General features: G+C 43.5%; 50 protein-coding genes and 1 pseudogene. 40 read left to right on the top strand and 11 right to left on the bottom strand.

Going from position 1 to position 57,625, the window contains the following annotated elements:
- The first annotated feature begins 96 nt into the window (after positions 1–96).
- The 17 genes from I6E24_RS01700 to I6E24_RS01620 all read left to right on the top strand — a co-directional run bounded on the left by I6E24_RS01700 (position 97) and on the right by I6E24_RS01620 (position 23,721).
- Positions 97–2,445, top strand: a complete 2,349-nt coding sequence (locus tag I6E24_RS01700) for a TonB-dependent receptor (RefSeq protein WP_235325740.1) — start codon at positions 97–99, stop codon at positions 2,443–2,445.
- 72 nt (positions 2,446–2,517) lie between these two features.
- Complete coding sequence (locus tag I6E24_RS01695; RefSeq protein ID WP_235325738.1) at positions 2,518–3,843, top strand: DUF4374 domain-containing protein; 1,326 nt, start codon at positions 2,518–2,520, stop codon at positions 3,841–3,843.
- Between the two features lie 21 nt (positions 3,844–3,864).
- Positions 3,865–4,983 carry a PepSY-associated TM helix domain-containing protein gene (locus tag I6E24_RS01690; RefSeq protein WP_235325736.1) on the top strand — a complete coding sequence of 373 codons (1,119 nt, stop codon included), beginning with the start codon at positions 3,865–3,867 and terminating at the stop codon, positions 4,981–4,983.
- A gap of 314 nt (positions 4,984–5,297) precedes the next feature.
- Positions 5,298–6,713: an AAA family ATPase gene (locus I6E24_RS01685; protein ID WP_235325734.1), complete on the top strand. Its 1,416-nt coding sequence runs from the start codon at positions 5,298–5,300 to the stop codon at positions 6,711–6,713.
- Between the two features lie 180 nt (positions 6,714–6,893).
- Positions 6,894–8,144 (top strand): efflux RND transporter periplasmic adaptor subunit, encoded by a 1,251-nt coding sequence (locus I6E24_RS01680; protein WP_235325732.1) that lies wholly within the window; start codon positions 6,894–6,896, stop codon positions 8,142–8,144.
- 14 nt (positions 8,145–8,158) lie between these two features.
- Entirely contained in the window at positions 8,159–9,463 is a 1,305-nt protein-coding gene (locus I6E24_RS01675) for an ABC transporter permease (RefSeq protein WP_235325730.1), read from the top strand.
- Positions 9,464–9,469: 6 nt separating this feature from the next.
- On the top strand, positions 9,470–10,780 hold the full coding sequence (locus I6E24_RS01670) for an ABC transporter permease (RefSeq protein WP_235325728.1): 1,311 nt from the start codon (positions 9,470–9,472) through the stop codon (positions 10,778–10,780).
- Positions 10,781–10,835: 55 nt separating this feature from the next.
- Positions 10,836–11,501, top strand: coding sequence for an ABC transporter ATP-binding protein (locus I6E24_RS01665; protein ID WP_204391425.1), 666 nt, complete (start codon positions 10,836–10,838; stop codon positions 11,499–11,501).
- A gap of 19 nt (positions 11,502–11,520) precedes the next feature.
- Positions 11,521–12,837: an ABC transporter permease gene (locus tag I6E24_RS01660; protein ID WP_204508834.1), complete on the top strand. Its 1,317-nt coding sequence runs from the start codon at positions 11,521–11,523 to the stop codon at positions 12,835–12,837.
- Positions 12,838–12,842: 5 nt separating this feature from the next.
- Complete coding sequence (locus tag I6E24_RS01655) at positions 12,843–14,141, top strand: ABC transporter permease (RefSeq protein ID WP_235325726.1); 1,299 nt, start codon at positions 12,843–12,845, stop codon at positions 14,139–14,141.
- 56 nt (positions 14,142–14,197) lie between these two features.
- Positions 14,198–15,517 carry an ABC transporter permease gene (locus tag I6E24_RS01650; RefSeq protein WP_235325724.1) on the top strand — a complete coding sequence of 440 codons (1,320 nt, stop codon included), beginning with the start codon at positions 14,198–14,200 and terminating at the stop codon, positions 15,515–15,517.
- Positions 15,518–15,521: 4 nt separating this feature from the next.
- Positions 15,522–16,823 carry an ABC transporter permease gene (locus I6E24_RS01645; protein WP_235325722.1) on the top strand — a complete coding sequence of 434 codons (1,302 nt, stop codon included), beginning with the start codon at positions 15,522–15,524 and terminating at the stop codon, positions 16,821–16,823.
- A 36-nt stretch (positions 16,824–16,859) separates the two neighbouring features.
- Positions 16,860–18,209: an ABC transporter permease gene (locus I6E24_RS01640; protein WP_235325720.1), complete on the top strand. Its 1,350-nt coding sequence runs from the start codon at positions 16,860–16,862 to the stop codon at positions 18,207–18,209.
- A 3-nt stretch (positions 18,210–18,212) separates the two neighbouring features.
- Complete coding sequence (locus tag I6E24_RS01635; RefSeq protein WP_235325718.1) at positions 18,213–19,466, top strand: ABC transporter permease; 1,254 nt, start codon at positions 18,213–18,215, stop codon at positions 19,464–19,466.
- A 76-nt stretch (positions 19,467–19,542) separates the two neighbouring features.
- Positions 19,543–20,991 (top strand): TolC family protein, encoded by a 1,449-nt coding sequence (locus tag I6E24_RS01630; protein ID WP_394800346.1) that lies wholly within the window; start codon positions 19,543–19,545, stop codon positions 20,989–20,991.
- 40 nt (positions 20,992–21,031) lie between these two features.
- A complete protein-coding gene (locus tag I6E24_RS01625; RefSeq protein WP_235325714.1) occupies positions 21,032–22,387 on the top strand; it encodes a sigma-54-dependent transcriptional regulator in 1,356 nt (451 codons plus the stop codon).
- 11 nt (positions 22,388–22,398) lie between these two features.
- Entirely contained in the window at positions 22,399–23,721 is a 1,323-nt protein-coding gene (locus tag I6E24_RS01620) for a sensor histidine kinase (RefSeq protein WP_235325713.1), read from the top strand.
- On the opposite strand, the pseudogene I6E24_RS01615 reads toward I6E24_RS01620, so the two are convergent.
- Positions 23,721–24,331, bottom strand: a pseudogene (locus tag I6E24_RS01615) (aldo/keto reductase); the annotation flags it as partial. The gene I6E24_RS01620 and the pseudogene I6E24_RS01615 overlap by 1 nt on opposite strands.
- Positions 24,332–24,879: 548 nt before the next feature.
- Between I6E24_RS01615 and I6E24_RS01610 the strand changes: the two are divergent.
- The 17 genes from I6E24_RS01610 (at position 24,880) to I6E24_RS01535 (ending at position 43,568) form a co-directional block, all read left to right on the top strand.
- Positions 24,880–25,278: a LytR/AlgR family response regulator transcription factor gene (locus I6E24_RS01610; RefSeq protein ID WP_204509008.1), complete on the top strand. Its 399-nt coding sequence runs from the start codon at positions 24,880–24,882 to the stop codon at positions 25,276–25,278.
- 15 nt (positions 25,279–25,293) lie between these two features.
- Positions 25,294–26,082 (top strand): FHA domain-containing protein, encoded by a 789-nt coding sequence (locus I6E24_RS01605; RefSeq protein WP_204509007.1) that lies wholly within the window; start codon positions 25,294–25,296, stop codon positions 26,080–26,082.
- A 4-nt stretch (positions 26,083–26,086) separates the two neighbouring features.
- Complete coding sequence (locus I6E24_RS01600; RefSeq protein ID WP_239469685.1) at positions 26,087–28,255, top strand: protein kinase domain-containing protein; 2,169 nt, start codon at positions 26,087–26,089, stop codon at positions 28,253–28,255.
- 251 nt (positions 28,256–28,506) lie between these two features.
- On the top strand, positions 28,507–28,992 hold the full coding sequence (locus I6E24_RS01595; RefSeq protein ID WP_204509005.1) for a hypothetical protein: 486 nt from the start codon (positions 28,507–28,509) through the stop codon (positions 28,990–28,992).
- Between the two features lie 42 nt (positions 28,993–29,034).
- Positions 29,035–30,333 carry a hypothetical protein gene (locus I6E24_RS01590; RefSeq protein ID WP_235325712.1) on the top strand — a complete coding sequence of 433 codons (1,299 nt, stop codon included), beginning with the start codon at positions 29,035–29,037 and terminating at the stop codon, positions 30,331–30,333.
- A gap of 20 nt (positions 30,334–30,353) precedes the next feature.
- Positions 30,354–31,418, top strand: a complete 1,065-nt coding sequence (locus I6E24_RS01585) for a leucine-rich repeat domain-containing protein (protein WP_204509002.1) — start codon at positions 30,354–30,356, stop codon at positions 31,416–31,418.
- Positions 31,411–31,797, top strand: coding sequence for a hypothetical protein (locus tag I6E24_RS01580; protein ID WP_204509001.1), 387 nt, complete (start codon positions 31,411–31,413; stop codon positions 31,795–31,797). Before I6E24_RS01585 ends, I6E24_RS01580 begins: the two co-directional genes overlap by 8 nt.
- Positions 31,798–31,937: 140 nt before the next feature.
- Complete coding sequence (locus I6E24_RS01575) at positions 31,938–32,867, top strand: hypothetical protein (protein WP_204509000.1); 930 nt, start codon at positions 31,938–31,940, stop codon at positions 32,865–32,867.
- The gene (locus I6E24_RS01570; protein ID WP_235325710.1) at positions 32,857–33,585 is read left to right on the top strand and encodes a caspase family protein; all 729 of its coding nucleotides are present in this window, start codon (positions 32,857–32,859) and stop codon (positions 33,583–33,585) included. Before I6E24_RS01575 ends, I6E24_RS01570 begins: the two co-directional genes overlap by 11 nt.
- A gap of 208 nt (positions 33,586–33,793) precedes the next feature.
- Positions 33,794–34,363, top strand: a complete 570-nt coding sequence (locus I6E24_RS01565) for an FHA domain-containing protein (protein WP_204508998.1) — start codon at positions 33,794–33,796, stop codon at positions 34,361–34,363.
- A gap of 81 nt (positions 34,364–34,444) precedes the next feature.
- Positions 34,445–35,773: a PP2C family protein-serine/threonine phosphatase gene (locus tag I6E24_RS01560; protein ID WP_204508997.1), complete on the top strand. Its 1,329-nt coding sequence runs from the start codon at positions 34,445–34,447 to the stop codon at positions 35,771–35,773.
- 9 nt (positions 35,774–35,782) lie between these two features.
- Positions 35,783–37,540 carry a WG repeat-containing protein gene (locus I6E24_RS01555; protein WP_235325708.1) on the top strand — a complete coding sequence of 586 codons (1,758 nt, stop codon included), beginning with the start codon at positions 35,783–35,785 and terminating at the stop codon, positions 37,538–37,540.
- 45 nt (positions 37,541–37,585) lie between these two features.
- Complete coding sequence (locus I6E24_RS01550) at positions 37,586–39,853, top strand: serine/threonine protein kinase (protein ID WP_235325706.1); 2,268 nt, start codon at positions 37,586–37,588, stop codon at positions 39,851–39,853.
- Positions 39,854–39,892: 39 nt separating this feature from the next.
- Positions 39,893–40,270 (top strand): hypothetical protein, encoded by a 378-nt coding sequence (locus I6E24_RS01545; protein ID WP_235325704.1) that lies wholly within the window; start codon positions 39,893–39,895, stop codon positions 40,268–40,270.
- Positions 40,271–40,306: 36 nt separating this feature from the next.
- Positions 40,307–40,432, top strand: coding sequence for a hypothetical protein (locus tag I6E24_RS17185; protein ID WP_262911870.1), 126 nt, complete (start codon positions 40,307–40,309; stop codon positions 40,430–40,432).
- 245 nt (positions 40,433–40,677) lie between these two features.
- A complete protein-coding gene (locus I6E24_RS01540) occupies positions 40,678–42,357 on the top strand; it encodes a serine/threonine protein kinase (RefSeq protein ID WP_235325702.1) in 1,680 nt (559 codons plus the stop codon).
- Between the two features lie 20 nt (positions 42,358–42,377).
- Entirely contained in the window at positions 42,378–43,568 is a 1,191-nt protein-coding gene (locus tag I6E24_RS01535; RefSeq protein ID WP_235325700.1) for a tetratricopeptide repeat protein, read from the top strand.
- A 299-nt stretch (positions 43,569–43,867) separates the two neighbouring features.
- Here the strand turns inward: I6E24_RS01535 and istB are convergent, their stop codons facing one another.
- Positions 43,868–44,641 (bottom strand): IS21-like element helper ATPase IstB, encoded by a 774-nt coding sequence (gene istB / locus I6E24_RS01530; RefSeq protein ID WP_204448074.1) that lies wholly within the window; start codon positions 44,639–44,641, stop codon positions 43,868–43,870.
- Positions 44,631–46,196, bottom strand: coding sequence for an IS21 family transposase (gene istA, locus I6E24_RS01525; RefSeq protein WP_204507799.1), 1,566 nt, complete (start codon positions 46,194–46,196; stop codon positions 44,631–44,633). The genes istB and istA overlap by 11 nt, the downstream gene beginning before the upstream one ends.
- A gap of 286 nt (positions 46,197–46,482) precedes the next feature.
- Between istA and I6E24_RS01520 the strand changes: the two genes are divergently transcribed.
- The 5 genes from I6E24_RS01520 (at position 46,483) to I6E24_RS01500 (ending at position 49,759) form a co-directional block, all read left to right on the top strand.
- Positions 46,483–47,712 carry a 3-phosphoshikimate 1-carboxyvinyltransferase gene (locus I6E24_RS01520; protein WP_235325698.1) on the top strand — a complete coding sequence of 410 codons (1,230 nt, stop codon included), beginning with the start codon at positions 46,483–46,485 and terminating at the stop codon, positions 47,710–47,712.
- A gap of 4 nt (positions 47,713–47,716) precedes the next feature.
- Positions 47,717–48,136 carry a phospholipase gene (locus tag I6E24_RS01515; protein WP_204401859.1) on the top strand — a complete coding sequence of 140 codons (420 nt, stop codon included), beginning with the start codon at positions 47,717–47,719 and terminating at the stop codon, positions 48,134–48,136.
- Positions 48,137–48,219: 83 nt separating this feature from the next.
- Complete coding sequence (locus tag I6E24_RS01510) at positions 48,220–49,029, top strand: metal ABC transporter permease (RefSeq protein WP_204507797.1); 810 nt, start codon at positions 48,220–48,222, stop codon at positions 49,027–49,029.
- A gap of 80 nt (positions 49,030–49,109) precedes the next feature.
- Positions 49,110–49,532, top strand: coding sequence for a tRNA (adenosine(37)-N6)-threonylcarbamoyltransferase complex ATPase subunit type 1 TsaE (gene tsaE, locus I6E24_RS01505; protein WP_235325696.1), 423 nt, complete (start codon positions 49,110–49,112; stop codon positions 49,530–49,532).
- A 2-nt stretch (positions 49,533–49,534) separates the two neighbouring features.
- Positions 49,535–49,759 carry an immunity 17 family protein gene (locus I6E24_RS01500; RefSeq protein WP_154044916.1) on the top strand — a complete coding sequence of 75 codons (225 nt, stop codon included), beginning with the start codon at positions 49,535–49,537 and terminating at the stop codon, positions 49,757–49,759.
- A 129-nt stretch (positions 49,760–49,888) separates the two neighbouring features.
- Here the strand turns inward: I6E24_RS01500 and I6E24_RS01495 are convergent, their stop codons facing one another.
- The 4 genes from I6E24_RS01495 to proB all read right to left on the bottom strand — a co-directional run bounded on the left by I6E24_RS01495 (position 49,889) and on the right by proB (position 54,183).
- Positions 49,889–50,431: a ferredoxin domain-containing protein gene (locus tag I6E24_RS01495; RefSeq protein ID WP_235325694.1), complete on the bottom strand. Its 543-nt coding sequence runs from the start codon at positions 50,429–50,431 to the stop codon at positions 49,889–49,891.
- Positions 50,432–50,820: 389 nt separating this feature from the next.
- Complete coding sequence (locus I6E24_RS01490; RefSeq protein WP_235325692.1) at positions 50,821–52,476, bottom strand: AMP-binding protein; 1,656 nt, start codon at positions 52,474–52,476, stop codon at positions 50,821–50,823.
- Positions 52,477–52,490: 14 nt separating this feature from the next.
- The gene (locus tag I6E24_RS01485; RefSeq protein ID WP_235325690.1) at positions 52,491–53,048 is read right to left on the bottom strand and encodes a helix-turn-helix domain-containing protein; all 558 of its coding nucleotides are present in this window, start codon (positions 53,046–53,048) and stop codon (positions 52,491–52,493) included.
- 52 nt (positions 53,049–53,100) lie between these two features.
- Positions 53,101–54,183 (bottom strand): glutamate 5-kinase, encoded by a 1,083-nt coding sequence (gene proB, locus I6E24_RS01480; RefSeq protein WP_235325688.1) that lies wholly within the window; start codon positions 54,181–54,183, stop codon positions 53,101–53,103.
- 166 nt (positions 54,184–54,349) lie between these two features.
- Here proB and I6E24_RS01475 point away from each other — a divergent pair, with 166 nt between their 5' ends.
- The gene (locus I6E24_RS01475) at positions 54,350–55,126 is read left to right on the top strand and encodes a Cof-type HAD-IIB family hydrolase (protein WP_235325686.1); all 777 of its coding nucleotides are present in this window, start codon (positions 54,350–54,352) and stop codon (positions 55,124–55,126) included.
- A 3-nt stretch (positions 55,127–55,129) separates the two neighbouring features.
- On the opposite strand, the gene I6E24_RS01470 is transcribed toward I6E24_RS01475, so the two are convergent.
- The 4 genes from I6E24_RS01470 to I6E24_RS01455 all read right to left on the bottom strand — a co-directional run bounded on the left by I6E24_RS01470 (position 55,130) and on the right by I6E24_RS01455 (position 57,474).
- A complete protein-coding gene (locus I6E24_RS01470) occupies positions 55,130–56,068 on the bottom strand; it encodes a HipA domain-containing protein (RefSeq protein WP_204401818.1) in 939 nt (312 codons plus the stop codon).
- Positions 56,065–56,403: a HipA N-terminal domain-containing protein gene (locus I6E24_RS01465; protein WP_235325684.1), complete on the bottom strand. Its 339-nt coding sequence runs from the start codon at positions 56,401–56,403 to the stop codon at positions 56,065–56,067. Before I6E24_RS01465 ends, I6E24_RS01470 begins: the two co-directional genes overlap by 4 nt.
- The gene (locus tag I6E24_RS01460; RefSeq protein ID WP_204401814.1) at positions 56,403–56,627 is read right to left on the bottom strand and encodes a helix-turn-helix transcriptional regulator; all 225 of its coding nucleotides are present in this window, start codon (positions 56,625–56,627) and stop codon (positions 56,403–56,405) included. Before I6E24_RS01460 ends, I6E24_RS01465 begins: the two co-directional genes overlap by 1 nt.
- 115 nt (positions 56,628–56,742) lie before the next feature.
- Complete coding sequence (locus tag I6E24_RS01455) at positions 56,743–57,474, bottom strand: class I SAM-dependent methyltransferase (RefSeq protein ID WP_204507788.1); 732 nt, start codon at positions 57,472–57,474, stop codon at positions 56,743–56,745.
- Positions 57,475–57,625: the final 151 nt, after the last annotated feature.

Genomic DNA, 57,625 nt, shown 5'->3' with positions numbered 1-57,625 from the left:
AATCAGAGTAGATTATTAACCTCAAATCCTCATAAAAATATAAAAATAAAGAAACAACCATTTCTCATTTTATTTATTACTTTTATCTTACTTTTATTGAGCGCAAACATTCAAGCTCAATCAAACAACATTATCAAAGGGAAAGTCATAGATTCTCATACACAAGCCGAATTAAGTTATGCTTCGGTTGAAGTACGCTCTTCTAAAAGAAATGTACTACTTGGAGGAGGAATTACAGATATCAACGGAGAGTTTGAAATCAAAATAAAACATCCGGAAGAGGAATACAATATTGTTGTAAACTTCGTAGGCTACAAAACAGAAAAAAGACACTTCAATCCAAAAGTTCAAAAACATTATTTAGAAATAAGTATGCAAGAAGATGCTATGACATTAAATGAAGTAGTAGTAAAAGGGCTCAGCCCAGCCGAAAAGGTACAACGACTAGCATACAACGTATCACTACTGGAAACATCAAAACTTAAAAATACTACATTTGACTTGGCCAATGCAATCGATAAAATCAGTGGAGTGAAAATCCGCCAAAATGGTGGTGTAGGTTCTGAAGCAAATGTTTCTTTAAATGGATTTTCCGGAAGACATGTAAAGATTTTCATTGATGGCGTCCCAATGGATGGAATGAGTTCTGCTTTCGGACTCAACAACATCCCTGCTGGACTTGCAAAGAGAATTGAAGTTTATAAAGGCGTAGTACCTATCGAGTTGGGAGGAGATGCCTTAGGTGGAGCCATTAACATTGTAACTGACGACACTCGCCGTACACGTGTCAATGCATCTTATTCTTTCGGATCTTTCAATACACACAAAACCAATGCATATGCAGAATGGACTTCTAAGAAAGGATTTTATATTTCATTAAATGCTTATCAAAACTATTCAGACAATGATTATAAGGTTAATATTGATCATTACACAAAATTTGGAGAAAAAGGAAATACAGTAGTATATGAAGATATTGAAGTAAGACGCTTTCATGCAAGATACCACAATGAGGCTGCTATTCTTAAAATAGGATTAGTAGACAAGCCATACGCAGATCGTCTCTTGTTTGGTTTTACAGGAGGATATGAATACAAACAGACACAAAATGCCTCAAACATGAACTGGGTATATGGCGCACGATACACCACAGCCAATACGTTAATGCCCCAGCTCACCTATGAAAAGAAATTTAAAGTACTTCAAGGACTACACATCGGATTGAATGGTAACTATAATTTCGGTAAATCCTATGCAGCTGATACGGCTAGTTGTAACTATAACTGGTTAGGTGAAAAAAGTAATCCTAAAAGTGCACCGGGTGAACTATCCTATACCAAGTACAGGTATCGTGACAATAATGGAGCAGCTAACTTCAGAATTGCATTATTCCCAAGTGAAGGACATTCTGTATCTCTTAGTTCCACTTTTACCTCATTTTCTCGATCGGGCAAAGATGAAACTCTAACAAAAGCGGAGTACGAGCACCCACAAACTAGTATGAAAGCAGTAACTGGATTGAGCTACAAATATGATCATAAAGGAATCTGGAATTCATCAGCATTTGTAAAGAACTATATAAATCATCTCGAAGCATATCTTGATCCAGAAGGTGGTAGTAATTACCAAGATTTCAGAAACACGAAAGCACACTGGGGAGGCGGATTAGCATCTACCTACTTTTGGGGACAACACACACAGCTTCGCCTTTCATACGAATATGCTCTTCGCCTGCCAACAAGCCGTGAATTGTTTGGAACAGGTGATGATATAGAACGTGGAAATTCCAGCCTTAAACCAGAGTCAAGCAACAATATCAATTTCAGTGTTACTGCTAGTCCTTTAGATATAGCACAACACAAATTAACAGTAGATGCAGCCTTCCAATATCGTGAAATAAAGGATTATATTCGACGTACCACCAATAGCGACAATGGAAGAGCTACTTCAAAAAACGATGGTGGAGTACGCAATCTAGGAGGAGATTTCGGAATACGTTATACCTTTAAGGATCTTTTCTTTATTGGAGGTAATTTCAGCTATATTGATATGCGCAGCATGACAAAATATGTAGCAGGTACTCAACGTATTAGCCGCAACTATAAAGAGCGTATTCCAGCAATACCTTATATGTATAGCAATGGTGAGGCAGGCTTTACTCTGCACAACCTTTTCATTAAGGGCAGTATACTCAATATACATTACATGATGAGTTACATTCATTCGTTCAGCTACGAATGGAATACTTATAACAATTCTGATTTGATAGTTCCTACCCAATTTTCACACGATATTTTTATCAACTATAACTTTGGTAAAAGACAGGAATTTACAGTTGCTGCAGAATGTACAAATTTGACAGATGCCCGTCTATATGATAATTTCAAGATGCAAAAACCAAGACGTGCTTTTGCAATCAAACTAGGATATAATTTCAGTAAATAATTTATAAATAAAAAAAGAAAAATGAGGAAAAATTATTTAAAAATCATGTGCTTATCTGTATTAACATGCTCTATGATTGCTTGTAGTGAAAACCTGCCAAATGACAACGGTGATAACGGTGAAGGAAGTACAGCAAAAGCACAATATGTTGTAATGAGTGGTTCAGGAGAGAGTAACGGTGCTTACCTGCAACTTACTCCGGATGCTAAAACCGGCATATTAGATCCTGCAAATCCAGAAGGACGCATTTTTTTTAGCGGAAACAATCCTGATTTTATAAATTACAATAATGAGATTCTGATAGGCATGAACTATCCTTCGCAAGGTGGATCTTCATCAGACTACATAACTATGGCATGGAAACTTCAGGATGGCAAATTAGTACAGCATGGCAACGGAGTTGCGCTTGATGGTGATGTGAAAGCGCGAGGTATATTCCAGAATTATCTCATAGGTATGTCCGACCAAACCGGTAACGGCCATTACGAGCGTGTTAAATATATTAATGTGGAAACATTTGATGCAGCAGCTGTCGATGGTATTATAGATTGCGATGACTTAAGCAAAGAACCTGCAAGTCTTATGGATGGAGAAACATGGGGAGTAGGAGACATAGCCGGATATGGTGACTATGTGTTACTATCATATGCAACTAAACATTTAGATCCTGATCCAACAAGTCGTGCCAAAGCAAGCTATAGTACAGACTTAGCTAATAACCTTTATATAGGTGTTTATAAATTTGACCCTAACGACAGCGAAAAAGAATATCTGAAATATCAGAATACAATCATACGTAAAAGTGAGGATTATCCAGGAAAAGAAGCCGGACAAATTAAAGGCAATCTTCGTTCACGTACAGAAACTGGTATTGAAGTCGTTGGTAATGAAATCTACCTTTTCTGTCAAAGTACAATAAAAAACTACGGAAAGTCAGAGCCAGAAGTTCCTTCAGCTGTACTACGTATTAGTGGTAATAACATACAAAACGGAAAGCCAATAAGTATTGATGATGATTATTACGTAAATCTGACGGAAACAACAGGACATTATATGTGGAAATGCTTTTACATTGGTGATAACAAATTCTGCCTTCAACTATATACAGAACCTGGAACAGCTGGTGTATCAGAAGGTTCGCACAAGAAGTTCGGCATATTCGATGTAAAGACCAAATCTTACACTGAAGTAACAGGTTTGCCAGAACCTACTCTAATCAACGATATTGCTCTTGCATATGCTGCTGATACAGATAATCACACTATCACTTTCGAAGTGGAAACGACAGATGGTTCTTTACCTGCTTTATACACTATTTCTACAGATGGAAAAGCTGTAAAAGGTACAGAAGTAAATGCAGAAAGTATCCAGGGAGTAAGTTTCTTGAAACAAAAATAAAAATCATTTGCAATAAACAAAATGAAGAAAACATTACACAAGATACATCTCTGGCTTTCTATCCCATTGGGGCTGATAATCACTGTGATATGTTTCACCGGTGCCACACTGGTATTCGAACAGGATATCACACGTGCCCTAAACAAGAATCTTTATCAGGTGGAAGTGCCTCAGGGAAAAGAAAGACTTGCTCCTTCCGAAGTCATAAATATCGTACAGGACAGACACGGCGAAATGAAGATTTCATCCGTAAGCATCCCTAAAGCTGCAGATGCTACATATCAGATAAGCTTCAGCAACGGAGGAAAGAAAGTCCTGTTCGTCAATCCTTACACAGGAGAAAGCATAGGATGGTCGAAATCATATCCTTTCTTTCAGACTATGAAGAAACTCCACAGATGGTTTCTTGATGTTCCTAAAAGTAAAGGCAGCATGTCAACCGGTAAGCTTATAGTAGGCGTATCTACAATAGCCATGACAATAATCCTCATAAGCGGGCTGGTGATATGGATTCCACGTACACGCAAGGCTCTGAAGAACAGGCTTACAGTGGCTTGCGGCAAAGGTACAAGGCGACTGATGTACGATTCGCACGTAGCACTAGGTTTCTATGCCACAATATTCCTACTGATTATGGCACTGACCGGACCTACATGGTCATTCGGATGGTATAGGGAAGCCGCATACTCACTCCTTGGAGCCGAGCCTCAACCACAGAATCAACAAGCCGGACACGCTCACGGACATGGAAATGATGAGAAAAAAGAGAACGGCAAGACAGAACGCCGACAGGAAACCTGCATAGCATACGATGTTGCCTTGAAGGAGATACAAAATCTCTATCCCGAATATAACTATATCAAGCTGAGCAAAAATGAAGCTACTGTATCACTGAATAAATACGGATACAGGAGTAAGTCGGACAATGTAAAGTTCAACCCAAAGACCGGCAAAATAACCGAAATCAGGAAATTCGAGGATAACAGTGTGAGACAGAACCTCAGAGGGTTGATATATTCGCTGCACGTTGGAACATGGGGCGGTCCTGTAACCAAAGTCCTTTACTTCCTGGCTGCACTGATAGGTGCCACTCTCCCACTGACCGGATACTATCTTTGGCTTAAAAAGAAGATGAGGTAACAAAACTCAAAACAACATATCTGAAAGTTCGTAACGAGCTTACATATTCTGTAAATATAACTTGTGTTTATATAAACGCAAGTTATATTTTTATATATACAAGTTATATTTATAAAAATCAAATCTATATTTATAGAAAATGAGCTGAAGAAAATACTTTTTCGACGGCACAAACCAAACATATTATAATAGTGGCAAAACAGTTTTTCGTTTCAAAAAACAGACTATAATTTGCCAAATCCTCAAAAACATACGAGATTTGGCAAATTATATTGATTTTTATGCTATATTTGTAAAAACAAAATTCAATTGTTATGATAATTGGACGAAAAGAAGAGCAAAAAACATTACTTTCGGCAACACAGTCGGAGTATTCGGAATTGATAGCAGTCTATGGTCGCAGACGCGTAGGCAAAACATATCTTATTCGTGAAACTTTTGGCTATAAGTTTACATTCCAGCATACAGGCTTGGCCAATGCCAAAACCAAAGACCAATTGTTCAGTTTTGCTATCTCACTTCGCGATGCAGGTTACGACGATTGTCCTACTCCGAAATCATGGCTGGAAGCATTCAGTCTGTTATCTCATTTTCTTAAGAACTCAACAGACGAGAAAAAGATAGTATTCCTTGATGAGCTTCCGTGGATGGACACCCCCCGTTCGAATTTCATTTCTGCTTTTGAACACTTCTGGAATGGATGGGCTTCAGCCCGCAAGGATATTGTTTTGATTATATGCGGGTCTGCCACATCTTGGATTATCAATAAGGTGATTAACGACCACGGAGGACTTCATAATCGTGTGACACAACGTATTGCCCTTCAACCATTTACTCTGAAAGAGTGCGAAATGTTCGTCCAAAACAAGGGAATTGAAATGAGCCGATACCAAATTGCCGAGTGCTATATGGTATTGGGAGGCATACCATTTTATTGGAACTTGCTTGAAAAAGGGCTTAGTCTTGCTCAAAACATCGATAAAATGTTCTTTGCCAGAAATGGGAAATTGACAAATGAGTTTAACCAGCTCTATGCTTCTCTGTTCAAGTCGCCTGAACAATACATAGATGTGGTAACAGCTCTCGGCAGAAAAAAGGCAGGTATGACTCGCGAAGAAATTATAACAGCAACAGACAAGCAAAGCAATGGTGCATTGAGCAAAGTGCTTGACGAGTTGGAGTACTGCGGCTTTATACGGAAATTCAATGGCTATGGCAAAAAGACAAAAGAAGCAATCTATCAATTGACAGACAACTATACGCTCTTTTATTTCAAATTTATCCGGCAAAACACAAACAATGACGAGCACTTCTGGTCGGTTTCCATTGATTCTGCAACGCATAGAGCATGGAGTGGTTTGGCTTTTGAACGCCTGTGTATGGCTCATACGCAGCAAATCAAGGCAGGATTAGGTATTTCCGGAGTATTAAGCAACATCTACTCATGGCGAAAGGAAGCAGATGAAAATGGCGAAGGAGCACAAATAGATTTGTTGATAGACCGCAATGACCAGATGGTAAATATATGCGAAATGAAATACTCCCTGTCAGAGTTTTCTATCGATGCTGAGTACGAACGTAACCTACGCAACAAAAAGAGCGCATTCATCGAGACCACAAATACGCGCAAGGCTGTACATATTACTATGGTAACGACATACGGAATCCGTAAGAACTCTCACTCCGGTATAGTGCAAAGCGAAATAACGTTGGAAGATTTGTTTGCATAGCGTTTAATCAGCGTTTAAACACCATTTAAACTGTATTTAAATACAAAACCGTACAAGGTGTCCGTTTTCGGACACCTTATTTTTTTGCCTTCCACTGATAATCAGCGTATTAATATTTTGGCACACATCTTGCATAATAAAAAGCGTCATAACGAACAATTTTATTCAAAACAGATTATTATGGATAGAGAAATACCAAAAGAAGTTCTGAAAAAAGAACGTAACAGACGAATATTAAAATATGGAGGTATAGGAGGTGGCTGCATAGCCCTCATCCTAATACTGTTTTCCCTGATGCGCAGCAGTGTGAAAGAAAAAGACCTGGTATTCTCGGAAGTGAGCAAAGGTACTATAGAAGTTAGTGTCAGCGCTTCAGGAAAGGTGGTCCCCGCATTCGAGGAAATTATCAACTCCCCTATCAACACACGTATATTGGAAGTATATAAAAAAGGTGGAGACAGCGTAAATATAGGTACACCAATTCTTAAACTGGATCTGCAGAGCGCCAAGACAGAATACAATAAGCTGCTGGATGAGGAACAGATGAAACGCTACCAACTGGAACAGCTGAAAGTGAACAACAGTACGTACCTGAGTGACCTCGAGATGAAAGTAAAGGTGGCTGAAATGAAACTGAACCGCATGAAGGTGGAACTAAGGAACGAACGTTACCTCGACAGTCTGGGTTCGGGTACTATGGACAGGGTTCATCAGGCAGAACTGAATTTCGAAACAGGAAAACTGGAACTGGAACAGCTGCACCAGCAACTCGCCAATGAACGAAAGGTCAAGGCCGCCGACTTAAAAGTGAAACAACTGGAATATGAGATTTTCCTTAAAGGACTTGCCGAGACAAAACGTACGCTTGACGAGGCACAGATACGCTCGCCACGCAAGGCTATTCTGACGTATATCAACAATCAGATTGGAGCTCAGGTAAACGAAGGTTCGCGTATAGCAGTGATTTCCGATTTGAGTCATTTCAAGGTTGAGGGTGAGATAGCCGACACATACGGCGACCGTGTTGCGGCCGGCGGAAAGGCCGTCGTAAAGATAGGCAGTGAGAAACTTGAGGGACAGGTGAGCAGTGTGACACCGCTTTCAAAGAACGGAGTCATTTCATTTACCGTTCAGCTGGAAGACGACAGTAACCGACGTCTCCGCTCAGGACTGAAAACAGATGTGTATGTGATGAATGCCGTAAAGGAAGATGTGTTGCGCATTGCCAATTCAAGCTATTACGTCGGACGCGGCGATTATCAGCTTTTTGTACTTGACGGTTCGGATGAGCTGGTAAAACGAAAGGTCCGTCTGGGAGATTCCAATTTCGAATATGTGGAAGTGGTATCAGGACTTCAGCCCGGTGACAGAGTTGTTATTAGCGACATGAGTCAGTATAAAAACAAGAACAAGTTGAAACTAAGAAAATAAATACAGCGATAAGTATGATAAGGAATTACTTCAGACAAGCATGGACACTTGTCGGACAACACAAACTTTTTACCGGTATATACGTGGTGGGTACAGGCCTGTCCATTGCGCTGGTGATGACTCTCTTCATTATCTTCTACGTAAAGTTCGGTCCTGTCTATCCTGAATACAACCGTAATAGGACACTCGTTGTCAAACCGATAAAACGCTACCCGAAGGGCAAGCCCGAAAACTGGACTATCAACGGTGGTATGGCTTATTATGTGATTGATGAAATGCTTGCAGACCTGCCCCATGTAGAATTTGTAGCCGGTAGTATGTTTGATTCTTGGGAAAATTATCAGGTGTCTGCTACGGGTGTAAAACCTTTCAAGGCAGTTCCACGTTTTGCCAACGAAGACTTTTGGAAACTCTTTTCTTTCCGTTTCATCGAAGGCCACCCTTTTACACAGGAAGATGTTGAAGCCAAGTCACCGGTAGCCGTCCTTAGCGAATCACTGGCCAGACGTCTGTTTGCTACGGTCGAGGGAGTAACGGGACGTCATTTCAGTTTCAATGGACGTGATTACCGTGTGTGTGGCGTGGTACAGGACGTATCCAATGCTACACCAGAAACGGTGGGCGATCTTTGGCTGCCATTGCTCAATGCACAATACATCCAAAAAGAGTTGGACCGTATGGGATTGCTGGGTAATGTGTACGCTTACCTGTTGGTTGACGATAAGGCGAATATTGAAAAGGTACGTAGTGAGGTACAGGATGTGTTCCGCCGGTATTCACAGCAGGACAAAGACTATGAATACGACCTTATGGGACAACCGGACATATATTGGCTCAGCACCTTCCGTCAGGATTTGGATAAGGTTCCGGACATGATGGATCTGGCTAAAGATTTTCTTTATATCCTGCTGGCTTTACTTTTCATTCCGGCATTGAACTTGAGTGGAATGATTTCTTCGCGGATGGATAGCCGTATTTCAGAATTGGGTCTCCGCAAGGCATACGGAGCTACCCGTCGATGTTTGTTGGAGCAGATGCTTTGCGAGAATCTCCTGTTGACATTATTGGGTGGACTGGTTGGACTGGTATTCTCATATTTGATTGTATTGACGGCCAGCGACTGGATTCTGACACTATTCGACAAGAACATTTACGATACCTCCCTTTCCACTTCGTTCACGGTAGAAATGTTGTTCAATCCTGCGGTATTCGGCATTGCCTTGGCCGTGTGCGTTGTGCTCAATGTGGTGTCGGCGCTTGTACCCGCTTTGTATGCGTTGCGACATACCATCACAGAATCGTTGAACTCGAAAAAATAAAATGTCATGATACGAACTATTTTACACCAACTATGGAACCAGCGCCGTCAGAACGGCTGGATATTCTTGGAATTGCTGGTTGTCAGTTTTTTCTTGTGGACAGTTATCGATCCAATCTATGTATTGACCGCCAACCGTGCTATCGACCGTGGCTATAATCCCGAAGGACTTTATGTGGTGAACATCGGCATGTACGACGCGACGAACGGGAACTTCAATCCCGATATGGCTTCCGACTCTATGAATCTGGTGGCTTACCATCGTATCGCCCGCATAGTGCGTGAGCAGCCTGAGGTAGAGTGCTGGTCCATTTCCGCTAACCAAAGTTTTCCTAACAGCAACTCGTGGAGCGGAACACAAGTTTTTGCCGATACCGCCTCTTTACACAAAAAAGAAGGCTACGTAAATGCCCAGTGGTACAATTTCATAACACTTGATGGCAGCAATATGCTCCGTACCTACGGCATGAAAGATGTCCGTACGGGCGATGATATCCGGTTACCCGAACAGACTCAAGGAAAAGTCTTCATATCTGAACTGTTAGCCCTACGTCTATTTGGTACGGCAGATGCAGTTGGGAAAAAAGTTTATGAGGACGATGAACCTTCGGAAGTGGCAGGTGTATTCCGTGACTTCAAGCACCGTGATTACGAACAGCCTTATCCGCTCATTGTCCACATGTATGATGATATGCACGGAAGTCCTTATATGGCGTGGATGTATCCTTTTGTCATCCGTCTGAAATCAGGTGTGGACGAATCAGCCTTCATACAGCGTTTCCAGCAGGAAGTGGGGTCTCAACTATCCATTGGCAATTTCTATTTTGAAAGTCTGAAAAAATTTTCAGACATGAGTGAGGCCTATGCGATGGCAAGCGGCGTAACCAACAAGCTCCGCCTGCAATATGCCTTGACTGGTTTCGCCCTGCTTTGCATCTTCTTGGGTATGGTGGGAACCTTCTGGATTCGTAGCAATGCCCGTCGGGAAGAGATAGGTGTGATGCGCAGCTTGGGAGCATCGCAAAGGTGTATTGTGCGACAATTCCTTATCGAGGCATGGTTATTATTGACAACAGCTTTCGTGCTGGTCATTCCTTTCTTGCTTTATAATGCGTATATCAGTGGTATGTATGCTGTAGAAATGAACCGTTATTTCGTACCGAATCCTGAATACTGGCAGAACCGCTTCGGCTTCCACTTTTCTATAGTTCTTATAATCAGTTATCTGATATTGCTGATAATAGCGATGATAGGGACATATATTCCGGTTGTACGGGCTGCACGCACTTTGCCGGCCGATGCTTTAAGAAACGAATAAAGATTTATAATAAAAAAACATATAACTAACAATTAAATAACAACAGACTATGAACATGATTGAACTGACAGGGATCAACAAGATTTACCGTACTAACGAAATAGAGACTCAGGCTTTGGAAAATGTAAACCTGAATGTGGAAAAAGGTGAGTTTCTCAGTATTATGGGACCTTCCGGTTGTGGAAAATCAACATTGCTGAACATTATGGGGCTGCTGGATGCTCCTACAAGCGGAACTATTAAAATAGCAGGAACAGTAGTAGAAGGGATGAAAGACAAGGAACTGGCTGCTTTCCGCAACAAGAACCTGGGATTTGTATTCCAGTCGTTTCATCTTATCAATTCATTGAATGTGATTGACAATGTGGAACTTCCGCTTCTGTACAGAAACGTATCGGCAAAAGAACGCAGACAACTGGCAGAAGAGGTTCTGAAGAAGGTAGGACTGAGCCATCGTATGCGACACATGCCTTCACAACTATCCGGCGGTCAGTGCCAGCGTGTTGCGATAGCACGCGCAATTATCGGAAATCCGGAAATCATACTTGCCGACGAACCGACCGGTAATCTGGATTCAAAAATGGGTGCTGAAGTTATGGAACTGCTGCATCAGCTCAATAAAGAAGACGGACGCACGATAGTGATGGTTACACACAACGAAGAACAGGCTAAGCAAACCTCAAGAACTATACGATTCTTCGACGGACGTCAGATAGGATAAAATACCAAGAAACTTCTATATGATAAAAACATACTTTAAACAAGCCATTGAATTGATGAGGCAGAACCGCCTATTCAGTACTCTTTACATAGTTGGTACGGGGCTGTCTATCGCCATGACGGTGATTGTAGCGGTTGTCTATTATGTAAAATTGGCACCTATATATCCGGAGGTTAACCGGAGAGATACGTATTACCTGTCGGGAACGTCTTTCGAGCGGAACAAGGACGGGCGTTTTCAGTCGTGGAGTTATTCTTACTCGTACAGGGCATTACAAGAGTGGTTTTATCCGTTGAAAAATGCCCGTGAGGTGAGTGCTTCAACTTTCGGAGCTGTGAAGTACATTCAGCCTTCCGACCGTAGCGGTGATTTCCCGGTGAACATTGTAGAAACCGATCCGGCTTATTTTCGGATTTATGCTTTCCACTTTTTCGATGGACAGCCTTTCGCTCAGTCTGATTTGGAAAGTGGCATTCGAAAAGCTGTTATTACCGACAAGTTGGCGCGTCGTCTGTTTGGAAAGGAGAACGGAGTTGTCGGATATCAGTTTCTGCTGAATTACGAGACCTATCAAGTATGCGGAGTGGTTCGTGGCGCCAGTCATCTGACAAACCGCTCGTATGCGGACCTGTATGTGCCTTATAGTACGATGGAAGGGTATCGTGATGCAGCTTATCCAGAAGTCCCTTATTGTGGTCCTTTTCAGGTGACGGTATTGGTGGAAGACGGAAAGCAAGGTAAGGCCCTGTGTGAAGAAGTTCACGAGATTGTGCGCAAGCAGAATCTGTTGCACGAGGCCGATGGTCTAAAAATGAACATAGATGAAGATCCGGTTTCCCATCTGCATGCGTCTTTGATGATGTCAGTCGGTGGAGAAGGCAACTGGTGGAGAGCAGTCCGCTATCTATTGTTCATCTTGTTAATTCTGTTGCTGGTGCCTGCATTGAACTTGAGTGGACTGATAGCCAGCCGCATGGAAAGCCGTTTGCCTGAAATGGGGATTCGCAAGGTGTTTGGAGGAAGAAGGAACGAACTGCTCTCACAAGTACTTTGGGAGAATTTCATGTTGACTTTGGCCGGTGGAGTACTGGGAATGGCGATAGCTTGGATTGCTTTGTATGGCTGTCGGGAATGGGTATTCCGTGTATTCGATCGTTATGCATCGCTGATACCTGAAGGAACAGATGTCTATGTATCAGGTGAAATGCTGTTTGCCCCTTCTGTCTTTCTTATAACCTTACTGTTCTGTTTGGTACTGAACATACTTTCAGCCCTCATTCCGGCATGGTTGTCTCTGCGTAATCCGATTATGAATTCACTTTATGAAAAAAGATAAAAGCTATGTTTAGACTTATTCTTAAGACATTATGGTTCCGTCGGCTCCGCTACGGTTGGTTAATGGCTGAATTGATTATTGTGTGTATTGTCTCATGGGTGATATTTGACCCTGTACTGGTTGTGACGCATGACCGTATGATTCCTTTGGGGTATGATGCCGATCGTCTCTGTTTGGTGTCGTTGAATGTATTCCGCCCCAATGCTCCCGGGTTCGACAGACAGGCCACAGATTCGGCTTCCCTGGCAAGGGCTTACGATAATCTGGTACAGAGAGTGCGTAACTATCCAGAGGTAAAACATGCAACTCCTATTTTAGGGTGGCTTTATCCTAACTCACAAGGACAAGGAATTACGACACGTATGCCTGTAGGAGATACCATTCCTTGTCGGATGCGTTACATAGAGTTTTTGCCTCATACACAGTTTTTCGAAACGTATGGCTTTCGTCCGGGCAAGGGAATGACATTGGAAGAACTTTCAGATTATCCATACAAGGAAGGTGACTTGGTACTTTCGGAAAATACGCTGGAAACATTCTTTCATACAGACAATCCTCAGGGATGCCGCTTTTGGCAAATTAGTAGTAAAGATACACTATATACGAATGTAGTAGGTACTACAGGTACTTTCCGTATGTATAGTGACTGGCAACCCATACCTGTGACTTTTGTTCCAATGAATTCCATTGACTTGAGTTATTTTCCTAATGATGTAAAAATATTGGTTCGACTGGAAGAAGGGGTTAGCATGGATCGGTTCTTGCACCGGTTTCATCCGTGGATGGTGCGTGAACTGCGTGCCGGTAATTTGTATGCACAGAAGGTAGAGTCTTATCAGCAATTGATAACCAAACGCGAGTATAATACGGGAACGATGACACTTTATCAGCGAAATGTGGCGATGGCGGTGTTCTTCCTTATCAATTTGTGTCTGGGTGTGTCTGGAACATTTTGGGTGCAGACTCGCAATCGTCGTGAAGAAGTTGGGGTTATGTTATCTTACGGTGCTACGCGGAGAGACATTGTTCGTTTCCTGTTGGGTGAAGGAATTATGCTTACTACAGCTTCTACCCTGATAGGATGTCTGTTTTATTTGCAATATGCTATCAGTGAAGGATTGGCTCAAGGACAGACAGGTATGGAAACGACTGATTCTTATTGGGTTCATAACTTCGGGCAACACTTCTTTATCGTTTCGTTCATCATTTACCTGATTCTATTAGTTGTAGTGTTGGTCGGCATTTATATTCCCGCCCGGAAGATAAGCGCCATTTCGCCTACGGAGGCTTTACGTGATGAATGAAACCGTACGTTTCTTTGACGGACGTCAGATAGGATAAAATATCAAGAAACTTCTATATGATAAAAACATACTTTAAACAAGCCATTGAATTGATGAGGCAGAACCGCCTATTCAGTACTCTTTACATTACAGGAACAGGCCTTGCAATTGCAATGACGGTTATCATGGCTGTGATTTACTATGTAAAGCTGGCACCGGTGTATCCAGAAGAAAACCGAAGCAACACTTTATATTTGACCAATGCCTTGTTTCATTCGGAAAAAGAGAAATCCAACTTGAATGCAGGCCTAAGTTATCGTGCATTACAGGAATGGATATATACTCTAAAAAACGTTGTAGCGGTTTCAGCCCATTTGGGAAGCGGAATGTCTGGAGCCGGATATATCCAGCCAGCCGACCGTAGCGGTGATTTTCGTCCGGCATTAAAGCTGGTGGACCCTGCTTTCTTCCGTATCTACCCATTGCGTTTTGTAGATGGCAACCCATTCACTGATTCTGATTTGGAAAGCGGCATACGTACAGCTGTCATATCGGATGATCTAGCCCGACGACTTTTCGGAAGCACAGATGAAGTAGTGGGACGTTCGTTCACACTTGACTATATTGACTATCGTGTGTGTGGAGTAGTCCGTGGAGCAAGCTACCTTACAAATGAATCGTACGCACAGGTATATCTTCCCTACTCGGTTATTCCGAATTATAAGAAGCCACTCACCGAAAGGTTTCCTTATTGCGGTCAATATAACATTACTTTCCTTGTTAAAGATGATGCTCAGGCTGATGCCCTACGTGCCGAAATAAAGGAACTGACAAGGCGTGTAAACCTGGAATACAAGGATTCCTGGAGTATAGAATTGTGGGAGCAACCAACTTCACACTTCGCAAGTGTTTTTCAGGAACGTCCATCAGATGTCAGCTTCAGTTTCTGGAAATCGGCAGGATATCTTATAGTCGTGGTATTAGTATTGCTATTGGTACCTGCCCTGAACCTGAGCGGACTCATTGCCAGCCGTATGGAAAGCCGTCTGCCGGAGATGGGTGTCCGCAAGTCATTCGGAGCCAACAAAGGCGCACTTCTGTCGCAGGTTATGTGGGAAAATCTTTTCCTTACCGTAGCAGGCGGCATTATAGGACTGATAGTGGCATGGACCACCGTCTATCTGGGACGTGAATGGATTTTCACCCTACTCAGCGACTGGCCTATGGCCACTCCTGAAGGTGCAAATCTATATGTGTCCGGCGAAATGCTTTTCGCACCTACAGTGTTTGGCATAGCCTTTCTGCTCTGCCTTTTGCTGAACCTTCTGTCAGCATTACTCCCGGCATGGATGTCGCTCCGTAAACCTATTGTATATTCTCTTTACGAAAAAAGGTAATATTATGCTAAAACTTATACTTAAGAACTTATGGTCCCGTCGCCGTAACAACGGTTGGCTTATGGCTGAACTGATATTGGTGGCTGTACTTTCGTGGATTATATTCGACCCAGTAATCGTTGTTACATACGACCGTCAACGTCCACTTGGTTATGACGCAGACCGGCTATGCATGGTATCAGTAGCCATGCTCCAGCCACAAGCCCCCGGCTATGATCCCCAAGGCGCGGATTCTGCTTCTCTGATGCAAGCATACATGAATATTGTTGAACGTACACGGCAGCATCCGGATGTAAAGAATGCCACTCCTATGGTTTCTTTCGCATATCCATGCTCAGCGGGCAGCAGCAGTTCCAGCCTGACAGCAGAAGGGGATTCTATAGATTTTACCGTTATGAACATTTCCTTCTGGCCACATACCAATTTCTTTGAAACATACGGTTTCAAGCATGGAGAAGGCAGCATGTCAGTAAACCAGCTTTCTGACTATACTTTTAGCGAATCCGATATAATACTGACAGAGGATGCTTTGGAAGGCATGTTTCATACCAAGACTTATAACAGACAGCGCTGTTGGGAGGCAGAGGGAAAAGATACCACCTATGTATCTGTTGTGGGTACTGTAAAACCTTTCAAATATGCCAATGACCTTCGTCCTTTGCCGACTGTATTCATTCCAGAAAGTCATCCCGACATTCTTGATAATCTGGAAGATATGCATATTGTGGTCCGTATAAAAGAAGGAGTCAGCATGGAACGCTTCCTTCATGATTTCAAGCCATGGATGCTTCGTGAGATGCGGGCGGGCAATCTTTATGCACGCGACCTTCAGTCGTATGACGACCTTATTGCGGACAGCGAGTTTTACAGCAGCACTTCACTATATCGTCGAAATCTGAGTGTAGCAATGTTCTTCCTTATAAATCTTTGCCTCGGTGTAATAGGTACTTTCTGGCTACAGACACGTACACGACGTGAAGAAATCGGGGTGATGCTGTCGTATGGAGCTACACCACACAACATCCGTCTGCTACTGCTTGGTGAAGGTACGGCACTGACAACCATAGCTACATTTATAGGATGCATAATATATATGCAATATGGTCTCAGTGAAGGGCTACATGAGGTAAGCAGCTATATCAATGCCATAACACAACCTTGTTGGATTGACAATTTCGGACAGCACTTCCTTATAGTGTCATTCATCATCTATCTCATCCTGCTTCTGGTAGTACTGACAGGTATCTATATTCCGGCACACCGGATAAGTAATATTGCCCCGACTGAAGCTTTGAGAGACGAATAAAACAGTTTTTTGTTTGATTCATAAACGATTTAAACTATGAAATATGCTTGGATACATAATTTACAGATACTTTTCAACCAACTGAATCAGCACCGTTTCTATACGGCGGTGTGTGTAGTAGGAACGGCGGTTACCATGGCCTTTGTGATGGTGGTGGTGATGGTTTATGATTTCCGTACGGCAGATATAGCACCGGAGACACGTCGCAGCAGGGTACTTTACAACTACGGCACACAATGTATGCGTCCCGACGGTACTAATATGTGGGGATACCGGGGATTGGGTCCGACTGCCTTCCATGCTTTTTTTGACAACCTGCCTGGAGTGGATGACCTGACATGGCACGGAGATTTACGAAAGGCAGTGTGTGCCTTGCCTGCCTCGTCCGACCGTCACTCTGTATTGCTACGTCCCGTAGCGGCCAATTGGTTTGAATTTTTCAGTTACGATTTCCTGGCGGGACGTCCGTTTACTCAGGCTGAGTATGATGCCGGGCGGGCTGCTTTAGAAACGGCGGATGACGAGTGGCGGAGCGTCCGCAATCGGGATGACGGTGTGGTACGTCGGTTTGTCGTCATCACTGAAAAACTGGCGGGGGAACTGTTCGGAGGAACCGTCGAGGCGGTAGGCAAGCAATTCCTACTGGATTTCCAGGAAGTCCGTGTCGTAGGTGTGGTACGTAATGTCAGCTCCATTTTCCAGACGGCATATGCCGATGTATGGGAACCGTTTACATTGACTTACGAAGAAAATGTGAATCCTTCTATCAGTACCGCCGGTCTGATAGGATTTCATTATACCATCCTCCACTTGTCGCCAGATACTTCAGCTGAGGAAGTACGCGCTGAAGTGAATCGCCGGATGGAACAGCTAAACAAGCAGGGACTGGAGTATATCCTTCAGGATCCGCGTCTATATACACATACGGAGTACACCTTTTTCCGTGATGGAAGTATCAATGCGGGACTGGTTTATGGATTGTTGCCGGTGATTCTGCTGGTAGTTCCCGCCGTAGGCATATCAGGACTGGTTCACGCCCAGATGCAGAGCCGGTTGAGCGAGATAGCCATTCGTAAGGCGTATGGGGCGTCCAATGCCGATATTATCGGACGGTTGTTTTTCGAGAGCTTGACTACCACTTTGATAGGAGGTGTGTTGGGTTACGGCCTATCGTGTGTACTGGTATCGGCGGGTGGCACGTGGTTATTCGGTACAGGCGGGGTAGAACTGGAAGGTATCGTGTTTGATAGCGACCTATTGTTACGTCCATCATTGTTTCTGATAATACTGGCAGCTTGTCTGGTATTTAATGCCTTGTCCGTACTGTTACCAGCCTGGATAGCCGTACACAAGAGTATTTCATATACATTAACGGGAGGAGAATAAACTATGTGGAAACAGATTTTCAATCAGATATGGAACCAGCGACGTGTCAACACCTGGCTTTGGGCTGAATTATGTATCGTAACCGTATTGTTGTGGTATGGAGTCGATGTAATATATAATTTCGAAGGGGCAGCCTGGAAGCCCAAAGGATATGATACCTCGTGTGTATTCGATCTGACGATGGGTACCAAACCATTGGAATTCATTAACGATACTGACAATCAACGAGCAGGAGAAGATTTCACTTATCTGTACAACCTGATAAAGTATTATCCCGGAGTGGAAGAGGTTTGTGCCTATTACGGAAGTGTCCCTTATACGAATGAGGTGATGTTCGAAGGCTATGCACCGCATACCGATTCTACGCATGTTGTAAATTGTTACATCAGATACGTGACATCTTCCTATTTCAAGGTGTTCCGCCTGAATCCATTGGCCGGGCAGTTGGACGAGGAGCATTGGTCGTCGGCCGAAAATCCCGTTCCCGTGCTGATGAGTGTGGACTTAGTAGATTCTATTTTCCGGTTGCCTCATGCTGCCGATGCGGTAGGAAGTACTTGTTTCAATCCCTATAGTACGAACACGAAGCGTCAAGTAACAAATTACCGTGTAGCCGCTGTTCTGCCTCGCCACAAGCTTGATGACTATGACCGATATGAGCCTTTCATTTACTTGCCTGCAGACAAAGCCTTGTTCTGGCAACATGTTGCGATACGGGTTTTACCAGACCAGGTTGCCGGTTTTGCCGAACGTTTCCGCCGTGATATGCAGCCGGTGTTCGACCGTGGAATCTTCTATTTGGATAATATCCGTTCGTACGATGATATGAAAGAGGCTTACGACATACAAAAGGGAACTGTAAACTACCTCAATACGGTTTATACCGTACTTGCCTTCTTCCTTTTCAATGTTTTCCTGTGTGTTTGCGCTACCTTCTGGTATCGTACCCGTAAGCGTCGGTGTGAGATTGCTCTCCGTATGGCATTAGGAAGTAGCCGAAAGATGATAATGCAGTATTTCCTGTTGGAAGGTTTTGTCCTCTTGTTAATGGCGGTGATACCGGCACTGGTGATAACCATCAATATCCAGTTGGCCGATCTGACGGTACATACGCTGACCGATGTTTCGGTAACACGTTTCGTAATATGCTTCGCCGGAGCGTTTCTGCTCATGTCTCTGATGATTGTTATGGGCATCTGGTACCCAGCACGCCGGGCCATGAAGATACAACCAGCAGAAGCATTGCACGATGAATAAACATTATTGAAAATTCAATTTTCCCGAATTTATGAAACGAACTGTTATACTTATTTGCTCTCTAATCTCTCTTAATATGGCGCTTGCAGCCGGAGGAACAGACTCTCCGGTGCATCGACGCGCCATCTCACTTGACGAGGCTATCACATTGGCACGTGTACAGAGTGTGGATGCTGCAGTGGCTTTGAACGAGCTGAAAACCGCCTATTGGGAATATCGTACGTTCCGTGCAGACCTTCTACCTGAAATAAACTTTTCTGCAAATCTGCCTTCATACAACAAAAACTACAACTCCTACCAGCAGGAAGACGGTTCATATACATTTGTCAGAAATAACTATATGCAGATGAACGGACAGCTTTCAATCGACCAGAACATCTGGTTTACGGGAGGTAAACTGTCATTGAACACCTCACTCGATTTTCTGCGTCAGATGGACGGAACAGTAGGAAACCGATTTATGTCGGTCCCTCTCGCACTTACTTTGAGCCAGCCTATTTTCGGAGTGAATAACATAAAGTGGAACCGCCGTATAGAGCCGGTACGCTATGCCGAAGCAAAAGCCGCTTTCCTAAGCGCAACCGAGGAAGTGACAATGACAACCATAAATCATTTCTTCAACCTGCTGCTGGCAAAGGAAAACGTAATGATAGCGCGTCAGAACCTTGCCAATGCCGAAAAGCTTCACGAAGTGGCAAAGGCAAAACGACGTATGGGACAGATTAGCGAGAATGACTTGCTGCAACTGGAACTGAATGTGCTCGATGCCCGTTCTACCCTGACTTCAAATGAAAGTTCGTTGAAGAGCTGTATGTTTACTCTACGTTCTTTCCTCGCCCTAAGTGAGGACGAAGAACTCGAACCTATAGTCCCGGATTCTGTACCGGACGTGCGGTTAGACTATGATGACGTACTACAGAAAGCTCTTGCCAATAACTCTTTCGCCCACAATATCCGCCGCAGACAACTGGAGGCCGATTATGAAGTGGCAAAGGCTAAAGGGAATATGCGCGAAATTACTCTCTTCGCTCAGGTAGGTTTCACCGGTACGGACAACCGTTTCGACAGCGCCTATCGTCGGTTGAAAGACAATCAGGTAGTGGAAGTAGGATTCAAGATTCCTATACTGGACTGGGGCAAGCGTCGCGGACAAGTAAAAGTGGCACAGAGTAACCGCGAAGTGACAGAAAGCAAACTGCGTCAGGAATCCATGAACTTCAACCAGAATATCTTTATACTGGTTGAGCAGTTCAACAACCAGCAGACACAGCTTCATCTGGCTGATGAGGCTGACCAGATAGCCAGAAAACGCTATCACACCAATGTAGAGACTTTCATGATAGGAAAGATTTCCACACTCGACCTGAACGACTCGCAAAGCCAGAAGGATGAGGCACGCCGTAAGCATATCAACGAACTGTTTTATTACTGGTATTATTATTATCAGTTGCGCAGTCTGACACTTTGGGATTTCGCGACGAACACCGGAATTGATGCCGACTTTGAAAAGATTGTCAGAAAATAAAACCACAGATTAAAGGAATTATATTTACTTTTGCAGAGTTATGATACTGATAATTGATGATGATAGTGCAATACGTTCCTCGCTCAGTTTCATGCTGAAGAGGGCAAAGTACGATGTTCTGGCTGTTTCCGGTCCTAAAGAGGCTATAGAAACAGTCCGTTCCGTTACACCACAACTTATTCTGATGGATATGAATTTCAGTCTTTCCACCAATGGCGAGGAAGGACTGATACTGCTCAGGCAGGTCAAGCTGTTCTGCCCTGATGTTCCTGTAATATTGATGACAGCGTGGGGAAGTATCCCGTTGGCAGTACAGGGTATGCAGGCAGGAGCTTTCGACTTCATCACAAAGCCATGGAATAACGCCGCCCTGATGCAACGCATAGAAACAGCTCTGGAACTGACATCAAAAGACAAGTCTGCCGATACGGTTTTAACTGACGATGACGGATTCGACCGCAGTCATATCATAGGCAAGAGCAAGGCATTGCTTGATGTTCTTACTACAGTAAAAAGAGTGGCTCGTACCGGAGCATCGGTACTGGTAACAGGCGAAAGCGGAACGGGCAAGGAACTTATTGCAGAGGCAGTACATATGAACAGTCCGCGCAGGAACAAGCCGTTTGTAAAAGTCAATCTTGGAGGTATCTCACAGACACTTTTCGAAAGTGAGATGTTCGGACATAAGAAAGGGGCGTTCACCGATGCCGTGACGGACCGTAAAGGACGTTTTGAACTGGCGGACAAGGGTACAATCTTCCTCGATGAAATAGGAGAGCTGGATCTGTCGTGTCAGGTCAAGTTGCTCCGTGTCCTGCAGGAGCAGACATTCGAACCTCTTGGCGAAAGCCGCCCGCGGAAGGTAGATGTGAGAGTGGTGTGCGCCACGAATGCCAACCTCGAACAGATGGTGCGTGAACACACATTCCGCGAAGATCTTTTCTATCGTATAAATCTGATAACGGTACATCTTCCGGCATTGCGCGAACGAAGGGAAGATATCCCATTGCTTGCACGTCATTTTGCCGACAGCCGCTGCAAAGCCGACGGACTTTCTCCTGTTGAATTGACTGACGATGCTCTGGATTATCTGAGCCGCCTGCCCTACCCCGGAAACATACGTGAGCTGAAAAATCTGGTAGAACGTACATTGCTGGTATGCGGCAAACAGCTGCTTACAGCCGATGACTTCAAGGCACAGTATCATCCGGCTTCTACTACATCGGTAACTGAAAACCTGCAAGGTCTGACCTTGGAGGAGCTGGAGAAACGTACCATCATGCAGGCACTTGAAGCACACGGCAATAATCTTTCGCAAGTTGCCCTCTCATTAGGTATCAGCCGCGCGGCCCTGTACCGCCGTCTGGAAAAATACGGCATTTCGTTCAACGACTAAACCCAATAAGGATGAAACTGAAAAACCTGTTCTTTCTGCTGGCTATATTACTGATGTTCGCATGGGGTATCCTGTTCTTCTTCACTTTAAAAGAGAAGGGAACACTCCAGTATGTAGGCGAGGCTGTTATAACTCTCAGCCTTATTGTCCTGGTTTATTTTTACCGCAAAGTGGTAAAACCTCTGGACAGTATAGCCAACGGAATGGATTTGCTTCGCGAACAGGATTTCAGCAGCCGTCTTGCTCCTGTAAGACAGGCTGAAGCAGACCGTATAGTAGATATGTTCAACAGAATGATGGACCAGTTGAAAAACGAACGGTTAAGACTCCGCGAACAGAACTACTTCCTTGATTTGCTCATCAATGTTTCCCCAATGGGAGTTATCATACTCGATTTCGACGGAAAGATTTCCATGCTTAATGCTGCCGCCCTACGCTTTCTGGGATACACATCGGCAAACGAACTGACAGGAAAAGAGTTCAAGAATCTGGAATGTCCGCTGGCTGAAGAGATAGACCGGTTGCCAAAAGATACAACCGACACTATCCGCCTGAGCGACTCGATGATTTACCGCTGCTCACGGCTTTCGTTTGTTGACAGAGGATTTGCACACCCCTTTGTTCTGATAGAAAGTCTGACTGCCGAAGTGGTTAAAGCCGAAAAGAAGGCATACGAGAAGGTTATCCGCATGATTGCCCACGAGGTAAACAATACCACGGCAGGTATTACTTCCACGCTGGAAACAGCAAGCGAGGCACTGAAAGAGATGGAAGATACGGAAGACATACAGGAAGTTATGAAGGTATGTGTGGAACGCTGTTATGGCATGAGCAGCTTCATAACCAATTTTGCAAATGTAGTAAAGATACCGGAGCCAAATCTTGAACAGGTAAGGCTGAACGACAGGGTTTCCGCCTGCCGCATGTTTATGGAGACTGTCTGCCGCGACCGTAAAATAACTCTCCACAACGAGCTTTGTCCGGAAAATCCTGTTGTAAAAATAGATACTGTACTGTTTGAACAGGTACTGGTCAATATAATAAAGAATGCCGCTGAAAGTATCGGCGAATGTGGCGACATATACATCCGTACTACGGATTCACCCGTAACGCTCGAAATAGCAGATACAGGTAAGGGTATCAGCCGGGAAGTGGAAGCCAAACTTTTCAGCCCTTTCTTCTCCACAAAACCGAACGGCCAGGGTATCGGTCTGATTTTCATCCGCGAGGTATTGACAAAACACGGATGCACCTTCTCCCTGCGAACCTATTCCGACGGACTGACACGTTTCCGCATCTCTTTTCCCAAGAATCCTCCTCTTGCTATTCTCTAATCATCAGGTATGCCATTGGGATACCTGTCTGTCAGCAAGCCCCGGGCAAGTGGTCTTCCTCGGGCTCACGGTTTATAATATTATATCTGCCCTGATACAACAGACACGGCACTTTTTCGGACTTCAGATATCCGTATGCTGACCCGGCCTTGTCGGCAGGATATTTCTATATTCCGACGTATAATGCCTTTCCCATTCTCACAATATCAACAAGCGCCTGCAATGTTTCCTCCAACGGAGTTTCAGGGTCATCCGTTTTCCTCGAGCCCCACTCTCCGTACGGTCCGGGCCACATATCATGTCCGGCTTTGGTAGAGATAAAGAGTTCGTCACGATACGGAGCGAATGAGGTCTTCATTATATGTCCGAAAGTCTCTTCCGCCGAACCGTACGAAGGTCTGTAGTTATTGGCCAAATCAATATGGGTTATACCATTATCGAAAGCATAATGCAACTTTTTCCTACTGTTTGACAATGTATCCACATCGCCGAAGTTATGCCACAATCCCAAAGAAATCTCAGGGAGAAGAATTCCGCTCTTGCCGCATCTGCGATACTTCATCTTCCCTTCATATCTGTCGGGAGCTGCAGAATATACCGGTTCTATCATAATTATACCAGATTTATGTATTTGAGTTAATATGTTACAAAGATAAGTGACAATATGAAGTGACCGAAAGCACATGCGGGATACCGGACTCCGACTTTGCAAATTAAAAAGCATACACTCTTTTGCATCAAATCATACGACCTTCTCAACCAAAACTAACTGTCTTTTGAGCCAAAACTAACTATCTTTTGAGAAGGGGCATGCAATGATTGGAGAAGGGTATTCAATGCGCTTGCGACTGACTGGAAAACCGTTCACAGGAAGAAGCTTTCAGGAAGAAAACGGAATGCGTCAATTTATCCAACAATCACAATTACTAAAAATCCACTTAGTACACGAATAGGAACAAATAGATACAATATAGGCATTTTAACCCAAAAACGACATTAAAAAATATGTGACGCAGCGAAAAACTGTAGTTCAAAAGGCATTTTTTTAGCCGCTATGAAGCGAAATTTCACAAAAATTTTCTTTATCTTTGCTTGGACGATTTCATTAAACGAATAATGAAGACGCCATACCTTTGTTTTACGAAATAATAAAATTGAATGAAAAAATACCTGTATCTCAATTCAAGGGATGAGTTTTACAAAGTAGACATTTCGAAAATAGTCTATTTTGAGGCAGACGGCAATTACACGAATTTCGTCCTTTGCAACAAGCTGAAAGGCGTTGTCTTAATGAACCTTTCACAGATGCGAACTATGCTGAGCGAAAGTCTGAAAGAAGAGGCGTCCATCTTCGCGCGCATCGGCAAACGGTTTATTATCAACCTCAACTACGTGTACCACATTGAAGTGCTGCGCCAAAAGTTGACGTTAAGTGACGGGGAAGTATTCGCCTACCAACTGCCTATTTCGAAAGAAGCCTTAAAGAAACTGAAGGACTTATATGTGACATCCATCACAGGAAAAAAATCCGCATCCCAAAAACATACCGAGAACTAATAAAAACTACACCATATGACAGACGCATTAAAAGGAAAGACCATCCTCATCGGGAAAGAACCGGGACAAGGCCGATTATTGATAGCCATAAAAGGAATGCCTAAAATCGCTACGTTAGGGCAAATAAGTTCAGTACCCAACAGCGTGAGCCGATGCAAGCCGGCAGAAGGTGTCGCGCATTGTCAAATTGAAGTGGACCAAGCTGGCAACATGACTCTGACCAATCTGAAAGCGCAGAATGTGACATTTGTGAATGGAACGGAGATTATGTCGAAACGCATTGATACGGCCAGTGCCATTACTTTGGGCAAGGACCGATTTGGCATTAATGTAACGGAAATAATAAACACTGCCCAGAAAATCCTAACCGTCGGCGGAGGTGGTGTTGGTGAAAACATTGGAACCGGAAGCGGACCATACTCCATTAAACATTTAAAGAATGTATGGGATGACTACAGCGGTAGCCTGAAACAGATAAAAATCCGCCAAAAAAACATCGGGCTTTTGGCAAGTATTCCCATCGCTTTTTCCATGTTGGGCGGTCTTATAGCAGGTGTAGCTCCCGAAATACGTTCTTTCGCACTGGTATTTACTGGAATAGCGCTCGTTGTGATGCTTATAGGCTTTTACAAACGCTTCACGGACAAATCCATTGAAGAGACGGAGCAACTGAACGAGAAGTTCCAGGACCGGTACGTATGCCCCAACCCGAAATGCCACCACTTCTTAGGCAACCAACCCTACAACATCTTAAGGCAAAACAAAAATTGTCCGTATTGCAAATGTCAATGGACGGAGGAATAGTTTTATGCATTTACCGAATGACACGCTCCTACAAGGAGGGAAATACAAAATCAAAAAGGTGCTTGGTCAAGGATCATTTGGCATTACCTATTTAGCCACTTCTAAATTTAAAAGCCAAGGTGCATTAGGCGAGATAGAAGTGGAAGCCCAAGTTGCCATCAAAGAATTTTTCATGGCCGACATCAACAACCGTAATGCCAATGGTAGTTCAGTAGACGGCACATCGGGCAGCATTTGCGCCAACTACAAGCGGAAATTCCGAAAGGAAGCCGAAAATCTGGCAAAACTTTCACATCCTAATATAGTGAAAGTATACGATGTATTTGATGAGAATCAAACCTCCTATTACGTGATGGAGTATGTAGAAGGCAACAATTTAGACAATTACATCGCACAGCATGGGAAAATATCCGAAGAAAAGGCCATCGGAATCACCCGTGAAATAGGCGAAGCACTTTCTTACATGCACGACCATAAAATGCTGCATCTGGATGTGAAGCCTAAAAATGTAATGTGCCGGGCGAACGGACACTATTGCTTAATAGATTTCGGGCTTTCCAAACAGTTTACCGACAACGGCGAACCGGAGTCAAGTACCACCATCGGTCTTGGCACTCCTGGCTATGCCCCTATAGAACAAGCACATTTCAAGAAATACGGCACATTCCCCGCCACACTTGACGTGTATGCATTGGGTGCCACACTGTTCAAAATGCTGACTGGCAAACGACCTCCGGAAGCAACCGCTATTCTCAACGAAGGATTCCCTGCCACAGCCTTGGAAAAGGAAAACGTACATGCGGCAAGCATCCATGCGATAGAAAGCGCAATGGCGCCTATCTGCAAACATCGCATACAGTCTGTTCGCCAATTTTTAGAAGAGCTTCATGCCAATACAGTACAGGATAACACCACGAATGACGAACAAACATCTTTCAACGATGTTGTTCCTGTTGATGTACAAAAGCCTAAGGAAGTGCAAAGTCTGAAAACATGCATAGCCTTACAGTTCACCAACCTTCTGAATTTTAAAGGAAACGCAACCCGTGCCGAATTTTGGACAGCCTTTTTCATATCCATCCCCATTTGGATAATCGGCTTTATATTAGATGTTCTTCTATTTGTCGGGATTTCTTCTACGAATTATAACAAAAGTGAGTTCCTATGCGTTTTCTTAGGTTGTATATGGGCTTTGTTACCAATTCTTGCTGTCGCTCTTCGCCGATTGAACGATATTGGACTAAGCAAAAATATATTATGGATAACCTGCTCACCTTTAATCTTTGCTTTATTATATACAATTACCAATAACTTAAACTACGATAGAGCAGCCAATGAGTTCTTTGGAAATTCTATCGTTTCAACAGTCCCTGCTTTATTCTCACTACTCGCCTACAGCCTGCCTTCAAATTTAAAAAGGACAAAACAGGAAAACTATACTGCAACATTGAATAAAATAGGGTTGATTAAGGACAACAAGAATAAATCCGTTGGTCTGACAATAAATTTATTGTTCATAGGCATTTCGCTTTTCTCTTTAGGAATCGCTTTTTCAGAAATTTCAAAATGGGGCATTTCAAGTTTAATAACTTCAGCATGTATGTTGCTAACGTTATTCTTCGCTGTGAGAATGATAATGGGTAAACCTGCCTATAAAATCTTACCAATCTTCCTTCTGCTTATTGTCGCTTTTATTCAGAATATCGTAGGTAATGGAAACGACTTCCAGACATACGTGTTTATTATACTCTATTATTGGCTCTTTATCCTGTGCTCCAATTTTAAAATTGGCACTGTGGTTTCCAAATCTTTCTTGCGACTTAGAGACTTGCACCCAATCGTACAATGTGCACTTATTCTATCTACGGTTATGTTGCTGATAGCCTTGCCCTGTGTTTTCAGCAATGTACACTTAGAGTATTATTGCCGTGGTTTCGGAGAACTGTTAGTCATAACATATAGCTTATATCTGATATGGAGAAACCGTAAAATGGGACTCATACTTCCAGCATTCGTACTCTTTGTCGGCTATTGGTTTGAAATATTCGAGAATAATGATAATATGTATAATTGGATTGTAGAGCAAAGTATCACTGCTGTATATTTGTCTCTATTATTGTTGTTTGTTTTTGTAAAGAGGAAAGGTAAATCCGCATGGGCGTACATGAAATAGAGATACGCCAATCTGCGGCAATGATACTATTAATACAATTTTATAGTTTAATCGTATTATATGAGCATTTCATGTACCAATCCCGCCATTACATACAGGATACCTGAAAAGATTTTGAGATAAGCGAGGAGAAAGTTACTTTTGCATCAGAATAACAAACTAAAAAACAATATATTATGGAAAAGAAAGAGCGTAAAATCAAGGAAAATGTAGCGACAGGAGCTAGCTCTGTCGCAGGCGCAGCCGTAGGTGTGGTAGGAGCTAATGTAATTGCACAAGAAGTTAATGCGGCAGAAGTGACGAACCAGGAAACCATCACAACGCCATCTGCAAATGATGAATTTGTGGCCGAACCCGTTCATCAGCAAGAAAACCAGCATGAACCGGCCCAGCCGGAACCTTCATCCACTCCGGAAGATACTCAAGTGGAAGTACTCAGTTACGAGACTGTCACCAACGAGGACGGCAGCCAGGCAAACTTGGCCGTAGTTGCAGTGGACGGGCAACCGGTTATTATCGGTGATTTGGATGGAGATAACGTGGCCGACGTAATGGCTTCCGACCTCAACCTGAACGGGGAGATTGAAGAGAATGAAATGATTGACGTATCGAACGAAAACATTGCAATGAGTCCTTTCCAACAAGAAGCGACAAGTATGGATAACGACATGTACCTGGCTTCGCACGACACTCCGGATTACGTCAATGACGCCAATGTAGACGCCTATATGGCCTGAAAGAATAACGAAAACATGTATTACCCTCAAAAATGAACAATCATGAAAACCGAAGATACCATTTACGACACTCATGAAGCAACAACGCTTGACGGAACACAGAACAACGGACAAGGAGTGAAAGCCGAGAACACAGCCAAGAGAAACGGGATTTGGAAAGAAGTAGCCATCGGAGCCGGAACTGGCATATTGTTCGGCTCGGCAGCCACCTTCTTCACCAGTGCGGCAGAGGGCAAGGACGAACCGCAACACCCGCAAGTGGACGAGCACATCCCCGTAGCTACTTGCGTAGATGACAACATGTCCTTCTCACAAGCCTTTGCCGCAGCACGCGCCGAAGTAGGACCGGGAGGCGCCTTCGAATGGCACGGCAATCTGTACAATACTTATACGGCTGAAGAGTGGAACCAACTCTCCGCCGAAGAACGGGCTGAATTCGATTCACACTTTGACTGGGCTGCTTCGACGAATTCCGATTCCGGTGATTCTATTCAGGCTGACGTGGACATGGCCAGCAAAGACATTGCGGTCGCAACCTGTGTGGACGATGACATGTCCTTCTCACAAGCGTTTGCAGCCGCACGCGCCGAAGTCGGTTCGGGAGGCGTATTCCAATGGCACGGAAACCTGTACAACACCTTTACGGCGGAAGAATGGAACCAGATGTCAGCCGGTGAACGTGCTAACTTCAGCTCCGAACTGGCATCCACCCCTATTCCATCCACTCCGTCCCATCATACGTCAAACAGCCATAACGCAGGCTACACCCCGCAACAACCGCAGGATGACTCAGAGCTGGAAGTAATCCATAGCGAGACCGTCACCTGTGAGGATGGAAGTTTGATGGACGTAGCCATCGTAAACGTGGATGGACAAGAAGCCATCTTAGTAGACTTCAACCGAGACGGCATCATTGACGCAATGGCCATGGATTTGAACGCAAACGGACATTTGGACGATGATGAAATAATTGATGTTTCTCAAGAAAATATAGCCATGGTGACACCCAACAATCCTCCTACAGATGATCCCCAGGCAACTGTTCTCTCTTACGAAACGGTAACTACCGCAGACGGCAGCCAAATGGACGTTGCAATAATGAATATAGAAGGACAAGACGCAATCTTAATAGACGCAGACATAGACGGAAGAGCTGACTACATCGCTATGGACATTAATGGAAACAACCAACTGGACGAAGGAGAGATTACCGACATTTCCCAAGAGAACATTGCCATGCAACCGTTCCAAGAAGCAGCCGACATGAACCAGAACAACTACTTAGCCATGGGAGACGAAGGTCCCGACTATCTGAACGGAGCAAATACAGGCGAGGCATGATTTAATTAAGCGAAACGATTATGAAAAAGATCAGACTATTAATAAGTATGGCGTGCATAGGGGTCAGTACCCTAATTGCAACAGCCCACGACTTCACGGCTACGATTGACGGCCAAAAGATATACTTCAACATCACCAGCAAAGCCCGTCAGACAGCCGAAGTGACTTACAAAGGAAGCATAGCCGACGTACGTATTCCTGAAACGGAAGGCATACTGGAAATACCGGCAAAGGTAAAACACGGGAAAGTGGTATATAGCGTTACCAAAATCGGACCGAAAGCGTTTAGCGGAGCGACGGAACTGACCGGCGTGATACTGCCTTCATCGGTCAAGGAAATCGGTGACTTCGCTTTCGAAGGATGTACCGCACTCAGCAAGGTGATATTCCCCAGTGGAGACGTGAAGATGGGACAAGGCACTTTCTTCAAATGTTCGGCCTTAAAAGACCTTTCGTTCGGAAGCGACTGGGAAACACTGAATCTGGCTCCCTACCGTTGGAGTGACTCTCTGCATATCGTCAACATCCCCGCTAAAGTAGAGAAAGTGATGAACCTCAAATCCATCGCAAGTCTTCGCGAAGTGAATGTGGATGCAAACAACGCCAAGTTTTCCGCTTACAAAGGAGCGCTCTACAATAAAGACTATACTATATTATATGGTGTACCCCGCTCCTACAAAGGAACGCTGAAGATAAAAGAAGGCACAACGGACATTACACAAGGGGCTTTGATAGACTGTCCGGACATAACACTCATAGACATACCGGCTTCCCTTCAGGTTCTATCTTTCAGAGAAACCTCCCGCATGTCTGATTTGGAAGAAATTGTATTCAGAGGAGAAACTCCCTTGACCACTGCCTACAACAACGGACAAGCCTGCTTCCTGCTGCAAGTGGCAAATCCTTCTGTCAAAATAAACGTGCCCAAAGACGCAAAGAAAGAATATGCCAAACAGTTGGTCGTCACTCCGGGTGAATATACCGAATCAGCGCAAACCGGCAGCATTCCTTACATGGTAGAAGCCGCCTCGCTGCCTCAAGCTAAAAACATTAAAGGACTCAAAAATTTCAACGATTATGATTAAGAGCAGCCTTATTACACTTTTGGTTATAGCTGCGGCAAGCTTTGTAATGCCCAGCACAACCTCTGCGCAAAACGTCTCCAAGGCGGACTCCACGTTGACAGCTCTTCGTCTCAACGAACTAAAGAACCGCCAAGCAGACATTCAGAGAAAGATTGAAATAGAGGATCGCAAAAGAAATCAGTCAATCGAAGGCGTATCCTTAGAGAGCATGGAAAAAATGAATTTGGTCCAAGACTCCATTTGTTTGGAACTGCGCTCCCAGTTGGTGGAAATTGAACTGGAAATAGCCGAACTGACTCCTAGCAAACTTCCCGCACAGTTCATCCAGCAATACAACCGCTTGCGCCAGTCGCAAGGCAACCGGCCGGAGAAGAAATAATATAAAAATATGTCAATGTGCTAATGGACCTATTTATCAATGTCCAGCTGCATGAATACATATTGGCGCTAACTCGACATTATCAGTACATTGGCCTATTGGCACATTAAATCATCATCTAACTCTTAATACTTAGCATTATGAATACCGAAGATACAGTTTACGACAGCAACGAAAAAACCCAGTTTGACGAAACGATGTCCTCCGACAAACAGAAAGAGACTCAGACAAAGGAGAAGGAGACACCCCAAACTAAGACCAAAGGAGGTATGTGGAAGAAGGTTGCGGTAAGCGGTGGTGTAGGCATCCTGTTCGGGGCTGCTTCCACACTCTTTACCGGCGCTGCAAATCCTGATGAAGCTGTCGCGCCACACACGACTCCACCCTCTCCTACTCCCGAACCGGAACCTACTCCCATCGTAGACGAAAACATCTCAATGGCTACCTGTGTAGATGATGACATGTCATTCTCACAAGCCTTTGCCGCCGCACGGGCGGAAGTAGGACCGGGTGGCGTATTCGAGTGGCACGGCAATCTGTACAACACCTACACGGCAGAAGAGTGGGACAACATGACCGCTGAAGAACAAGGGGATTACAATGAGCATTTCGCATGGACCGCCAATTCAGCATCCGCTGATGACTCTTCCGAAATAACGGGAACCGTAGAAACCGGGCAGGCACAGTACACAAGCCATACCCAACCGGAAGATGAAGTACAGGCTTATGCCACGGACGAGTCCATGGGGGGCGGACAGGACGACGAAGTGGAAGTACTGGGCGTGGTTCATGACGACGATTACGAAGCAAACATCGGTGTGGTATCGGTGGAAGGACAAGACGTTGTTCTCATTGACGTAGACGAAGACCAGGTTTTCGACTTCATGGCCACGGACACGAACTCTGACGGAGAAATCACCGACGATGAGATTATCGACATCACCGACCAGAACCTGACTGTCGACGACTTAGGCGGTTTCACCGGCCCCGACCCTAACGCCAACCTGTATGCCTCGACTGACGAACCCGATTACATAAACTATAACGACAACAATGTATATGAAGGCTAAAATCGTCTTTACGCTCACCCTGTTCCTACTGGGGCTTTGCTCCATGGCTTCGGCCAAGGTGTATCTGGTCTCGGTAGGCATATCAGACTATCCGGGAACCAAACAAGATTTGAAGTTGCCGGTCAATGATGCCAAGACCATATCCTGGCTATACAGCAAGAACAGCAATGCCATATACAAGCAACTGCTCAACCAACAGGCCACTGCCGCCAACATCCTGAAAGCGTTGCAAGAAACTTTCAAGAAAGCCGGCACCAACGACATTGTGGTATTTTTCTTCAGCGGACATGGCTACCCCGGAGGCTTTTCCGCCTACGACAAACTGTTGAGTTACGACAAGGTGCGTAAAGCCATGGCGAAAAGCAAATGCAAGAACAAGATGATATTTGCGGACGCCTGCTATGCCGGAAAAATCCGGACTCCTGGAAAAAATTCCGGCAATGCCATTGCGGCAGCCCAAAAAGCCAATGTCATGCTGTTCCTTTCATCCCGAAGCGACGAAGTATCCATTGAACGGCGCGACATGGAGAACGGTTTCTTTACTACCTACCTTCAGCGGGGACTGCGGGGAGGAGCAGACACCAACAGAGACCGCATCATAACGGCCAAAGAACTTTTTAATTATGTACATGCGGGCGTGGTGAAATTATCCGGAGACGAACAGCATCCGGTAATGTGGGGAAAGTTCTCCGACCACATGCCTGTAATGGTTTGGTAAATAATATATTATAATAAATGGGAATTTAACTGGCACACAGATGACACAGATTAAACAAGATGACCACAGATTTGGATTTAATAAAGAATTAATGTAATCAACTCCCCTCCTCCTGGAAGGAGGAGAATTGAATTACCATCAGTGTGCCATCCAAACAGCCCGATAAATTATCATTTAACGTTGTACACTCACTTAAAAACATAAACATATGAATGAGATTTTAAAAATAGGTTGTCCGGTTTGCGGAAGTGTCCTTTCAGTGAAGAACCAACCGGGAATCGAATCCAAGTCTGTGACTTGCCCCATCTGCAAAAACAAGTCGCCTTTTTCCGCTTTCAAGAGAATCGTAAACAAGGAGGAGAAAACCGAATACCCGGACAAAGAGAAAACTTCCTATTCGGAAGAAACTCAAGTCAATGGAGGACCAAACTATACGCTGGGTAAGTTGCTCGTCCCGTCCTTACATCTTTCTTTCCAACTGAAACCCGGAAAGAACATCATCGGACGCAAGGCGTCGGCTTCATCAGCCACTTGTCAAATACCTTGCGAGACGAAACGTATGAGCCGGGAACATCTGGTGATTGAAATCAAAAAAATTCCGGGGAAAGGCTTCGTACATTGCGCCTCTCTGTACAAAGAAAAAGTGAACGCCACTTTCATCGGACAGAACAAACTGGAGTTTGGTGATTGCATCGTCTTGAACCATCGTGACATCATCCGCCTGCCCGACGTAGAAGCACGTTTCGAAATTCCCGATGAAGAAGGGACGGATATATAAATAGGAATTTAGCAGCCCCTCCCCATCCCTCCCCCGAAGGGAGGGGGCTAAAATTATCATTCAACTTAAAACAGCATTATTATGAAATATAAACTGAAAGTATATACGATTTGGGAATACGGGCAACGGAAAGACGCCGAAGGTAATCCCCACCAGGAAGATTGTACATTCCCGCTTCCGAACAGTATCAAGGATACAGACCGCACGTTTATCCTTTGCGATGGAATGGGAGGTCACGATGCCGGCGAAGTGGCCAGTGCCACCGTATGCGAAGCCATGGGGCAGTCTATTCAGAACTCACAACTTAACGCGGAAGGAAATTTCACCGATGAAATGTTCCGAAAAGCCCTTACCGATGCTTTTGACGCCTTAGATGAAAAAGACACGGAAGCCGCCAAGAAGATGGGCACCACCATGACATTCTTAAAGCTCCACAAAAACGGATGCACCATTGCCCACATGGGCGATAGCCGTGTGTACCACATCCGCCCTGGAAAAACGGCAGCCGACACCCGCATCCTCTTCCAAACCAAAGACCACTCGCTGGTCAATGACCTGATAGCCATCGGTGAGCTGACCGAGGAAGAAGCCAAGCACTCGCGCCAGAAGAACGTCATCACCCGTGCCATGCAACCCCATATGGAACATCGTCCCAAAGCCGACATGTACCACAGTACGGACATCCGTCCGGGCGATTATTTCTACCTCTGTTCCGATGGCATGCTGGAGAACATGGAAAGCCCGCAAATCTGCTACAACTTTTCCGATGCCGCCGGCACAGATGAAGAAAAAGTGAAACGGCTGACTCAAGCCACCTCCGAGAACCGGGACAACCACACTGCCATCATCGTACACATTCTGGAAGTCACCGACCCTGTGGAGGAACGGAAACCAGCACCGGCTCAAGCTCCGTCAGCCCCTACCCCCATCATGGCTGAAGTGCACGATGAAACAGAAGAGGAAGAAGAGGGAGGGGGAAAAGACGGGAAACCGGTTCAAATTCCACAAACAACCAACCGGAAGGGCAGTCTATCCCGATACCTACTCATCGCACTGGTCACACTCATCGTAGCATTCGCCATCGCCCTCTATTTTCTAGTCTTCGCCAAAGGAGCGGATAAAGACAAGGCGGGGAAAAAAGAACCCGCACGGACGGAACAGAAGGTGGATGACAAGCAGGGAGAAAATGTACCTCCCGCCAATCCACAACCGCCTAAAAAACAACAAGTGGAACAAACCCCACCAGCCGAAACTTCTCTGAACCAGCAGACGGTTAATGCCAATGAAGCAGTAGTTCAAGAGGCAATAAATCATGCGGAACCATCCGACCCCGACAATGAAGAGGAAGAAATCGTAGAAAGTGATGAAGATAAGATAGAAAACATGACCGACAAAAAAGCCAACGAATAAAACAGAACCATGGAACTCACCTCCTTACAAAACGGACGATACAAGATAGAAAGCATCTTAGGCCAGGGCGGTTTCGGCATCACGTACCGGGCCGTCCAAACTTCCTTGGGGCGCACGGTCGCCATCAAGGAATTTTTCATGAAGGACTATTGCGAACGGGCGGAAGGCTCCACCCATGTCACCATGGGAACCCAAAGCAGCCGGGAAATGGTGCAACGCTACAGGGACAAGTTCGAGAAAGAAGCGCGCACCTTGGCCAGACTGAAACATCCCCATATCATCCCCGTCATTGACGTGTTTCAAGAGAACAACACCTCCTACTACGTCATGGAGTATGCCGAAGGAGCCTCGTTGAAGCAACAGGTAGATGAAAAAGGGCCTTTATCCGAAGCACGGGCGGTGAATTACATCCTTCAGGTAGCGGATGCCTTGCGCTATCTTCACGGGCAACACATCTGCCACCTGGACATCAAGCCGGCCAATATTCTGACCACAGCTCACGGAGAAGCCATCCTTGCCGACTTTGGCCTTGCCAAACAATACGACGAAGAAGGAGGCGAAACTTCCACTACCCCGATAGGTAGAAGCAAGGGATATGCTCCGCCCGAACAATATATGACAGAGGGTATAAAAGCCTTTTCCCCCGAAACGGATGTCTATGCCATAGGTGCTACCTTATACTTCTTGCTGACTGGGAACACACCTCCTGAGTCTATCGTCTTGGGCGAACAGAGTTTGAATGTGAGTCATCTCTCTCCACGTATGGGGAAGGCTGTGTTGGCAGCCATGCAGTCCAAGCGGACAGAACGAGTGACATTAGATAAGTTCGAAGCACTCTTGAATGAGAAGGAGGAGCAAGCGGATTCAAGTCATGACGAAGATGTAACCGTTATTGACGTAATGAATAGAGACCATTCTACTCAATATAAATACGAAAAAGAGATTCTTTCTAACAGCAAGTCTACGATTAGCTTTTTGGGAAAAAATAAGAGACTTATCGTTGGAATCAGTATATGTATACTGATTGTATGTATATTCATATCTATAAATTCAATTGACAAACCTTTACAAACGATAGACGAATTAACCGATACATCCGAATTGCTTTCCAGCTCAAATGTACAAACAGAGCAAATAGAGTACGAAAAAATTTACAAATTCTTTGAGGGTATGGCTGTTGTAAGACGGAATGGAAAATACGGATATATTAATGAGAAAAGAGAAGAAGTCATTCCTTGCCAATACGATGACTGCAGTTCCTTCAAATACGGAATAGGAGAAGTCAAGTTAGGTGAAAAACTAGGTTTTATAGACAAAACCGGAAAAGAAATTGTTCCATTGAAAACATACGATGAAACCTATCAATATGGAAATATAATCATAGTAGGTCTTAACTCGCACAAAGGGATGTATGACAATCATGGAAACTTAATTGTTCCAATTAAATATGAAGATATAGATTATTCATCGGAAGGATATTCCGAAGGGTTAATAGCCGTACAACAAAATGGGAAATGGGGGTTTGTTGACAAACAAGACAATGTGATTATTCCATTTAAATATGAATTAGCGATGAATTTTTCAGAAGGATTGGCTGGTGTACAATTTAACGGGAAAACAGGTTTCATAAATAAGAAAAATCAAATTGTTATTGATTTTATCTATGAATTGGTTCTACCTTTCAAAAATGGAGAAGCCCTTGTTCGCATAAAACCTGGAACCGCAGCCTATATAGACAAGGAAGGAAACATATTAAGATATGTCTAGCAAGACTTCGCATTTGACGGATAAACTATCAATCATTTTAATACAATGAACGAAAACACATTAACCATAGGCACTGTCCTGCGAGGCAAGTCCTACATCTACACCATTAAAAAGGTGCTGGGTCAGGGCACATTCGGCATCACATACCTCGCCACTACCCGTGTGAAGGTGGCCGGAGCACTGGGCGAGTTGGAAACCACCATGCAGGTAGCCATTAAGGAATTCTTCATGCGCGACATTAACGGGCGCGAGGAGAACACCGTAACTACTGGAAGCAAAGGTGGTCTCTATTCCAACTACCGTCAGAAGTTTGCTCGTGAAGCAGAGAACCTCAGCAAGTTGCATCACCCGAACATCGTTAAGGTGCTTGAGTATTTCGAAGCGAACAACACCGTATACTATGCCATGGAGTACGTAGAAGGAGGTAGCCTGGACAGCTACATTATAGAGAAAAAGGGCCTGTCGGAGGAAGAAAGTATCAAATACATCAGGCAGATAGGTGAAGCCCTAGCCTATATGCATGCCCATAAAATGCTCCACCTGGATTTAAAGCCGGGTAACGTGATGCTACGGCTGAATAAGGATGCTGTATTAATCGACTTCGGTTTGTCCAAGCAATACGATGAAAACGGGGAACCGGAGTCTAGCACCTCAGTAGGCAGCGGCACGCCCGGCTACGCACCTCTGGAGCAGGCCAACTACCACGAAGGCAAGGGATTCCCTGTTACGATGGACGTGTATGCGCTTGGTGCCACGCTCTTCAAAATGTTGACAGGAATGCGCCCACCGGAAGCTCCTGAAATATTAAACGAAGGTTTCCCTGCATACGAGTTACAAAAGCACGGGATAAGTAATGCTGTGATAGCCAGCATAGCTAAAGCTATGGCGGTACTTAAGAAAGAACGGTTACAGAATGTAGAAGCATTCCTTAAGTTGCTGAATAAGGATGAGGAAACAAAAAAAGATGAAGATACAATACTTGAAAACTCAATCATAAGGAAACGAATCCGTCTGTATGACTCCATCAACGATATTACCATATCGTATTGTGAAGCATCCTTCCCTGGATATCGCAGCTTCAAAGCCAAATTTACACGAAACTCTATTGAAGTGGATAGTTATATAGAAGGAGAATTTGTCAAAAAACAAGAATGTCATTATAGCATCACACAATTTGAGATACTTATTTCGAAAATCAATTCACTGATGCTCTATAAAGTATCACCAGCTGTTAAGAGCCAGGGATTTTGTGGTGGAGAAAACATCTACCTGGAAATAGAAAACAAATTGGATGTATATCATTATGGGACAAAATGGAATCATTTCGGTACACTCGATGGTGATGTCTATCCGCTGCTGGAAATGATACAGAAAGAGATTCCCGACTATGACGGTCTGTGGACTTCCGGCACTCCGCAAGAGGACGATATTTCCAATGTCCTGCAAAAATATAAGAAGCCGTTGCTGGGAGTACTTGCTGCATGCCTACTCATAGGATGGCTGATAACTTGCCTTAATGACAATGATAGGAAAACAGGCTCCTTTACACCTATAAGCAGGGATACGTATGCTTTGGATACAATAATGGTGGAAGATACATGTTTTACAGACTCAGCAATGGTGTATGCCATAGATTCACAGAAAACGGAAGCAGCCGAAGATGAGATTTTGCGACCGGGATATTACAAAGTAGATAACCATATAGCAGTGGACTTGGGATTATCGGTAGATTGGGCTACTTGCAACGTTGGTGCAGAAAACCCATGGGAGTCGGGTGACTACTTTGCATGGGGGGAAGTGGAACCCAAGAAGTCCTATTGGTCAAAGACATATAAATATTGTGCCGGCACCACAGAGAGTTGCTTCAAGATAGGCAAACTGGTGCCCCGTCCGTGGGACAAAGATCTTATGGTATACGACATCTCCGAATCTGAATATGACGCTGCTTATACTCAATGGGGAAAAGGCTGGCGTATGCCAGCTATCTGGGAAACTAGGGAATTGGAAATGAAATGTACGTGGGTGTGGACAGAAAATAATGGGATGAAAGGAGCCATGGTGACCGGTCCGAACGGAAATTCCATCTTCTTGCCGGCAGCTGGTGTGATGAAAGGAAGTAAGAAAGAGTTTTCCGAGGGAGCATCTTACATACAAGGGAGTTATTGGACATCCACATGCTTCCCTAACGAATACGGGTATGCAACATATTTAGGTGTATCATCCAGTAGTAGAGAATATGACACTCAGTTTTTTCAAAATTACAGATTCCATGGCTATATGATTCGCCCTGTAGTAATTTCTAGCAAAGAGTAATCATGAACAATTGTTTTCACTTGTAACATGAAATGCACAATGAATGATAAAGAGGAAAACATGATAATTACCATCACGGATTCGGATGGGAAGGAAACAGAAGCGACAGTCACTGCTATAGATGAGGAAGACAATGATACTGAAATAATGGAAGGAATATTATATGAAGATGATATACCGATGATGTTATCCGAGATGCAAGGAACAATAGATATTGAACGTGGTACACTTAGAATGTACATTGATATGAACGAATCTTCTTATGAAGAAGATAGTCAATCGACAGAATATGTTTTCGAAGATGATTCCCTGATGGTTGATATCCCTTCTTTGACTGCGTATTATTCGTCAGAGACAGATTATTTTGCAGATTTAAATTATTCATTAGATAACGAACCTTTACAAACAAACTCTTAAAGCTATGACTCAAGGAAGAAGTGTTAGAGGTACATAATGAGAAGCAGAGATGAACCTTCTTTTGACATCAATAACTATTATGCTCGTGTGCCCATCTATCGGGACCGCAGAAACATCAGCGACAAAGACGACCTGCAATGCGACATCTGTGGTTGCACCTAGATTGTCTGCCGTGTGGTCTGCAAGTCAATCTACCGGTATTGGGAATGCAGCAATACGTACTCTGGCTACAATCACATCTCTCATATAAGCTTCTGCTCCTCATGTGGAGCAAAGCCTGAGAATCTGGCCAATATTTATGATTTACAAAGACCATCAGGGTTGCCCATTCCCGACATAAAAGACTGTACCGATGAGCTCAATGAAAATTATCCGCCCCAAATACCAAAAATAAAATGAAAAGCAATATGAACGAAAATACATTAACCATAGGCACTGTCCTGCAAGGCAAATCCTACTCCTACACCATTAAAAAGGTGCTGGGGCAGGGCACATTCGGCATCACTTATCTGGCCACAACCCAAGTAAAAGTACACGGCGCGTTAGGTGAACTGGAAACCACCATGCAGGTAGCCGTCAAGGAATTCTTCATGCGCGACATCAACGGGCGCACGGAGAACACCGTGACTACAGGAAGCCAAGGAGGACTCTATGCCAATTATAAGAAGAAATTTGCTCGCGAAGCGGAGAATCTAAGCAAACTACATCACCCCAACATTGTAAAAGTATTGGAATTCTTCGAAGCCAACAAGACTGTCTACTATGCCATGGAATATGTAGATGGAGGAAGTCTGGACAAATATATCAAACCATATCAAGGTATACCCGAATCTGAAGCTCTTAAACAAGCCAAGCAGATAGGCGCAGCCCTCTCCTATATGCACACCCACAAGATGCTACACTTAGACTTAAAGCCGGGGAACATCATGCTCCGTAAGAATGGGGATATTGTACTCATTGACTTCGGCTTGTCTAAACAATACGACAAGAACGGAGAACCAGAATCAAGCACAAGTGTAGGAAACGGCACTCCCGGCTATGCCCCCATTGAACAAGCCAACTATCACGAAGGCAAGGATTTTCCTGTAACCATGGATGTATATGCCTTTGGAGCGACCTTGTTCAAGATGCTGACGGGTGTCCCTCCTCTCAAAGCCGATGAAATCTTGAATGAAGGTTTTCCAGCATACGAGTTGCAAAAGCATCAAGTCAGCAACTCATTGATAGCCTGCATAGCCAAAGCCATGTCACCCATGAAGAAAGACAGGCCGCAGAGCGTGGAAGCATTCTTACAAGAATTAACTGGCATGAAAAGTCAGAAAATTCCTCAAGAAGTTTCTCCGACAACCAAACCACAAATAGAAAGAAAAGAAAAGGAACCTTTACATCCTCATTCCACTCCTAATTTCTGGGGGAAATATAAGAAGCCTATTATAGGAGCAAGCACATGTGCGCTGATCATCTGCGTATTTCTGATTGTAAAATCAATCAACAAGCAGGATATCAAGCCAGATATAATGTTCCCTCAAGATTCGATTGCGGTTGCAGAAGTTATTGAAGAAACTCATGACTCGCCAGACTCTATAGCAACAACGGCACCAGAGACTGATACGGCTTCTTCGGATTCTATAGCCGTAGAAGTGGAAACGAAAGAAGAACGCTTTCAGAAAGCCATGAAACTTCAGGGGAAAAACAAAGAAAATGCTCTGCTCCAACTGGCAGATGAAGGCTATGCTTATGCTTATTTCCCTTTGGCGGAATATTATTTCTCAACCCAACAAAATAAGCAAGCGGATAAATGGCTGGCTAAGAGTCTGCTCACAGGGAAACGACATGAAGCAGAAAGACTCATAGAAAAAAAGATAAGTTCTGGAGATTTTGGCTTGGTAAATACAATGCGTATGATAGAAAATCAAGCAAACACCGGACATGAAGAATATTATTGCTTATTGGCTAAATGGTATTTAGGGCGAAACGAAGATACCCAAGCAGACAAATGGTTACGTAAGGCTATTGCAGCAGGTATAAACAAAAAGGAAACTCGTCAAATTGAGCAAACTTTACGGGAAAGAGGATTTTACGATTAATCAACCTATAAAATACGAATATGAAAAAGTTTTTATTTTTAGCACTGAGTTTATTGGTGTGGAGCAATGTCATGGCTCAAAGTGAATGGACACAACTGGAAATGGAGGTGAAAGCGGAAGCCGGAGATGTGGAAGCGCAAAGCAAATATGGTTTATGGTTTCTGCAACAAGGGAAAAGCGAAGAAGGAGTTTATTGGCTCAAAAAAGCGGCTGATAAAGGTGACTCAGAAGCGCAATATAATTTGGGCGTACATTACTATAACAATAAACTTTATAATCAAGCACTCCCTTGGTGGAGAAAAGCTGCCGCACAAAATAATACAGATGCTCAACGACAATTAGGCTTGCACTATTTGAATAATAATAATTATGAAGAAGCTTTTCCTTGGCTGGAAAAGGCGGCCAAAACTGGAGATGCTTCTGCCCAATGTGGATTGGGTAATTATTATTCTTTCTACAAAAAGGACAAAGAGCAAGCGGCATATTGGTATACTCAAAGTGCCGAGCAGAATAATGCGCAGGCTCAAAATTTTTTAGGCATTTTATGCATGGAATCCGGCAAGAATGAAGAAGGAGTAGAATGGTTCCAAAAAGCAGCCCAAGCGGGATATCCGAAAGCACAGTTCAACTTAGGTCTCCATTATGAAAAGAATAATAATTGGGAACAAGCTGTATTATGGTATAAAAAAGCAGCCGAAAAAGGAGATGCCAAAGCGCAATGTTCCTTAGGTACCTATTATTTAAACCACAAAAATTTTGAACTTGCCCTATTCTGGTCAGAGAAAGCTGCAGAACAAGGAAACGCAATTGCACAACGGAATTTAGGCATTTATTATGATTCCACAAGGAAAGATCTCGCCCAAGCAGAGTCTTGGTTTAAAAAAGCCGCAGAACAAGGAGACGCAGTTGCCCAAAACTTACTAGGCATTGTCTACATGAAAAAGCATCAAAATGAAGAAGGTGTCTATTGGTTTAAGAAATCGGCGGAACAAGGCTATGTGCATGGCGAGTTTAATTTAGGCCTCCACTATTACAACAACAAAAACTATACGGAAGCTGTCCCTTGGTTCAAAAAAGCCGCCGAACAAGGTAATGTCAGTGCCATGGAAAAGCTTTCTGCCTGCTATCGCTATGGCCGAGGAGTAGAAAAGGATATTAAGCAAGCGGAAGTTTGGGCAGATAAAGCCAAACAGACTTCCAACAATCCTTAAATTCTAACCGAACCAATCACGTTACGCAAGAGCATGCTAAAACATAGTATGCTCTCGCGCAGCATATTAAATGAACTAGATAAGAAAGTGAAATATTACAACCCGGAATCAATGGCATCAGGCATGACAGATGGTGATGGAGACTACTAAAAGGTATTTTCGTTGTCTATTGGAAAATATAAAGTCACTTGATCCACTATTATACTTTTAATTGACCCATCAAAAAAATATTAGAATTAAGTAGAGAAAAATGCATTTTAACCCGGGTCAGTTTCAATTATAATTTTTTATAGCAGATACTACTTCTTTTTAGCATTAATCTTTCTTACAGAATCACCCGTTAGCTCAATTTTGTGTGCAGTATGTACGATTCTGTCCAGGATTGCATCAGCTACCGTAGGATCTCCAATTGCATCATACCAGCTTTCGACTGGAAGTTGTGACGTTATTATGATTGATTTTAGTCCGTGTCTGTCTTCTATTATTTCCATAAGTATTGACCTTTCTCTGGCATCCAGTCCTATAAGAAACAGATCGTCAAGAATAAGCAGTGAACACTTTTCAATTTTTTTCATCTCAGATTCTATAGTTCCCTTGTTTTTGGCCATTTTAAGCTGTCCCATAAGCTTTGACGCATTGGAGTATAAAGTTCTGACTCCATTTTTGCATGCTTCATATCCTATTGCTGAAGCTATATAGCTTTTACCTGTTCCGGAGCTTCCTGTGATAAAAATATTCTGTCCGTCTCTTATAAAATCAAGAGAAGCAAGTCTCTCGAGCTGGTTCCGGTCAAGGTTCCGTTTTATTGTATAGTCTATTTTTTCCATATATGCCTTATATCTGAAGTTTGCAGATCTTATCAGTCGTTCAATGCTTACATTGCGTCTGTAATCATACTCGCTTTCAAGAAGCCATTTCAGGAACTCATCGTTTGTCATACCATCAGAGGATGTTGTCCTGCAGTCATTTCTGTATGTTTCAAGCATACCGTAAAAACGTAATTTGGAGAGTAACTCCATTATTCTGTCCATATTTTTTCCGACAGTTCTGTTTGTTTTATTATTACTTGTCATTTTTATCTATGTTTTTAGAGTTAAAATAATCCTTACCTCTGAGATTTCTGTGTTTAGGGGTAAGTTCAGGAGCAAGCCCTTCCATTTGTATATGATACTTTTCATCTTCCCTGTTTACCAGAAGGCTTTCAAGTTCGTTGAACCCGAACATGCAGGATTCCATTGCTATCTGGCATGCAAGAACCACTCTGTCGTGTCCGAAACGTTCCACAAGACATAATATACCATCAGCTGAACGTATAGCCTGAACAGGATATTTTTTGGCAACAGCCACCAACTTTATATACTCTTCCACTACCGTGTCTATTTCACGTGCCTTGCGGTATATATCATCCATTCTGATTCTGTATTCATGTAGTACTCCGGGAAGTTTATGGGAAGGTTTTTCTGAATAAGTGAAAGGTGTATCATCCCTGCGATGTGTCGTTATGTGTCTGAATTTATAATATATCTCCACTGTGTCCCCATCATACAGTAATTCTACAGCATCGCCTATATACTCTTTAGGAACACTGTAATAGTGATTGTTAAGCGATACATAACTGTTTTTCATGACAGTTGCCGTTTTCCGGTTTTTTGATATAAATCTTGTTGCCGGCAATATATGTAGCCTGTCTTTCTCGACCTCGAGGAAACGCTCCCTACGGCTGTAGCTGCGGTTGTACATCTTTCGGCTGTTCAATGCGTCAGTATGTTTCATTATTTCTATGTTCAAGGCTTCAATATCATTGAATTTCAATCCTGTCATCTTTGAATAGACCTCCCTGTAAAGCAGTCTTACAGCATTTTCAACCAAAGCCTTGTCTTTGGGTTTGCGCACTCTTGCCGGAAAGACAACACAGCCGTAATGGTCTGCAAATGCTGCAAAGTCATCATTTATTACAGGCTCTATTCCACCGGGCTTTGTTACGGCAGATTTGAGGTTGTCGGGAACTATGGCATTGGGTACACCTCCAAAATAATGGAAAGCATTTTCACATGCCTGGATAAGATATTCTTTCTTTTGCGATGGTACAGCCTCGTAATAAGTAATCTGACTGCATGGAAGTATCGCTGCAAAGACTTCTACGGGAACCTTATCACCCGTATTCCTGTCTGAAATATAAAGTTTGTCACCGGCAAAATCCACATACATCTGATCACCAGCTATATGATCTATGCGTCCAACCGGTATTTTTACCTCCCTTTCACGTCTGAGATACAGGCAGAATGAACAATAACTGTAACCTTGGGGACGGTTTCTCAGATACTCCTCATACAAGGACCTTCTTGTTGTTCCACGGGATTTAAGTCGTTTAATGTACTCAGGTATATGTTCTTGAAGATACTTATACTCTGCAGATCCTGTTGATTCGTTGTCAGTCTCCGTACCGAAAAGTTCATGCAGATGATGCTCGTCCATTTTCAACAGGCGTTCCAGCTCTATACCCATATCCTCGTATATTCGGATATACCGTTTTACTGTATTACGTGAAATCAGAAGAGAAGAACTGATACTACGGATACTCATTCCTGACTGGTAGCACCGCAGTATGTGCTTGATTCTTATTTTCATTCTTTAAAATTTTTATTCGGTTAATAATACCGGGTTAAAATGCTTTTTAAAGTACAAAAACAAGACTGAAATGTGGTAATTCTATAGGGTCAATTTTTATTATAATCTAAGTGGGTCAGTTTCGGTTATAAAGGTGGGTCAGGTGATTTTTATAATAGTGGGTCAAGTGACTTTATATTTTCCATCCTGTTACAAAGATAAAAATATTATATGAAACTGCTTTCCATCAAAAAAACAAATAAATACATTATCTTTGCAATCTAAACGAACACTGAAAGATTGCAATATGGGTAGAATAAAAGTTTCAGCACCTGAAAATATAAATACAAACATACTTTTACCGTCGTCAAAGAGTATATGCAACAGGGCCCTTATTATAAAAGCACTGTCAAAACATGACGGGAAAATAGAGAACTTGTCCGAATGTGACGACACTTTCGTGATGGTGCGCGCACTTAGTGAAATGACCGACACTATAGACATCATGGCGGCAGGTACAGCCATGAGATTTCTAACCGCATATCTTTCGGTTACGGAAGGCGAACATATCATTACGGGAACTGAAAGGATGAGACAACGCCCTATAAAAATTCTGGTGGATGCCTTACGAAGCTTGGGAGCAGACATTAAATATACCGAAAAAGAGGGTTTCCCTCCACTGAAAATCAGAGGAAAAGAACTTAATGGGAATTCTATCTCACTGCCGGGAGACATCAGTTCGCAGTACATATCCGCTCTTATGATGATAGGTCCTACTCTTAAAAACGGACTTACTCTCAACCTGACCGGCAACATCGTTTCAAAGCCATATATCAATCTTACAATCCAGATAATGAAAGAGTTCGGAGCTGATGCCGTATGGGCAGACGAACACACTATATGCATCAGCAACGACTCTTACAAGCCTACCCCATACTATGTGGAAAGTGACTGGAGCGCTGCTTCTTACTGGTATGAGATGACAGCCCTGTCGGACAACGCCCGCGTGGAACTTCCGGGACTTTTCGAAAAGAGTTTCCAGGGAGACTCCAAAGTGGCAGAACTGTTTGAGCAATTGGGTGTGACAACCGAATATGGAGACAAGAATGTAGTTCTGACCAAAAGCGGAAAGGTTACCGACAGAATGGAATACGATTTCGTAAACCAGCCGGACTTGGCGCAGACATTTGTAGTGACCTGTTGCATGATGGGAATACCGTTCCGCTTCAGTGGTCTGCAAAGTCTCAAGATAAAAGAGACAGACCGAATGGCTGCACTTATAAACGAGATGAAGAAACTGGGATACGTAATATCTGAAAGCGACGGTTCGGTACTGTCATGGGATGGAGAAAGATGCGAAGCTGACATAAACCAAGCCATAGACACATACGAAGACCACAGAATGGCAATGGCATTCGCCCCAGCTGCACTGAAGCTGAAGAACATCAAAATAAACAATCCGCAGGTGGTATCAAAATCTTATCCCGGATACTGGAAAGATTTGACCAAGGCAGGTTTCAACATAATGGAGGAATAAAGACATGTGGATACTCGTTTTAGCACTCATCGGTGTTGCACTGTTCGGACTTATAGCCGGATACTTCTATAACCGCAACATCCAGAAGAAAATTGAAAAAGGAGAAATAACCGAAGAGCCGCAAGTGGTTGAAGTGGACAGCGAATGCTGCGGTCAGCATGAGACATGCGAGAAAGACAGTCTTCTGGCTGCCGTGAGCAAGAAAATAGAATACTACGACGACGAGGAGCTGGACCGTTTCAAAGGACGCACTTCGGACAGCTACACCGAGGAAGAGATAGAAGAATTCAGAGACATACTTTACTCAACCCAGGAAGTGGAGGTGGCAGGATGGTGCCGAAGCCTGCAACTGCGAGGCATTGAACTGCCAAACGAGCTAAAGGACGAGCTGTTCCTGATTGTGGGAGAAAGAAGAATACATTGATTGTTAGTTTGTCAGTTTATTAGTTTGTTTATGCAATCTAATAAGCCCAAAAACTCAAGAACTTAAAAACTTAAAAACTCAAAATGACCGATTTCATAGAACTGTTCCAATATACATTTTTCCAGAATGCACTGCTGGGAAGCCTTTTTGCAAGTATTGCCTGTGGAATAATAGGCACATACATCGTGACAAGACGCTTAGTTTTCATCAGCGGAGGTATAACCCATGCTTCATTCGGAGGAATAGGAATAGGGCTATATACAGGTATTTCGCCGCTGCTTACAGCTGCCATATTCTCTGTGTTGTCGGCATTCGGAGTGGAATGGCTAAGCAAGAGAAGCGACATGCGGGAAGACTCCGCCATTGCCGTATTCTGGACATTCGGCATGGCGGTGGGAATTATCTTCAGTTTTCTCGCTCCGGGATTTACGCCTGAACTTTCTTCATTCCTGTTCGGAAATATCCTGACCATTACCACCGGCGATATAATACTGCTTGGCATAATAAGTCTCGCACTGGCTGTATTCTTTGCCATATTCCTGAAACCTATAGTATCAATAGCATTCGACAGGGAATTTGCACGCTCGCAACGTCTGCCGGTGACACTGTTCGAATACACGCTGATGATGTTCATAGCACTGACCATAGTGGCCTGCCTGAGAATGATAGGTATAGTTCTTGTCATCTCATTGCTTACACTGCCACAGATGACGGCAAACCTTTTCACATATAACTTCAAGAAAATAATATGGCTGTCGATAATAATCGGCTACATTAGCTGTTTAGGCGGACTGATACTGTCATATCAGCTTCAGGTTCCTTCAGGAGCATCAATCATATTTACTTCTATAGTGATTTATGCGGTGGCGAAGATGATTAGAAGGAGAAGTTAATGGAGTTAAGAAGTTAATGGAGTTAAGAAGTTAATGGAGTTATGGAATAAGTATTAAAGAATTCAATAAACTAATATAATATGGAAATAAAGATTAATTCACTGGAACAGATCCATGAAGCAGCGAAACAATTCATCGCTGAAATGGGAGACAATACAGTCTTTGCTTTCTACGGCAAGATGGGTGCTGGTAAGACTACATTCATCAAGGCTGTGTGTGAAGAACTTGGAGTGACAGATGTTATAAACTCACCTACTTTTGCTATCGTAAACGAATACCGTTCTGAAACTGCAGGCGAACTGATTTATCACTTCGACTTCTACAGAATAAAGAAACTTGAAGAAGTTTACGACATGGGATATGAGGATTATTTCTATAGTGGCGCACTCTGCTTCATAGAATGGCCTGAACTGATAGAGGACGTGCTTCCGGGTAACACCGTAAACGTATATATAGAAGAGACAGAGGACGGAACACGTACCGTACGTTTTGAAGCTGAATAACGATGATTGCACACTACATAATACAATCGGTTTTTGTACTGGTAGGGATTTTGTCTCTCATGGCATCAGTCTTTAACTGGGAATGGTTCTTCACTGCACAGAATTCCCAATTCATAGTGAGAACCCTCGGGAGAAACAAATCCAGAATATTCTATGCAATACTTGGCCTGGCTATGATTGCGGCAGGAATATATTTCTTTCTATCCGTACGCGAAGCCTACAAATAGACTATCATTCTTTTACATAATCAAAAACAGCCGGTCCGGAATTTTCCATAACCGGCTGTTTTAGTTTTAGTTCTTTCTTGGTACACCATAAACAGTATATCCTGATTGGATGTACATGTTTTTATACTGTTATTTTATTGTCTGTACAGGCGACTTGCGGTCGAAGAAAGGATTCTTAGAAGAAGCACTTACGGGTATGGCATATACGCTTTTACATCCTTCCAGGTAATTCAGGCGCTGGGCAGCCAGTCCGGCAGAAAACATTACGCGAGTATCTACACGCATATCTGCCGCCGTAGCACAAGCTGAGCCGATGGCTATTCCTACATCTACTGAATTGATGGCACAAGGTACTCCTTCAGTTCTGGAATCGCAGGTAGAGAACCCGCAGTGACCGCAGTTCAGCCCTTGTGCATGTTCGTGAGTTCCGATAATGACCACACTTTCAGCCTGTAGAATGTTGTTTGCATCCCGTATGAAAAACTTCATACCGGTTTCTTCGGCTAATTGCAGCATTGTTTCTGAAAGTTGTTGTAACTCTTCGCCTGTTACCAGCGCTACTTCTATGACATCTACTCCTTTTCCCTTAGGGGCGGTACGTGCCGCAGTCATCATTTGTCTGGCTATGTTGATGACATGTTCATGGCGGCAGTCTCGTTCGTTTTCTATCATGACTGTTATATATTTTAAGGAATTACATTCGTTTACCGGCTTTCTGCAAGCAGGGAAAATCTCCGGCTGTCTGCATGATACAAATGTAGCTATTATAATTGACTTATCGTTGTATTTATGAAACAAACCAGCTATTATCAATAGTTTATTTTTCACCTTACGAGAAGGTGCTGATACATTTTAAAAAAACATGGCCGTGTTTAATCTTAAATACGGCGGCGTTTGAAATCAAACACGGCCGTGTTTTTTCAAGACCTTTTTGACTGGCATCAGAAGCAGCCGGATTGTCACTATTCCTTTATCACAAATTAAAAAATGATTATTACAATAACAGCCGGTCAGGATCTCTCCGAACCGGCTGTTCTGTTATCATAATGATTTCATATCTATTACTGATTATCTTTCTGACGGATTTCCACACGACGTATCTTGCCGCTGATAGTCTTTGGAAGTTCATCCACAAACTCTATAACACGCGGATATTTGTATGGAGCAGTAACACGCTTCACGTGGTCCTGAAGCTCCTTAATCAACGCATCACCCGCCTTATCCTTATAATCCTTGGCAAGGATAATTGTAGCCTTGACCACCTGTCCGCGGATTTCGTCAGGTACACCTGTTATGGCACATTCAACTACGGCAGGGTGTGTCATCAACGCACTTTCCACTTCGAACGGGCCTATACGGTAGCCGGAACTCTTGATTACATCGTCCGCACGGCCAACAAACCAGTAATATCCGTCTTCATCACGCCATGCCACGTCGCCAGTGTAATAAACACCGTCGTGCCAAGCCTCGTGTGTAAGTTCAGGAGCACGATAATATTCCTTGAACAATCCCAGTGGCTTGCCATGGTTTGTACGTACCACAATCTGTCCCTGCTCGCCATCTTCGGCACTGCGTCCGTCAGGCTTGATAAGGTCTATCTCATACTGAGGATTAGGCACACCCATACTTCCCGGTTTTGGTTCCATCCATGGGAATGTAGCAAGTGTAAGTGTTGTTTCTGTCTGTCCGAAACCTTCCATCAGACGTATTCCTGTTATCTTGAGGAATGTTTCATATACAGAGTAGTTCAAAGCCTCACCGGCTGTAGTACAGTATTCCAATGATGAAAAATCGTACTTGGACAGGTCTTCACGGATGAGGAAACGGTATATTGTAGGAGGCGCACAAAGTGATGTGATATGATAGTCGTGTATCTTCTGAAGGATATCAGCAGGAGTAAACTTCTCATGGTCGTATACGAAGACTGTTGCACCGGCTATCATCTGTCCGTACAGTTTTCCCCAAACAGCCTTGCCCCATCCTGTGTCGGCAATAGTGAGATGGAGACTGTCCTTATGAAGATTATGCCAGAAACTTCCTGTCACGATGTGTCCCAACGGATAAGTGAAGTCGTGTGCCACCATCTTCGGTTCGCCGGTAGTACCGGATGTGAAATACATCAATGATATATCGTCGTTTGTGTTCGGATGTTCAGGACGTACAAAAGGAACAGCACTATCTATTCCCTTATGGAAATCTAGGAATCCTTCCGGCATGTCAGGACCTATGCTTACGAGTTTCTCTACCGTCGGTGAATCAGGCATGGCGTCTATCACGTGTTTTGTTATCACTTCTTCGCCAGCCACGACAATCATCTTGATAGATGCGGCATTACAGCGGTAAACAATATCTTTCTTTGTAAGAAGATGTGTTGCAGGAATTACAACAGCACCAAGTTTGTGAAGAGCGATAATGGAATACCAGAACTCATAACGGCGTTTCAGGATAAGCATAACCTTGTCGCCATGACCGATACCGAGGCTCTGAAAGTAAGATGCTGTCTGGTCTGTATATTTCTTGAGGTCGGCATACGAAAAATGAATGCACTCGCCTTTATCGTTTGTCCATAAGATTGCTTCTCTGTCCGGTTCTTCGGTAGCCCAGGCGTCAACCACATCGTAGCCGAAGTTGAAGTTTTCAGGAACTTCTATCCTGAAATTCTTTATAAAATCCTCCTGTGAGGTAAATTGTGTCTGTTTTACAAATCTCTCTAACATATTGTTGTATCTGATTATTGCATTACTATAGCTAAGAATCTAACATTGTTTCCGTCGAGCGCCTTCATTCCGTGAGGAAGAGAGGAGTCGAAATACAGGCTGTCGCCAGGGTTAAGGATAAGCTCCTTACCATTAATATTCAACAACAGACGACCTTCAATCACCATATTGAATTCCTGTCCTGAATGGGTGTTATAATATATAGGTGTTGTTTCAGGTTTAGGCTCTACCGTTACGATAAACGGATCGGCAATTCTGTTCTTGAAACCCGAGGCCAATGACTCATACTTGTAAGCCTTTGTTCTTTCCACTGAAATACCTGTTCCACGGCGTGTAAGGAAATATGAGCGCATGTGAGGTTCTTCGCCGAACATAAGTTCATCAAGAGATACGCCGAACTCTGTTGAAATCTTCTGAAGTGTACTTACCGAAAGGTCTGTATCGCCACTTTCCATAGCGGCATACTGTTCAGGAGTTACTCCAATCTTTTCCGCTACCTGCTCCACTGTCAGGTCAAGAGCATCACGCAATCCATGTAAGCGCATTGCTATTTGTTTTATCTGTTCATCCATAGTCTTTAAGTTATTTTCCACAAAAATAATAAAAAGTATGTCATTATGAAAGTTATTCTAAATATAAATAGTCATAATGTACGAGATAAGGTTTACCATGAATACCCATAACGGCTTTTGCGTCTGCCGATGACATACTTACACGGCCAACACCTATCTTCTCGTCATCAGGATTTACGATAGTTACAATATCATCCTTTTCAAAATCGCCAACTATATCTGTCACTCCTACAGGAAGAAGGCTTACCGCCTTGTCACCACGCAACTTATCAGCAGCCTTATTATTGACTATAATCTTACCTTTTGAGAATCCATCGCTGTGGGCTATCCATTTCTTGATACTTGACACACCGTTCTCCGAAGGAACAAACTTCGTGCATACGGTTTCTTCAGGATTGGAAATCAGATCAACGAGTATATTGTCTTTCTTTCCATTGGCTATGAATACTGTAATCCCCTCGTCTGCCACCTTGCGGGCTATACTGCTTTTAGTCAGCATACCCCCCCTGCCGAATCCTGATTTCTCGGTACTGATATAGTCCGACAGGTCCTTGCCCTGTTCCACTTCTCTGATAACAGTCACTCCCGGTTGGGAAGGAGCACCATTATATATACCGTCGATATTGCTCAGAATAACCAATGCCTGAACATCCATCATAGCCGCAATCAGCCCTGAAAGTTCGTCATTGTCGGTAAACATAAGTTCCGTAACAGAGATTGTGTCATTCTCATTCACAATGGGAATAACATCATTGTCCAGCATCACCTGCATACAGTTGCGCTGATTGAGATAATGTCGTCGTGTTGAGAAACTTTCCTTGGTTGTAAGCACTTGACCTACAGTAATTCCATGTTCACGAAACAGTTCGTAATATCTGTTTATCAGCTTGGCCTGCCCTACAGCCGAAAACAACTGACGGCTGTCAACACTGTCAAGCTTGCGCAAAGGTTTCACCTCACTGCGTCCGGAAGCCACCGCTCCCGATGATACAAGCACTATTTCAACTCCTGCCCTGTGAAGTTCTGCCACCTGGTCAACCAGCGCAGACATTCGCGTAACATCGAGCGTACCATCCTTACGCGTAAGCACGTTACTGCCAATCTTTACCGCTATTCTTTTATATTTACATTCCATAAAATACCATGTTTCATTTCAATTAATTACGCAAATATAGGATTTTACTAATTTCTTATTACAAAAACATGTAGATATTTTATTTCACATTACTTATTGATACAAATCAAACGGCTGTAACAATATTTTTCGTACTTTTGCATGACATTATAACATTCGTATTTTTATGATTAAAGCTATATTTTTCGACATCGACGGAACATTGGTTTCGTTCAACACACACAGAGTACCGGAATCTACCAAACAGGCACTTAAAGAGTTAAGAGAAAAAGGTATAAAGGTATTTATCGCCACGGGACGCCCTAAATTGCTTATAAACAATCTTGAGGATCTTGAATTCGACGGATATATAACCCTAAACGGTGCTCACTGCTTTACAGCCGACCACAAGGATATTTACAAAGGACTGATACCTGCCGAAGATATAGAAAGAGTTGTGGAATACACTAAAAAACACGATTATCCGTTCGTCTTTGTGCATGACAACCAGTGGTTTATCACAAAAGTGGATAAAGCAGTGGAAGACATAGCCAAACTTATAAAGATTTCCATACCTCCAGTAAAACCGGGAGAAGAAGCTTTAGGAAAAGATATTCTCCAGATTATGGGGTACTTCCCCACCGAAGCTGATGAAGAGATTTTCGGAAAGATACTTACTCACTGCGAAACGATGAGATGGCACCCGCTATTTGCCGACATAATTAACAGAGGAACAAGCAAGAGCCGCGGTATAGACGAAGTGATAAAACATTACGGAATAAAGCTTGAAGAGACAATGGCTTTCGGCGACGGTGGGAACGACATTAACATGCTTGAACATGCCGGAATAGGCGTCGCAATGGGTAATGCATCGGACAAAGTAAAGGCGGCCGCAGACTATATCACGTCATCGGTAGATGAAGATGGTATAATAAATGCTTTGAGACATTTCAACATTTTATAGTTCTCAACGCAGCATTACCACACGACGCAAGATAAGCTGTTTATACTGCTTTTTCATATCATCAGGTAAAAAGGAATTGTCTATCAGCTCGAACCATTTAGGCAATGCACGGCTGAAACGACGGGAAAGATTCTCGATAACTTTCTCGTCAACTCCAGATGCTGTTATTGCCTTGTAAAAGTCAGCCTTACGTAAACGGCTCTTCTTCCCGTTGAGTGTAAGAGCAAGTTCTTCGGTATCTTCAGGCATAACAAGACTCGTAGAAAGCATATCGTAGGCAGGTGTAAGCGTATATCCGCCAATCTGGTTATAGAGGGAAAAGTTCTTAAGATGCATATCGGCATTACCTGTTATCCAACAGAACACAACTACCTCCCAGAAATTTATCACATCAAGTTGCGGAGCGGATGAATATCGCCTTACCAATTTGGCGATTTGCTCGTATGAGCCTTTGTATTTATATTCCGTGAGCCGTTCGGATAACTGACACATATCCTCCATTGCGACCTTACGTCCGTCTGGCAGGCGGTCTATACGACGGGTTATATAACATAGTTCTCCATCACTGAACCGTATCAGACTATGTGGAACCACATTTATCTTCACGGCCTCGGCAAGGTGCATGGTAACATCCTCCAGTTCCGGCAAAGCACGGTATGAATGAGTCTGTGGTTTCAGGATGAAACGTCCCCACAGGCCAACTATAGTGAAACGGTCCGGTTCGTTACGGCCCCCACGGTTAATGTCAAGCGAAAGTTTGGCCTGCACACCTGTCAGTGTAGTCTGACTACGCACCACCTGACGTGCCAAATCACCTAACTGGGCACGTACGTATGGCAGTTCAGGAGCTGTACGCGTTCCGAAAAACTTTTTGGCACATGCGGGATGGAAATCTTTCATTCCTTCACCCAATTCCTTATAACAATATAAACATCGGCTCATAATTTATCCTCCTCAGTTTCGTCGTCCGGTATTACACTGACTGCCCCAATACAGTCCTTACAGCAAGCCAAAAGTAGAGACATACGGTCCCTCTGATTAATTTTCCAGCTACGCTCCGCTATATCGAGCAACCATCCCTCAGGTATTAGTCCGTCAAAAAAAGGAAACAATACCATGTCATGATATGGTTTCTCTCCAATAGGAAGTGTCAGACTGACCGCAGTAGCATCCGGCAGCTTCAGATAATCAGCGTCGTATGTAAAGGTGAATCCGTTTTCGTCTTCCACCAGTATGCCTGCCAAGCGGTCATGCAGAAACACTTTTGCACGTTTCATTACTTATCCTCCTTTGACTTTACATTCAATTCAACCGGTCCAACCTGACGACCAAAAAGACTAAGGACCTGATTAACCTTATCCATACGCAGAGTCTGCTTGCCCTGCTCCAAATCGCGGACAAAGCGTAATCCAACACCAGACTTGTCTGCCAGGTCCACCTGTGTCAATCCGAACTGGCGACGCATCTCCTTTACGAAATCAGCTATTACCGTGTATTCCATATTTATACCCTTTCGGGTACAAATATAACAAAGCTTCCGATATATTATACCTTTTAGGGTATAATTATTATTACAATAATATTTTTTATACCCAAACGGGTATAGAAAAGAAATATTACACTATCATTGTAAGCTTTGCCAGATATTCATAATGCTCGCCATTATATACAAGTTCAGCCTTGAAGCCGAATTGAGATGCATAAAAATTCAATGTTTCATAATCAATGTACAACCACTTGAAAGGTTCACCCTTTATCTGTTTGTACTGCATACTGAATTCTATCTCTCCATAATAATCTGCCGCAATATCAATCAGCATACTGCCATCCTCATCTTCGAACAGATATTTCAAATCACTTGAATCCATCAGAATGCTTCCACCAGGGTTGAGCAGTTCTTTCATACGGGTAAAGAAACTCTCCATATTCTTAACAGAGCCTATAATACCGGAACCATTCATAAGCATCAATATAGTGTCATATCCTCCAATGAATGAGGGGTCGAACAAATTTGCAAGACGAGTTTTCAGACCGCTTTCTTCCATTACCTTGACAGACAATGGAGATATATCTATAGCCTCAACATCCTTGCCCATATCCTGAAGGACAAGCGAATGACAACCACTTCCAGCACCTACATCAAGAATTCTTCCTTGAGCCATCTCAAGAGCTTTTTTCTCAAGTTCGGGCATCTCGTCATATTCGCGAAACAGTGTCTCTACAGGTATTTCGTCCTCATCAAACTGAGGTGAAAAAACTCTTAATCTTCCGGCACGACCTTTAGTGAAGTAATCGTATATGGCAGTTCCCATAGGGTCCTTACCAGAATCCAATAATCCGTAATTCATATACATTATTATATTATAATACGATTACAAAAGTACGAATAAAAAGTGATAAACAGAAAAATGTAGCAAAGTTATTGGCAGATAGGCGTTTTAGGAAGATGGCTTGAAAAAATGAAAGACAGAAAAAGCAATGAAAAAGCCAAGTTAGGAC

This window comes from Bacteroides caecigallinarum (assembly GCF_021530995.1).
In the GTDB taxonomy this organism is placed as follows: domain Bacteria; phylum Bacteroidota; class Bacteroidia; order Bacteroidales; family Bacteroidaceae; genus Phocaeicola; species Phocaeicola faecigallinarum.
The sequence above is the reverse complement of the archived record's forward strand: the minus strand, read 5'-3'. Positions and strand labels throughout refer to the sequence as shown.

Bases quoted from the DNA above. Each gene is read 5' to 3' on its own strand.
- I6E24_RS01695 (WP_235325738.1), top strand. From the start codon at position 2,518: ATGATTGCTTGTAGTGAAAACCTGCCAAATGACAACGGTGATAACGGT.
- I6E24_RS01690 (WP_235325736.1), top strand. From the start codon at position 3,865: ATGAAGAAAACATTACACAAGATACATCTCTGGCTTTCTATCCCATTG.
- I6E24_RS01685 (WP_235325734.1), top strand. From the start codon at position 5,298: ATGATAATTGGACGAAAAGAAGAGCAAAAAACATTACTTTCGGCAACA.
- I6E24_RS01680 (WP_235325732.1), top strand. From the start codon at position 6,894: ATGGATAGAGAAATACCAAAAGAAGTTCTGAAAAAAGAACGTAACAGA.
- I6E24_RS01675 (WP_235325730.1), top strand. From the start codon at position 8,159: ATGATAAGGAATTACTTCAGACAAGCATGGACACTTGTCGGACAACAC.
- I6E24_RS01670 (WP_235325728.1), top strand. From the start codon at position 9,470: ATGATACGAACTATTTTACACCAACTATGGAACCAGCGCCGTCAGAAC.
- I6E24_RS01665 (WP_204391425.1), top strand. From the start codon at position 10,836: ATGATTGAACTGACAGGGATCAACAAGATTTACCGTACTAACGAAATA.
- I6E24_RS01660 (WP_204508834.1), top strand. From the start codon at position 11,521: ATGATAAAAACATACTTTAAACAAGCCATTGAATTGATGAGGCAGAAC.
- I6E24_RS01655 (WP_235325726.1), top strand. From the start codon at position 12,843: ATGTTTAGACTTATTCTTAAGACATTATGGTTCCGTCGGCTCCGCTAC.
- I6E24_RS01650 (WP_235325724.1), top strand. From the start codon at position 14,198: ATGATAAAAACATACTTTAAACAAGCCATTGAATTGATGAGGCAGAAC.
- I6E24_RS01645 (WP_235325722.1), top strand. From the start codon at position 15,522: ATGCTAAAACTTATACTTAAGAACTTATGGTCCCGTCGCCGTAACAAC.
- I6E24_RS01640 (WP_235325720.1), top strand. From the start codon at position 16,860: ATGAAATATGCTTGGATACATAATTTACAGATACTTTTCAACCAACTG.
- I6E24_RS01635 (WP_235325718.1), top strand. From the start codon at position 18,213: ATGTGGAAACAGATTTTCAATCAGATATGGAACCAGCGACGTGTCAAC.
- I6E24_RS01630 (WP_394800346.1), top strand. From the start codon at position 19,543: ATGGCGCTTGCAGCCGGAGGAACAGACTCTCCGGTGCATCGACGCGCC.
- I6E24_RS01625 (WP_235325714.1), top strand. From the start codon at position 21,032: ATGATACTGATAATTGATGATGATAGTGCAATACGTTCCTCGCTCAGT.
- I6E24_RS01620 (WP_235325713.1), top strand. From the start codon at position 22,399: ATGAAACTGAAAAACCTGTTCTTTCTGCTGGCTATATTACTGATGTTC.
- I6E24_RS01610 (WP_204509008.1), top strand. From the start codon at position 24,880: ATGAAAAAATACCTGTATCTCAATTCAAGGGATGAGTTTTACAAAGTA.
- I6E24_RS01605 (WP_204509007.1), top strand. From the start codon at position 25,294: ATGACAGACGCATTAAAAGGAAAGACCATCCTCATCGGGAAAGAACCG.
- I6E24_RS01600 (WP_239469685.1), top strand. From the start codon at position 26,087: ATGCATTTACCGAATGACACGCTCCTACAAGGAGGGAAATACAAAATC.
- I6E24_RS01590 (WP_235325712.1), top strand. From the start codon at position 29,035: ATGAAAACCGAAGATACCATTTACGACACTCATGAAGCAACAACGCTT.
- I6E24_RS01585 (WP_204509002.1), top strand. From the start codon at position 30,354: ATGAAAAAGATCAGACTATTAATAAGTATGGCGTGCATAGGGGTCAGT.
- I6E24_RS01580 (WP_204509001.1), top strand. From the start codon at position 31,411: ATGATTAAGAGCAGCCTTATTACACTTTTGGTTATAGCTGCGGCAAGC.
- I6E24_RS01575 (WP_204509000.1), top strand. From the start codon at position 31,938: ATGAATACCGAAGATACAGTTTACGACAGCAACGAAAAAACCCAGTTT.
- I6E24_RS01570 (WP_235325710.1), top strand. From the start codon at position 32,857: ATGAAGGCTAAAATCGTCTTTACGCTCACCCTGTTCCTACTGGGGCTT.
- I6E24_RS01565 (WP_204508998.1), top strand. From the start codon at position 33,794: ATGAATGAGATTTTAAAAATAGGTTGTCCGGTTTGCGGAAGTGTCCTT.
- I6E24_RS01560 (WP_204508997.1), top strand. From the start codon at position 34,445: ATGAAATATAAACTGAAAGTATATACGATTTGGGAATACGGGCAACGG.
- I6E24_RS01555 (WP_235325708.1), top strand. From the start codon at position 35,783: ATGGAACTCACCTCCTTACAAAACGGACGATACAAGATAGAAAGCATC.
- I6E24_RS01550 (WP_235325706.1), top strand. From the start codon at position 37,586: ATGAACGAAAACACATTAACCATAGGCACTGTCCTGCGAGGCAAGTCC.
- I6E24_RS01545 (WP_235325704.1), top strand. From the start codon at position 39,893: ATGAATGATAAAGAGGAAAACATGATAATTACCATCACGGATTCGGAT.
- I6E24_RS17185 (WP_262911870.1), top strand. From the start codon at position 40,307: ATGAGAAGCAGAGATGAACCTTCTTTTGACATCAATAACTATTATGCT.
- I6E24_RS01540 (WP_235325702.1), top strand. From the start codon at position 40,678: ATGAACGAAAATACATTAACCATAGGCACTGTCCTGCAAGGCAAATCC.
- I6E24_RS01535 (WP_235325700.1), top strand. From the start codon at position 42,378: ATGAAAAAGTTTTTATTTTTAGCACTGAGTTTATTGGTGTGGAGCAAT.
- istB (WP_204448074.1), bottom strand. From the start codon at position 44,641: ATGACAAGTAATAATAAAACAAACAGAACTGTCGGAAAAAATATGGAC.
- istA (WP_204507799.1), bottom strand. From the start codon at position 46,196: ATGAAAATAAGAATCAAGCACATACTGCGGTGCTACCAGTCAGGAATG.
- I6E24_RS01520 (WP_235325698.1), top strand. From the start codon at position 46,483: ATGGGTAGAATAAAAGTTTCAGCACCTGAAAATATAAATACAAACATA.
- I6E24_RS01515 (WP_204401859.1), top strand. From the start codon at position 47,717: ATGTGGATACTCGTTTTAGCACTCATCGGTGTTGCACTGTTCGGACTT.
- I6E24_RS01510 (WP_204507797.1), top strand. From the start codon at position 48,220: ATGACCGATTTCATAGAACTGTTCCAATATACATTTTTCCAGAATGCA.
- tsaE (WP_235325696.1), top strand. From the start codon at position 49,110: ATGGAAATAAAGATTAATTCACTGGAACAGATCCATGAAGCAGCGAAA.
- I6E24_RS01500 (WP_154044916.1), top strand. From the start codon at position 49,535: ATGATTGCACACTACATAATACAATCGGTTTTTGTACTGGTAGGGATT.
- I6E24_RS01495 (WP_235325694.1), bottom strand. From the start codon at position 50,431: ATGATAGAAAACGAACGAGACTGCCGCCATGAACATGTCATCAACATA.
- I6E24_RS01490 (WP_235325692.1), bottom strand. From the start codon at position 52,476: ATGTTAGAGAGATTTGTAAAACAGACACAATTTACCTCACAGGAGGAT.
- I6E24_RS01485 (WP_235325690.1), bottom strand. From the start codon at position 53,048: ATGGATGAACAGATAAAACAAATAGCAATGCGCTTACATGGATTGCGT.
- proB (WP_235325688.1), bottom strand. From the start codon at position 54,183: ATGGAATGTAAATATAAAAGAATAGCGGTAAAGATTGGCAGTAACGTG.
- I6E24_RS01475 (WP_235325686.1), top strand. From the start codon at position 54,350: ATGATTAAAGCTATATTTTTCGACATCGACGGAACATTGGTTTCGTTC.
- I6E24_RS01470 (WP_204401818.1), bottom strand. From the start codon at position 56,068: ATGAGCCGATGTTTATATTGTTATAAGGAATTGGGTGAAGGAATGAAA.
- I6E24_RS01465 (WP_235325684.1), bottom strand. From the start codon at position 56,403: ATGAAACGTGCAAAAGTGTTTCTGCATGACCGCTTGGCAGGCATACTG.
- I6E24_RS01460 (WP_204401814.1), bottom strand. From the start codon at position 56,627: ATGGAATACACGGTAATAGCTGATTTCGTAAAGGAGATGCGTCGCCAG.
- I6E24_RS01455 (WP_204507788.1), bottom strand. From the start codon at position 57,474: ATGAATTACGGATTATTGGATTCTGGTAAGGACCCTATGGGAACTGCC.